A 57,671-nucleotide genomic window follows, 5' to 3' on the forward strand; every position below is an offset into this window, starting at 1 on the left:
TTTTAGCAGCAACCGAACGAATATCAAATTGAAGGGGTGATTTTGCGCCAAAAACCCATTCCCGATTATTATTATTAGAAAGAACGGAATCGAGCATGGCCACATATTTTTCTTCGATAACACGCTCTCCTGTATCAGGAGTATATTCTTCAATTTTTTGTCCTTTAGCATCTTCAATTCGCAAAATAGCGACCTTGTTGTGTCGGATACCTCCTGTTGCAAGAGTACTATAGGCATTTACATGGTCTAGGAGACGAACCTCTCCTCCTCCTAATACAAGAGATAGGCCGAGTTTCGAGGGATCATTGAGCCCTGTAATGCCGAGGTTTTTTGCGGTGGCAATAGCATTCTTCACGCCGACGAGATAGAGTGTTTTGACAGCAGGAACGTTGAGCGATCCCCCGAGAGCTTTCATTATTGGAAGCGGACCATGAAATTTCCCATCATAATTGTTTGGTTCATAACTTTTTCCTTCAGCTGTTTCAAACTGTGTCTTTGTATCATAAAGAATAGTCTCAGGAAGATAGCCTTTTTCAAATGCCGCGAGATAAACATAGGGCTTAAAAGAAGAGCCAGGTTGTCGATTTGCAATAGCGACATTGAAATTTGGTTCAAAAGTACAGTTCTTTCCTGTGATACACCCTGCCGGCTCTGATGTACCAAAATAATCTTTCGAGCCTACCATAGCGAGAATCTGACCAGTAAGCGGATCCATGGCCACAAGAGCAGCATTTGCAGCTTTCCATTTTTTATTTTTTTCTGCAGATTCACGGATAGCCTCCTCAGCAATTTGTTGTTTTTCCCAATCGAGAGTTGTAATAACCTTATATCCACCCTGTTCGACTGCCTTATCTCCGTATTTTTGCTGGAGAATATCTTTTATATACATCACAAAATGAGGAGCAGCGAGAATATTTCTCTGATTTTTAATCTTGCTCAACGTATTTGTTTCTATTGCCTCAGTAGCTTGTTCTTGGGTGATATAGCCAAGTCGCGCCATTGTCTTGAGAGCAAAAATTTTTCGTCCTATAAGTGCATCCGTATGAGAGCCGTAAGGCGAATAATATGCCGTAGCCTGAGGAAGTGACGCCACGAGAGCGGCTTCGTCGAGAGTCAGTTCTCGAGCAGGTTTTCCGAAAAATGTCTGAGATGCTGATTCAACACCATAAGCGTTGGACCCATAAGGTATTTCATTGAGATAGAGAGCGAGAATTTCGTCTTTAGAAAACTTTGTTTCGAGTTCGATAGAAAGAATAACCTCTTTAATTTTTCTTAAGAGCGTCTTTTCATTTGTCAGAAGGGAGTTTTTAACGAACTGTTGTGTAATAGTTGATCCTCCCTGAGCTTTTCCGAGATTGATGATATCTTTAAAAAGAGAACGAAAAATAGAAGTAATTTTTATACCATGATGATTATAAAAGTCTTGATCCTCGAGGCTAATAGTAGCGTATTTGATGACATCAGGCATGTCAGCAAAGTCAATAACGGTTCGTTTTTCTTCTCCATGGACATCATAGAGGAGATGCTCACCACTTCGATCATAGATTTTGGTTGATTCAATAACGACACGGTTATTGATAATGCCAGTACTTGGGAGATCTTTAGCGATATAAACAAACCCACCAAGAGCAATCAGTACACCGAGTATAGAGAAAAAAAGCACACCTTTCCACAAAAAAGACCAGAACCTTGTTTTTGGCTTTTCTATGCCCGATATTTGTCTTCTTTTTCGAAAAAAAGTCATAGAGTAGATATGGGAGATATCTCTATTGTATAGCATAAAACAGATGAAAAGACAAGGAGTGGATTTGATTTGAAAATTTGATTTTTTTGCTACAGAAGGTATATTTTGATAGTATTGCAAATAGAGAATCAATTATTTTTTTAGAGAGATGTTTGAAAATCCAGCTGAAGTAAAACCTAAACCAAAAGAAGAGGCACTCGATACGCAATGGTATTCTCAGTTTGAAAAAATTGGCAGTTTTCAGGCTTACGAATATTTTGATGGTGATAAACAAACAAGAGAAAGAGAAAAACAAACATTTCTCGCTGGAGAAAAAGAAAATCCAGAGCTTGACTACCCTTTGCTGAACCTTGAAAATATAGCAAGTCGCGAGGGAGATCTTCTTCGTCTGAAAGAGTTGATCCTTAATGAGGAGGAGAATGAGGTGGTAAAACAAGTATATTGGTGGAAGCTGAATGAGAAGATTGCTGAAAATCGTTTGCTCAAGGCAGCCGCCACTGGCGATCAGAGGAAATTCAAACGATACTCAGAATTCATCTACGGAAAACCATCACCTGAAATCTTTGCTTACTCTTTAGGAAGAGTAAGACAAATTATGAAAAAAGCAGACGAAAGTGAAAATGAGGAAATTCGAGTACTTGGTAGTGAGTTTGCCTCACTATTTTCCATAAAAGATGCTTTTTCTGTGACTATTCCTTCAAGGGAAGTTCAAGCTGTAGCAAGAGAATCAACATTGGAAAGTGTCGGTGACTTAGTGAATATCAATGTTGACTCGGATCAAGAATTTTCTGCGGAAGAGATTAAGGTGCTTTTTGAAGGTGCGCTCCAAGAGTTATCTTCTGAAGGTTGGATAGTAGTGATTAATCCAAATAAGAGTGGTATAAGTGTCAACCAAGAAAAAAAGTCTGTAGAAATCCCTGAAAATAAAAAACTTTCTCTCCGTGCCCTCAAGGGTCTGATAGCACACGAAATTGGAACACACGCCGCTAGAAGAATTCGCGGGGAGAGAACGAAACTCAAGATGCTTGGTTTGGGATTTGATCGTTATGAAGCAGGAGAAGAAGGTATAACAGGACTGAGAGAACAAGTCCTCGAAGGAGAGGTAAAGGACTTTTCTGGATTTGATGGGCATTTTGCTATCAGTCTTGCTACTGGGGTTGACGGCCATCCTCGTGATTTTCGACAAACTTTTGAAATTTTAAAAAAATATTACCATCTTCAGAATATGCTGAAAGGTATGCCAAGAGAAGAATCTGAAAAAAAAGCCGAGACTTCTGCCTGGGGAAGATGTGTGAGGACATTCCGCGGGACGAATTCTCAGACTCCGGGAATTTGTTTTACGAAAGACATTATTTATCGTGAAGGAAATATAGCAATATGGGAATCTGTTGCTAAAAATACTCCAGAAATGAGCAGGTGGGATGTGGGAAAATATGATCCTTCCAACCCACGTCATATTTGGATTCTTGATCAGTTGAATATTACTGACGAACAACTTCAGTCGCTTGAAAAATAGAGAATCGTCTTCTCTGTAAATATACATCCATAGAATTTCCTATTGAATTCATGGAGATGAACAATGTCTTACAAAGAAGATCTCTTTTCAAGGGAATCAATAAAATTTTTACAAAATTTTCTCCGATTTTCTCCGGTGATTGAGCCTTTGAACCCTATTTGATCGTTTATTTCAAAAATATAAGGAGTGCCATCTCGATCGATTCCAAAATCTATTGAATAAAAAGGAGAAGAAAATGCAGCATCAATCAGAGGGTGGACTTTACTTACAATAGACCGAAGCGCAACAGGAGCATCCTCATACGAAAATTCAAAACATTGGCCACCCTGACTTATATTCGCGCGAAGCTCTCCTTTTTTTGGTTCACGTGCCTGGAGCAGTATAGGCGTACTGTTTATTATTATAATACGGAGGTCGTGGCGTCCAGAAATGATATTTGGCACACCATTACTCGTATCAACAAATTTCTGAAGAATAAACTTTTTGTCTGGCACAAGAAGAGCAGAAGTGATGTTCTCTGCTTCGGTAATAATAACTCCCTTTCCGCCAAACCCGTCTACTGGTTTGAATACTGCCATTTCTTGCGGATGGAATAATAGCCGAGCAGTTTCAAGGTCCTGTTTTGAAGAGATGGGAAAGGTTTTTGGCATGTATTCTTTGAGGAGCTCATAGGTGAGATCTTTATTGTTGGCAAGTTTTTTGAAGGCGAGAGAATTGAGTGTTTTATGATCAATGTCAGGTGTTGGGAAGTCTTTTCGTATGCTTCGATCAAAAATGGCATCAAAAAGAACTTTCTTTTCTTGGAACTCAAATTGTTCCCCGGTAAAAAAGAGTATATTTTCAAATTCCATTCCACCGTGATGAATGGTAGGTTTTACTCCGAGATACATATCGAGCCCTCGTGATCTTCCTTCATGAAAAAGAGACCAATAAATTTCTCTACGATCGGGAATATGAGCGTATGGGTCGGTTGCTACTTCTTTTTTTGTGAAGTAGATGAGGATTTTTTTATTTGGCATAAGTAGTTGAAGAGAGAAATAATTTCTGTTGATTGCGGATCTTCTGGTGTGAATCCAGGAGAGCGATTTACTTCAAAGAGGTACATCTTTTTATTTTTTGAAGAAATAACAATATCTACGCCAGCAACCTCAATATGTAAAATTCTTGATGCTTTTAGTGCGAGTGTCCGAAGCGGTGATGAAATTTTTCTTGGGTCAGAATAGGTTTCTGTTCCGCCGAGACTCGCGTTGTTTCGAAAGTCCTCGTCAATTTTTCGTGTACGCTCTTCGAGTGCACCGACAACATTCCCGGTGATAAATATACGAAAATCTGATTGATTAGGAATAAACTCTTGAAGAATAAGTTTCTCAATGTCACTATGATCGAGAAGGGAAAGAAGTTCTTCTCTAGTGCGTATAAGAAATACTCCTTTGCCTTGTCGAGAAAGTATTTTTTTAGCAACAAGAGGGAGTTTGAGAAATTTTTCAGCACGAAGTAATTTTTCTTTGTTGTAAGAAGGTGAAAAATATGTTTTCGGAACAGGAAGTCCATTTTCTGCGAGAACAAACATTTGGGAAAGTTTTCCATTGATAGAACCAAAAACATGATGAGTATCGACAAAGGGAATATTCCTTTTTTGGAGGTAGAGTGCGACAAGAGTGGCGATGGGTTGGTATTTCCCGGCACGTTTTATATAAACACTATCAAAGCATGAAAGAATTTTCCCATCACAAAGAATACGAGTATTATCTTTCACGATAAAAAATTCCATGGATTGAAAATTTCCAAGTTCGTAGAAAAATAAATTCTCAAACATTTTTTTGAGAAGAGGATCAAGACTTTTTAGATCAGTGATTACTTTGTGAGTCGGCTTGTCAGTAAGGATAAGCATAATACTATTTGTTCACATCGATAAGAAACTTTTTCAAATGTTTTCGTCCTATAATAACAGGATATGCCAGATGTGATCGATCGATACACGAAACTTTGGCTGGAAAAGTCAAAGCATCAACAGTGAGAGATATGAGTATTGCTGGTCGATAAGAAATACCATGAGAAGATCGAATGAGCAGAGTGTCAGCGAGATCCGGAATAGAAGAGAAGAGTTTTTCACGTTCTTCTTTGGAAAGCTCAGTGAGAACATCTCTCCCCGCCACTTTTTCTTCGAATTTTTTTAAAACATCTTCGAATCCGAGTTGTTTCGCGAGTTCGATATCGATTGATGTCGAGTCGGCTCCAGTATCTATCTTTGCCTCCACTTCGATTTCCTTCCCATCTTTTCCTACGAGTTTTATTTTTTCGATACTTCCAATGACATGCTTACCAGAAATTTCCTCGATTTCCTCTTCGATCTCGCCACCAAAGAGATTTTTTCCTACCCGCACTCCTCGCTCGGTTGTTTTTATTTTGAGTCCAGAAATACGCTTGAGACGTTCCTTGAGACCGCTCAAATTTGCGAGCTGGATAGAGAGTCCCGGACGGGCATTGAGTTCGAGAATCACTGGACCACGATCACGATCGATAGCGACATCTGCTCCGAGAAAACCAAGCCCTGAGACTCTCTGAGCATCAACAGCCATACGAAGAATATTGTTCCAGTACGGAATTTTTATTCCAGAAAGAGCAAGGCGCGTTCCTGGAACGTATTCGATAATATGTCCTTTTCCCAAGATAGCACTGGTTGTTGTTCCGGTAGCGAGGTCAATGCCGACTCCGATGGCGCCTTGTTGAAGGTTGGCTTTGCCGTCTGAAGCACGCGTTGGGAGGCGGAGCATGGCCATTACAGGTATATTGTTGAAGATAATAATACGTATATCAGGAATGCCCTTGAAAGCATACGGCTTGAAGAGTTTGAGGAGCTTCAATCGTTCCTCAAAAAAAGCGACATCAGGAATATTGGAAAGAGAAAATGATCCATCAATAATATTGCGGATATGATTTTTGAGATCTTCTGCGGTTATTGTTGAGCCGTTCGCCTTGATCCAGACGAGCGGATTATTTTTTTTTCGGGCATAAACGACGACAATACCCTCTCCTCCGAAGCCACGATTCGGCTTGAGAGCAAAGCTATCAGGAAGGGATCTAAAATCGAAAGCATCAAGCTCCTCGTAATTTTTAATTTTTGCAATCAGCGTCGAAACACCAAGATTATTTTTTTGTAAAATGCGTTTACAAAGAAGTTTGCTATCCGCAATTTCCATACTTTTTCGACGATTGTAGGGTCGAATATAATCGAGATTACGGGCGTTCATACCAAGTAATCCACGATTTTTTTTGAAGAATTCAAGCATAGAACATGACAAGAAGAAAGAAAAATTCTTTTTCAAAAATAAAAAAATAAGAGAAAAATGTTTTTGTGCTCAGAATGCATTCTTTAGAGATAGCGAGCAATTTTTCGAAAACGAAGATATTCCGTAATACGAAGACCTGTCCATTTGCCGAGGGAAAAATTGATAACAAAAGTAAAAAGCACCACCCAAGGATATGCTAAAAGAAGATTGGCGAGGGTTTCCCAAGAAATAAGAAAATAGCCAATAACGGAAATAACAAGTGTTTCTGTTGCAAGAATGAAAGCTATCTTGCTCCCTTTTTCTATCTGAGTAGCAATGAACTTTTCAGCAAGAGTAATCATGATAAGGAGAGGGAAGATAGAAACCGATGCGAGACCGGTACGATGATACATCCCACCTATGACGAGTACCATAAGAATAGCAAGAGATACGATAGAGAGGGTGATGGCAACACGAGGAAGATAAAGAAGACGAAATCTTTTCAGTATGAAACGCGTAACCATTCCAACAAGAATGACGCTGACAAAAATAGCGATACCGTATTTAACTCCATTTGGATCAAACGCAATCAACGCAAAGGTGATAATGGAGGGGGTATAGATACCGAACGCTTTGATGCCGATTACCTGACGAAAAAAAGCGACAAGAGTGGCGACAAGGGGGAGCATAAGGAGAAGAAGAACCGTCTGAAGAGGGACTCCTTGTTCGACACAAAACTGTACGAGAGAATGATAGTGCATAAAAAAATTTTCAATTTTCAATTTTCAATTTCTAAACAATGATACGATTTTAGAATTTGTGCGTTGAAAATTATTAAAAAAAATGAGGAATGAGATATTAGGAATTCTTTATAGCTTCCATTTTACGGCGACTGGCATGACAGAGAGCAACAGCGAGCGCGTCAGCAACATCGTCTGGTTTTGGTATAGCAGCAAGTTTCAGAAGTGCTTTCACCATAAGCTGTACCTGCGCCTTTTCTGCGCGTCCATAATTCGTCAAAGCTTGTTTGATTTCGAGGGGGGTGTAGTCAGAAATAGTAACACATAAATTCTCCAATGTCAATACGATACAGCCACGAGCTTGAGCGACAGGAATGACTGTTTTTTGATTTTTGAAGAAAAAAAGTTCTTCAATACCTGCTTCCTCCGGATGATATTCATTGACAATATCGGTAAGGTTACGAGAAATCTCGAGAAGTCGTTTGGAAAGAGGAAGATCTTTGGAAGTAGTGATGTGGCCATAAGCAACAGCAGTCGTTTTATTCCCTAGTACATCGATGACCCCCCAGCCGACAATGGCGGTACCTGGATCAATGCCGAGTATTCTCATAGTGCCTGTGTTTTATAAAAAAAGAGAATGTCGTCAAATTAACAAGCGTTGTTCCAGACTCGCTGTACGTCTTGATGATCCTCGAGCGTTTCGAGGAGTTTTTCGAGCGAAGAAGTATCGGTATCGCTTGGCGTTGCTGTTTGAAGCGGTATATAACCGAGCTCAGCACTTTCACAGACGATGGAGCGAGTACGAAAATATTCTTCGACAGACTGGAGTTTATCAACAGCAGTTACGACAACAAACACTCCATCTTCAACAAAGAAATCATCAGCTCCAGATTCGAGAGTCTCTAGCTCGAGAGTCTCCACAGAATATTTTTCGAGAAGAAAAGTGATGAGTCCCGTTCTACGAAAGAGAAAACTCACCGCACCAGCGGCGACAAACTTTCCATTTCCTTTTGTCAGCAGTGATTTTATTTCGCTTACCGTACGATTTCTATTGTCAGTCGCTGTCTCAATAATAAGTGCAACTTGACCAGGTCCATATCCTTCGTACAAAATTTCTTCAATTTGTGCGCCATCTTTGGACTCACCAGTCCCAACCTTGATTGCTCTATCGATATTTTCTTTTGGCATGTTGACGCTTTTTGCTTGGTCAATAGCCAGCCGAAGTTTAAAATTCATATCTGGATTTCCACTTCCGCCTTCGCGAGCAGCGATAGTGATGAGTCTTCCATATTTTGTGAAAACAATTCCTCTTTTGGCATCATTGATACCTTTCTGATGTTTGTGAGTCGCCCAGTGTGAATGTCCTGACATAGAGTAAAAATAAAAAAGAAATAAAAAACAAAAGACAATCCATTCTATCAACTTTGTGAAAAAAATCAACCTCTGAAAGAATTGTTTAGTGGAGACCGCTCGAGCGTGTATGCTCAGTTCTTTTCATGATAATATCCTTGATTTTGTAGGGATCAGGGACCATTCGAAACATGAATCGTTCTTGTTCTGCTGCGGTTTGTATAGAAACATCACCAAAATTGAGTATAGTCGGGAGTATGCCGTCGACACTTGTCGTCACATCTTGAATGTTACGAAAATTGAGCTCACTGATATGTCTATCAAAGAGACCTCGTTGTTCTATGTTGACGATACGTTCATTGGTGATGATCCAGGTATCAAAATAATAATCAATCCAGGTGAGAAATCCGAAAAGCCAAATAAACAGAAAAAAAGTGTTTTCAAGAAAGAGAAAAAGTTGTTTTTGAGATATGTTGAGAAAATCAGGAAAAAGAAAAAAAAGAAAAATAAAACCAGAAAGAAGGAGAGAAGAAAAGAAGAGAATAAAAATAAAACGAGAGAGAATATCGAACCAATGACGATGAATGATTTCGACTACTTCCTCGCCATCTCTTTGCCCAGTGAAATGAAAACGATGAAATGCATGTATCATAAGAATTTTTAGAAAGAAAGGTTTGGGATCAATTGATCAAAAGGAAGCGAGAGAAAAAGAAGAAAATTCGTTATCAAAAGAAGAGTGAAAACCGAGAGAAATAATGTGATACCAAAAACAGCATAATTTTTTTTAAGAGAATAGCGAAAAATATGAAAGACAACAAAGAGTCCCATGAGTATATAACTGAAGAAGAGTACTATGTAAATGGCACTGAGAATTTGTGACATAATTTGAAGAAAAAAAACAACTCCGAACACTTTCTATAGTATCACTAGACACTCAAAAAGAAAATATGTTTTTTATTCTTTAGAGTAATTTATCCTGTTGATTCTTCGGAATCGGTATATGAAGATGCTCGTAGCCTTCGGGGGTGACGACTCGACCACGAGGAGTGCGTGCGAGAAAACCGAGTTGCAAGAGATAGGGTTCGACGACATCCTCAATCGTTTGCATTTCTTCTCCAGTAACAGATGCGACTGCTTGAAGTCCGGCTGGACCACCTTTGAATTTTGTGATGAGTGTTTCGAGAATATGACGATCAGTCGGCTCAAGTCCGAGATGGTCTATTTCATAGATAGCAAGAGCTTCATGTGCTACCGCTCCCGTGATAGTATCGAGATCTTTGGTTTGAGCATAATCACGGACACGCTTCAGGATACGATTGGCAACACGGGGGGTCTGGCGACTCGAAACAGCTATTTTTTTGGCGCCTTCAGCATCAAGCCCGATACTTAAAATACCAGACGAACGCCTGACAATCTTTTCGATTTCCTCAGGAGTATAGAATTCGAGACGGTGCGTCGATCCAAAACGATTGCGGAGAGGAGCTGAGAGAGAGCCGAGCCGAGTGGTTGCTCCAATAAGTGTGAAGCGGGGGAGATCGAGTTGAATAGTACGCGCCGAGGGTCCTTTGCCAATAATAATATCGAGTTTATAGTCTTCCATAGCGGGATAGAGCACCTCCTCAATCATTTTGTTGAGACGATGAATTTCATCAATAAAAAGAACGTCTCCATCGTCGAGATTCGTAAGAATAGATCCGAGATCTCCTACTTTTTCAATCGCTGGACCAGAAGTTACCTTGATATTCACGTTCATCTCTTTGGCGATGATATGAGCGAGAGTTGTTTTTCCGAGTCCCGGAGGACCATACAGGAGTACGTGATCAATACGTTCCTCTCGTTTTTTTGCAGCCTGAATAAATATGTCTAGGTGACGTTTGATTTTTTCTTGACCAACATATTCTGAAAAATGCTGCGGACGAAGAGTGGCGTCGAAGTTTTGTTCATCGGCGAGTGTCGGATCAGAAAGGATATTCATAGAGTATAATAAGGCTTTATATAAGGAAAAAGTAGTCTTTTCTATAAAAACAGTATAACACATGTTGACAAAAGAATAAAGCTATGCTATTATGATTTTTCGCTTAATAAAAAAATATTGTATTTCTCGGTTCAAGAAGTTCCGTGCTTTGTACGTGACATTTTGATCGGGACTGTTTCATCTGTAGACAATTGGGGATTACTATCTTTTGTCCTCAATCGCGGAACTGTTTGTCCAGATTTGGGTAGGGTGGTCTCGGCTGCGCTATACCTCGACACTTTTCTTTTCCTCAGGCTCCTATGCCAGAGGTTTGTCTACAGTTTAAACAGGTTTTATGAAGCGAACGAAAAAAGAGACTCCAGCGAAAGAGTCTCTTTTTTATTGCCAAAAATATTAGATATCGGTGACACGTTGTACTTCTTCGAGAGTCGTTTTGCCTTCAAGAACAGAGAGAATACCATCTTGAGCAAGAGTGATCATGCCGAGACTGATCGCTTTTTCTTCTATCTCACTTGTGAGAGCTCCTCTCGCAATGAGTTCAGAAATTTCTTTTTCAATGAAGAGTGTCTCTGCAATCACTATTTGTCCTAAGAAACCGGTGCCACCACAAGATTCACATCCTTTTGTTTTAGGAAGAACAGTGTTTTTTAGAAGAGTTTCTTTTTCTTCAGATGCAGGGAGAGATGCGAGAGTTTCTCTTATAATACGTTGTTCTTCTTCTGTGCCAACCGAAGATTCTTTGCATTTTTGACAAATTCTTCGTACGAGACGTTGTGCTATAAAGAGATTGCCCGTATTGGCAATATCATCATTACTGACACCCATCGCTGACAATCGTGATACAGCGCCTGATGCTGAATTGGCATGGAGCGTAGAGAGGACGAGATGACCAGTACTCGCTGCCTGGACTGCTATCTGAGCAGTCTCATCATCACGGATTTCTCCTACCATCAAAATATTTGGGTTTTGACGCATCAGCGAACGAAGGGCTGTCGCAAAGGTATACCCCTCGCTTTCCTTGGTTTGAGTTTGGAGGATACCAGGCATCTGATATTCGATAGGGTCTTCGACGGTAATAATCTTCACTTCTGGTGTATTGAGTTTTGCGAGGATGCTGTAGAGAGTAGTTGTTTTTCCAGAGCCCGTTGGTCCTGTGCTCAAAATAACGCCATGTGATTTATTCATCGCCTTGTGGATGGTGTCGAGGTTTTGCTTTCGGATATGAAGTGTATCGAGATCGAGTTTTACCATAGACTGGTTGAGTATACGCATCACAATGGTTTCGCCGAAACCTCCGAGAATGATAGACAAACGAATGTCAATTGTTTCTTTCTTCCCACCTTCTTTCTCCAGAGTGAGCGAGAAACGACCATCGACGGTTCCTGATCGTTCTCCTGATTTGAGTCCTGCCGCGAGTTTGATTTCTGCGACGAACGTCGGATATTCACTGAGAGGGATGCGGGCTGCTGTCTGGAGAATTCCGTCGATACGAAAACGAATATCAACAAATTCACCCACAGGTTCGATATGGATATCTCCAGCGTGGAAGAAGAGTGCTCCAGCAAAAAGAGAAGGAAAAAAGAGTCGTGAATCGAGCGTAGAGAGATAGCGTGAAAAATTTTCGAGCGAAGAAATATATTGTTTTGTCTCAACAAAAATTTGTTCTGAAATATGAGTAGAACGAGAAAGTTCGCTTGGCATTAATTCTGTATAGATAGCACGAAGCGATTCTGTTTGATCAGCGACACGCCATACTTCATCGAGTGTCGTGATGCCATCGAGTGCCTTGAGTATACCGTCTTGTGTCATGGTAATCATACCATTCTCGAGAGCGACACGGAGGATTTCTTGTTCTGTTCCCATATCATTGACTGCTTGGATAATCTCCTGTGTCATCGTCAATACTTCAAAAATACCGACACGCCCATGGTATCCGGTAAGATGACATTTGGCACAACCGACTGATTTGTAGAGAGTTTTGACTTCTTTGGGGAGCGAGAGCTTTGCTTTTGGTGAAATGATGGTGATAAGTTTGAGAATAGAATCAATTGTTTCTTGGGCTGGTACATAAGCTTCTTTACAGTGCTCACAAAGCACCCTCACGAGACGTTGAGCGATAATAGCATTGACAGCGGAAGCGAGGAGAGAAGGTTTTACTCCGAGTTCCATAAAACGAGGAATAGACGCTGCTGCGCTGTTGGAATGAAGGGTGGAAAATACAAGATGTCCAGTGAGTGCCGCATTGATCGTGATATCAGCGGTCTCATCATCACGGATTTCCCCAACGAGAATAATATCAGGATCCTGACGGACAATCGCTCTGAGCGCAGTCGCAAAGGTGTATTCTTTATTTTTGGACACTTCGGTCTGTACAACACCAGGAAGAGTATATTCGATCGGATCTTCGATAGTGATTACTTTGGTATCTGGCTGGTTGATGTGGTTTAAGAGTGTGTAGAGCGTTGTTGTTTTTCCAGAACCCGTTGGTCCAGTGTTCAAAATGAGTCCGTTTGGTTTCGTGATTTGTTTCGTGATTTCCTCGTAAGCTAACCCGCGAAACCCAAGCAACGTAACATCGACAACAACATCCTCTCCAGAGAGAAGACGCATATTGATATTCTCACCGTATTTTCCTGGGATACTGTTGACACGAACGTCAATGCGTTTTTCTTCGAGTGTGATGAAAAAATGACCATCTTGAGCCTCTTTTCTGACATTGAGACGCATCTTTCCGAGCATTTTGATACGAGAGAGTATGAGATGGTATCGTTCAGACGGGATATTACCTATTTCTTGTAAAACACCATCGATACGATATCGAAGTCGGACAGCATCTTCTGCGGGTTCGAGATGGATATCGCTTGCGCCGAGTTTACGAGCACCTGCCAGAATGATTTCCATCGATCGAGAAGTATTCGCTGTCACATTTTCTTTGAGAGAAATAAGGTCTCCGAAATCTTTTTCAAATTTCTCGAGGTCCGCATCATCGAGAGAAACTCGGACAAGATTGAACGTATCGATGAATGTGCGTTTAGTATAACTGTTCCAAGCACGGTCGAGTGATGGTTGTGAAGCGATGAAAACCTGACCTTTCCATCCGTGTGAAGTACAGAGATCTTTGATGTATTGGAGTGTTTCTCTTTCATTCGGATTGAGAATAGCAAAATAAGCTTGTATATTTTTTTTATTGAAGAGTACAAAACGATATTTTTTTGCTTCTTCTTCTGGAACAAGAAGAACATCTTCGGTGCTGACAGGAAAAACATGGAGATCGATATAAGCAAGTCCGCTTTTATTCGCCAGAAGAGACGCTTGTTCTTCAATAGACACTTCCCGCATTTTCTGGAGTATTTTTTCAGACTGGATATCTTTTTCATCTGAGTGTGAGGATGAATTTCCTTGGATAACCGTTGTCATATTTTTTTATTTCAAAGTATTTGTTTTTCCATTATACCGCACAAAGAGCGTGAAAAGCAAAAAAAGCCCCTCTCAATAAAAGGAGCTTTTTTCTTTGCGAGAATTTTTTAGAAGGTTTCTTTCGCGACGGATTTTTGTTGGAGTCGACTGATTATGATTCTCTCTGCTTCGTCTACTGTGTTCGCAGGAAGCACAAAAGAAAACGTATCACCATGAAGTTCTCCTTCTTTGAAACATTCTGCAAAAAATGAGAGTGTTTCATTGCCGTTTCCTTTGACAATGCCACGAACGAGTCCATTCGTTTCGAGAGAAAGAATCATATAGAAACGTGCCGAAGAATAATTTCCTTTGATTTTCTCCAAAACAAGAGGGAGGTCTTCGATGCGAGCTCTCGTCTGGACGAGATCTTCGATGGTGATGAATGCCCAAATAAGTTTGAGTTCTTCGTCCCATTTGGATTGTGACATGACGCGTCCCCAGAGTTTGAGAAGGTGAAGTGGTTGTGTCTTATAAAGAGCTCGGATAATTTTTTGTTGATCAGCACCTTTGTCCATGAGATGAGAAGCTATTTTGAGAGCCTTCGGAGTTGTGTTACGTTTCTGGAAACTATCAGTTGCAGTGATGATGCCCGTGAGTAGGCTTTCACCAACAGTTTCTGTAAAGAGCAGTTTATTGTCTTCGCCAAGTGTTTCCGCGAGAATTTCCGCATTGGAAGAAGCGGTAATATCAACGAGATTGATTTGTCCAAAAAGTTCGTTTTCTGGGTGATTATCGATGTTGATAAGAGGAATCTCATAAAAAATATCAGGATTTTCCTCGTAGATTTTCCCTAGGTGTTCTTTGTCTGGACTTCCTATGATGATAGCGAGATCGAATTTGAACTTTGCAGGAATGAAAGAGAAATCTCGTGGATCGATTGAGCCATTCTCTGGTGTAAGAAAAACACGTACCTCAGTGTCGCTTTTTTCTGTTCGCACTCCAAGTATTTTGTTTCGAGTGGTATCAAACGTCAGAACAAAATCTCTTGCTCCTGTGATAGAAGTAATAATCGTTTCTGGCTGAACAAGGAATGATAATTCGTTTTGTTTGATATCAATATGTTCGCTTGCAATCGTCACGCTTTTCCCGCTGTTTTTAAGAAACAACGCGAGAGCAAAAGCGCTGGCTATGGCATCGCGAGTCGGGTATGCAGAAAGAAGAATGAGAGGATCGGTGGTTTTTCTCAAAAGATCATGAAATTGTTGAGAGAGAGTGAGGGACATATGAACAAATATCTAATACCTAATGTAGAATGAAGAACTTTCTTAAAAGGAAAGTACATGATCAAAATTGATGAATATACAACAAAGATGATAGTCCACCGTAGCAAAGAAAAAGGGCACTGTCAAACCAGGCTCTGGAAAGAGTGGTTATTCGTCAAACTCTCATTTTTACGCTAAAATAAAGAATATATGGAACAACACATCATCACTCATTCTGCTCTCGAAACAAGCGCTTTCGGACAGAAATTTTCAGAGGAAATAGCCGGAGGGACACTTATTTGTCTCCGGGGTGATTTGGGCGCGGGCAAGACGACGTTCACACAGGGCTTGCTTTTGGGACTCGGAGCAGAGCGACCATTCGTGAGCCCGACGTTTGTCATTATGAAGCAGTACAATCTCTCGAGGCCTGTAAACGGTATCGAGCGCGTGTATCATGTCGATGCCTATCGTGTGAAAAGCCAGGACTTCACAACTATTGGTTTCGAAGAATGGCTCGAAGATACGAAAGGCATCGTCATTCTCGAATGGCCCGAGCGTGTCGAGACGCTTCTTCCGTCCAAGAGAATAGAAATACATTTCAAAAGTATCAGTGAAAACGAACGGGAAATAAGCATTGTTTTGCTCGCATAAAAACTTCTCAAAAAGTATCGATAAAAAAGAGAAGAGAAAATGTAAAAGGCTTTCGGTGTAAATCGAAAGCCTTTGTTGGTAGGAGTCTTTGCTCCTTATGTCTGCCCCCTACACTCTTTCGTGTTCATAGAGGCATGAGCGTTAATACGATCTGAAAGACAATGATCACTATGAATGCGACTATGACTCCTGTAGCCGCTTTTTTGAAAGTTGCAGCATCTGTATACATTTTCTTCTCTCCTTGAGAAAGTATCCGTGTATGCCTCGGATAGAAGGCGTGGGCGAACAGAATGTTTCCCTGGGAGAGTCACCGCTCCGATGCACCTACCAGGAAATCATTGAATATATATATATTATACGCCTTACTCCATCTTTTGTCAAGTGTAAAAAGAATATAAATGCTTTAATAAGGCCATTTAATAAGTACTTTTTTCTTTCAAAAGAAGAGAAAAAACCGCTTCGAATATCAGCTTCTTTAGTGTATACTGAAACTATGGACAAAAAATGCAAAACTATTGTGCTTATCGATGGGAACGCACTCATCCATCGGGCGTATCACGCTCTCCCACCACTGACCTCCAAGTCAGGGGAACTTGTGAATGCCGTGTATGGATTTACACTGACGCTTTTGTCGGTGCTTGAGAAATTTCACCCCGAATATATCGCGGCGTCTTTTGATCTGGCTGGGCCGACATTTCGTCACGAGAAATCCGCCGACTACAAAGCGACACGCGTGAAAGCCCCAGACGATCTCTACGCGCAGATTCCACGTGTGAAGGAAATGACGCGAGCATTCAATATTCCGATCTATGAACTCGCAGGATTCGAAGCGGATGATTGCATCGGAACACTCGCTCGTCAGGCAGAAGCAGAAAATGTCCGAGTGATTATCGTGACAGGGGACAGTGATGAGCTCCAGCTCGTCACACCGCTTGTGAATGTATTCATGCTTCGTAAAGGGATCAAGGACATCGTGCTCTATGATGAAAAAGCAGTTATGGAAAAATATGGTTTCGGAGCAAAACAGCTTCCAGACTATAAAGGACTCGCAGGTGATTCATCAGATAATATTTCTGGAGTGGCAGGTATTGGTGCCAAGACAGCAACTGACCTCCTTCAAAAATTTGGGAGTGTAGAAAACATCTATGCACATCTCGAAGAAGTAAAAGACTCGGTACGAAAAAAATTGGAAGTCGATCGCGAGAGCGCTTTTCTTTCCAAAGAACTCGGAACAATTGACATACACGCTCCGATCACACTTGATCTGTCTGCCTGTGTGACCAAAGACTTTGATCGGAATGTTGTTTCAGAACTCTTACGAGAACTCGGATTTTTTAGTTTGATCAAGAGAATATCTGGTACAGAAGAAGTAGACGACAAAAACAACCCTTCGACTACGCTCAGGGCAGGCAAGAAAATAAAAGTTCAGAAAATATCTACGAAAGAAGAATTGGAAAAGTTTTTAGGAAAGACGAAAGAGGTTTCGGTGTACGTCAAGCAAGGAGAAGGGACACTTTTTGGTGTGGGTATCGACACGATACATATTGCTTTAGATGAGCTATCTGAAGCAGTGGTCTTTTGGAACGAAGAAACAAAAATTTTCTTGCAAACATTTCTCGAAGATGAAACGCGAAAAAAAATAGTGTACGATGGAAAACATCTCATGCATCTCCTCAAGAAAGAACACATACTTTTTCGTGGCATGACATCAGATATTATGCTCTCGGCCTATCTCCTCCGATCTGGTGGTAATGTCGATTTGTCTCACATTGTTTTGGAAGAATTTGGCGAAGAAGAAATCCTTTTTCCAGCACAGAAAATTCTTTTGTTACAGAAAATGTTCCAGACACGCATAGATGAAGTAAGTGCGACTCAGACAGAAGGAAAAACACTACGAACCGTATTGGAACAGATTGAACTCCCTCTTATCCCGATACTGTATGCGATGGAGGCGGAAGGTATTATTCTTAACACAGAAAAGTTTCAGACGCTTTCTCTCGAACTCACCAAAGAACTCGGTGTGTTGGAGAGAGATATCTACACACTCTCTGGTCGTGAATTTAATATCAATTCTCCGAAACAGCTCTCAGTCATTCTGTTCGAAGATCTCCACATACCAACGACCAATATCAAAAAAACAAAAACAGGGATATCAACTGCTTCCCCAGAACTGCAAAAATTGCAGGAGTACCCCATCATTCAAAAAATAGAAAATTATCGAGAATTGTTCAAACTGAAAACCACCTATCTCGATGCACTCCCACTCCTGGTAGACAACCATTCTCGACTGCATACAACGTTCTATCAGACAGTCGCTGCGACTGGACGACTTTCTTCTGCTGATCCGAACGTGCAGAATATCCCTGCCCGCAACGCAACGCGACACGATGCAGGCGGGCCTGCCCGAAATTGGGGAACACTCGTGCGAGGAGCTTTCGAGCCAGGGAGAGGATATGTGTTTGTGGGAGCCGACTACTCTCAAGTCGAACTCCGTGTGATGGCACATCTGAGCGGGGACGAATCTCTCACTTCATCATTTCAAAAGAACGAAGACGTCCATACGAGGACAGCGAGCGTAGTATTCAAAGTGAAGCCGGAAGAAGTGACTCCTGATATGCGTCGTCAGGCCAAAGTGTTCAATTTTGGAATTATGTACGGTATGGGAGCCTATGGTCTCGCTCAGTCTGCCAAGATCGATCAGAAAACAGCAGGAGAATTTATCAAAGCATATTTTGAAAAGTTTGCTGGAGTGGCACAGTATATTGAAACAATGAAAGAAAATGCTCGAGAGCGAGGATTTGTCGAAACGGAGCTCGGGAGACGTCGCTATACACCAGAAATCACGAGTAGTAACGTGCAAGTGGCACGAGCGGCGGAACGGATGGCGATCAATATGCCAGTGCAGGGACTCGCAGCCGACATCATGAAACTCGCGATGATCGCTGTAACGCGACGTATCGAAACGGATTTCAGAAACAGCGTGAAGATAGTGCTCCAGGTACATGACGAACTTATCTGTGAAGTGAAAGAAGATCAAGCACAAGCATTTGCAGACGCTATCAAAGAAACGATGGAGCAAGCATATCCTCTCAGCGTCCCCCTTACCGTCGAAACAGCTATCGGAAAAAATTGGGGAGAGATATAAAAACTCTTTGTCACTATCAGAAAAATGAGAACCGAAAAAACATCATGCCAGAATTACCAGAAGTGCAGACGGTTGTTTCTCAGGTAGGAGAGAAATTGACGGGAAAGAAAATAATGACCGTGTGGAGTGATTGGCAGAAACGCACCCTCCCTTCTTTTGAATTGTTTGCCAAACGAGTACAAAGAACAGTCATTCTTGGGACGCGACGTTTCGGAAAACATATCGTGATTGATCTCGACAACATGTACTCAATCGTGATTCATCTCAAAATGACCGGACACCTCCTCATCAAGAATGATGCGAATAGAATGTCGGATGCGTTTATAAAAGACCCGATGAACGGATATATCCATCACTGTATTGGTTTTTCTGACGGCACGACACTCGAGTTTTCTGATATGCGTAAATTCGGCTGGATGAAGGTGTTGGAAACGGATGAAGTAGAGAATTTGCCAAGCATTCTCTCTCTTGGTGTCGATGCAATTTCGAAACAATTCACAACAGACTTCTTTCAGAAGCTCATCGTGAAGAGAGAGAAAAAATCTATAGGAGCACTCCTTCTTGAACAAAACTTGATAGCAGGTATTGGTAATATTTATCGAAGCGAAGCGTTGTTTCTCGCAGGTGTCCTCCCGACACGCCTCCTTGGCACGCTCTCGATCGAAGAACAGCATCGTAGTGTTGTATCGGTAAAAAAAGTATTGAAGCAAGCGCTCCAGTTGCGAGGAATGAGTGATGGCGATTTCAGAGACACTGATGGCCTCGAGGGACAATTTCAGAAAACGAGACATGTCTATGGACGAACTGATGAACCCTGTAAAAAATGTGGTACAATAATAGTACGAAAAAAAATTGGACAACGAAGTATTTTTTATTGTCCGAAATGTCAACGATAATTTGTTTTAAGTATTCTCTATGGAAAAAAAGCAAAAGATGATCATTGCACTTTGTGCGCTCGTACTTGTTTTGGTCGGAGCGTATTTTGTTTCCAAAAACAAAATAAAACCACAACCGATAGAACTCAATAATAAAAACCAGTCTTTACCGGCTGTTTCGACAACCCCTCTCAATGATGGAAATGTCAGTCCTCTCTCAGGTCTTTCTTGTGACAACTGGAACAAACGATCCTTTGCAGTGATGCAACCAGCCGATGTCTCTGCACGACCTCTCGCGGGTCTTTCTCAGGCAGATATGGTCATTGAAATGTCAGCAGTCTATGGCAGTATTACTCGTTTGATGGGCGTTTATGGTTGTACAATACCAGAAGAAGTCGGATCACTTCGGAGTGCTCGACATGACTTTGTTCATCTCGCAAAGAGTTTTGATTCTATTTATGTCCATTGGGGAAGAGCAGACATCGAGCAATTCAAGGAGATTCTCGGGAGCGGTATCATCGATGATATGAATTGCAACAACGATGCAGGACAGTCTGCAGGTCAGTATTGTTTCCGCAAAACAGCAATAGGAAATATGCGTGGTGTCGACACAGGATATGCCAAGTTTGCGAGTCTTCTCGAAGGGGCGAAAAATTTTGGATACAGAATGGAAAATAAATTTCTCGGATATCCTCATCAAGCGGAAGTGTCTCTCGAAGAGCGTCCGACGGGAGGAAATCTCCGTGTTGCCTATGCGAAACCGTTCGATGCTGAATATGATTATGACAAAACGACCAATACATTTGTTCGTACATGGGGAGGAATAGTCGATACCGATAGAAATACGGCACAGAAAATAGCTCCGAAGAACGTCGTGGTGATGATTGCTGATGCTGCTCCGATCAAAGTGGGCGAACAATATGTCAATGTGCAGATCGGTGACCCATGGTTTGATCAATCAGATTCAGGAAGCATGTTTTACTATATGAATGGAAAGCAATATCGTGGCACATGGAAGAAGGACAAGGGGAATATCGAAAGTAAACTCCTCTTCATTGATGAGTCAGGACAAGAAGTCAAATTCATTCCAGGACAGATATGGGTAGATATTATTGATCCAGGACAGGCATTGAAGTGGCAACCAGGCCAATAAACAGCTAACAAGAAGCAACGAACAAAAAAGCGGGCACGTGCTCGCTTTTTACTTAGCGTGTATAATGGAGTCATCGCCTGTTTTTAGTTAATTGCTATTTGCTTTATGATTTTTTTTGTACACGGTGAAGACGACTTCTTGGTTAACAAGCGTCGAGGTATTTTACAAAAATCTTTTTTGGAACATTCCCCAGAAGGAGAACTTTTTGTTTTTGATTTTGAAGATCAGGGAACAATGGATGCTGTAAAAAAAAGCGTATCCTCGTGTGCTTCTGGGTTATTTTCTTCAAAAAAAATGATTGTTTTTCTTCATCCATTCCAACTCGAAGAAGGGGCAGAACATTTCTTTTTGGATTTTCTTCAGGCGTTCGTTGTGAAGAACGAAAAAGATACAACACTTCTTTTTGTCGAGCCAGGAAAAATAAAAAAAACGAATACTCTCGTAAAGTTTCTTTTGAAACATCGCGATACAGAGGAAGTTTTTACAAAGCCTGAGGCGAGAAATATGAATGAATATATCAAGACGCGACTCTCTTCTCTTGATGCCAAGGCACAATTTTCCCGAGAAGCACTTTCTCTCTTTATTGTATTCCTCGGCAACAACACTGCCCGAATCGAAACAGAACTCGAGAAGCTTTCGACATTCAAACCAGGGGGCATATTCGAGAAAGAAGACGTGTTGTTGTTAGTTGGGAGTATGGCTGAAAATGTCATTTTTGAGGCTCTCGATGCTCTAGCACAAGGGAATAGACAGAAGGCTCTTGTTCTTTTTCGACAAGAATTAGTGGGATCGGAAGGTGTGTATCCCCTTCTTGGTCTCTGTGCATGGCAAGTGAGACGATTCCTTTTGGTGAGAGAGTTGTACGATCGAGGGATGAGTCAGCCAGCTCTTATCGCAACACAGATAAAAGTACCACCTTTTGTTGTTCAAAAGATACTCGGTGTTGTGAAACATTTTCCGATGACACGAATCAAAAAAGGACTCATGCTTCTTTCGGATTTTGATACCGCTCTCAAACAAGGAACGCTCGATCCCTTGGTAGCTCTTGATTTGTTTGTGTGGAAATTTTGAAAAAAGAAAAAAAGACCCAAGAGAGGGTCTTTTTTAGAGAAGAGGTATTATGCCTTGACAGCAATTTTTTTTACCAATGTATTGAGACGAGATTTCTTTCGAGCAGCAGTATTTTTCTTGATAACCTTCTTTTGAGCCGCTTTATCGAGAGCCTTGATAGCTTCTTTGAGATTCTTTTGTGCGACATCGAGCGTACCAGCCGTGACTGCTTCACGAGTTTTTTTGATAGCACTTTTTACGACACCATTCACTATTTTGTTGCGAACCGTTTTTTTCTCGGTAACGCGCATATACTTTTTGGCTGATTTCTTGATCGGCATAATATTTGATCGATTGGTAACAATCGTTTATATGGGTTATTTCTCACGCACACAGTACAATGAAGATGTATCCTTTTTAACACGCTTTTGTTCTTTTGGCAAGCCGTCTCTCTTATGAAGAGAAAAGGGGAATATGCTACAATACACCAATAAGAGAGAAAAGGTTTTCCAATATGTTTTATTTACACTGTGCGTATGATTGCTCAAATCGAAGGAAAAATCGTCGGTATCAAAGGAAATGCGGTTATTGTGAGGGTGGGTGGTCTTGGCTACTTGGTTTCTGTTTCTGCTTATACGCTTGGTAAGGTGGCTGGAAAGGAAGAAGAAATACTTTTTTATATCCATACGCATGTGAGAGAAGACCAACTTGCTTTGTATGGATTTCTTCAGGAAGAAGAGTTGATTATGTTTGAACTGCTTATTTCTATTTCTGGCATTGGTCCCAAGGTCGCACTTTCTATACTTTCCATAGCAGATGTCAATACTATCTGTACAGCGATTGTCAACAAGGATCCGAGTATTCTCACGCGCGTGTCAGGTGTGGGAAAAAAGACAGCTGAGCGCGTCATTATAGAATTACAAAATAAAGTAGACGGTCTTGGCGGAAGCGATCACACAGGAACACTGATTGATCAGGATGCTATGGAGGCTCTTGTATCACTTGGATATTCTGTCGCAGAGGCACGTGAAGCTCTCAAGCTCGTTTCTTCTGACGTGAAAGATGTGAGTGACCGTATTCGTCAGGCACTCAAAAATCTTGGAAAAGATTCGTCTGATAAGAATCAGAAAAGTAATCGTGTAAAAAAATAAATCAAATGCACGAATTTCTTCAATCAAAGTATTGGTCAATATTTCAGCAGTCTACGGGAAAAGAAGTGCTTGATGGCTCTACAAAGGACCTCCTTGTTTGCGGTATTTTTCATGTCCTTCCATGGGGAGGAAAATACCTCTATATACCGAGAGGACCAATAGCAACCAATGGCCAACAATTATCAAAAGAAGGTGTTCAGAAACTTATTGAAGAAGCAATCAAGAGAAAAGCAAGATGGATACGTATCGAACCAGAGAACGAAGAATCTCTCCAAAATATCAAAAATGTTTTTGAAGGAAAAATAGTCCGAGCACCCCATGATGTACAGCCCAGGGAATTGTTGATTATGGATATCACCCCCGATGAAGAGGCTCTGTTATCAAATATGAAATCAAAGACAAGGTATAATATCCGTCTTGCAGAGAAACGTGGAGTAAAGGTGTTTCTGACTCGCGAAGAAAAATATGTGCACGCATTTTACAATCTCGTTTCAGCAACATCCGATCGCAAATCTATCAACTCTCATCCAAAGGAATATTACGAGAAATTTTTTGAAGCGTTTCCTCCAGAGATCTGTCAACTCTTTGTTGCGGAATATAATGGAGAAGTACTTGTTGCCAATATCCTCATTCTCTTTGAGGGGAGAGCGCTGTATTTGCACGGCGGATCAAGTGACGCGTATCGAGATGTGATGGCTCCGTTTCTCTTACAATGGAAACAGATATGCTTCGCCAAAGATCAAGGATGTACAGAGTATGATTTTGGAGGGATACACACAGAAGATAAGGGACAAGGGATGCGCGATAAGAGAGAAGAAAAGATGGAAAACAAAAGATCACTCATCAATTATCACTCATCAATTATCACTCATCCGTGGGAAGGAATTACAAGATTTAAAAAAGGCTTTGCTCCCAATACACTACCGACAGTGTACCCTGGAACATTTGATATTATTCTTGATTCTCGAGTATACTTCTTATACAGAACCCTCCGTACTTTCAAGAATTTTATCCATCTTTTGTTATCCAAATAAATGAAACGCTTTCTTTCAACTGTTATTCCACAAAGCATAAAGAATTTGTATCACCTGATGCAGGCGATGAGCGCCTGTTTGTATTACGGTTTTCCTGGAAGAAAGATACAAATCATTGGCGTGACAGGAACAAATGGAAAGACAACAACGACACAACTCATCGCACGTATCCTCGAACAGTCAGGAAGAAAAGTTGCTGTTGCCTCAACTATCAACTTTCAGATAGGGGAGAAAAAATGGGTGAATAGTTCCAAGTTTACTACCCTTTCCGCCTGGAAGCTCCAAAAATTTCTCAGGGAAGCCGTGGATATATCGTGTGAATATGCTGTTATCGAGACATCATCGCATGCTCTTGATCAGAACAGGGTATGGGGCGTACCCTACGCGCTTGCTGTGATGACCAATGTGACTCGCGAACATCTCGATTATCACAAAACAATGGCAGAATACCGCAAGGCAAAAAAACAACTTTTTCGTATTGCTAAACGTGCCGTGGTGAATCTTGACATGGATGAACCGGAGTATTTTTCTACCAAAGAGAAGAATCAAACCCTTTTCTATAGTACGAAAGATCGTAATGCACATCTCTTTGCTGAACGCATAGAACTTGATTTCGATAACACCGAGTTCGTTTGCGATGATGTGCATTTCCGTATTCATTTGCCAGGACTCTTTAATGTCGAAAACGCATTGGCTGCTCTCGGCGTCGCACGACTCCTCGATATCGATTTTTCGATTGCCAAAGAAGCTCTTGCACATGTTCAGGTGATTCCAGGAAGGATGGAACTTGTCAAAAATACTTTTGGGATTGATATTATTATCGACTATGCGGTTACTCCTGATTCTTTTGAAAAGTTGTATGAGTCCGTACTTCCTCTCCAAATACCTGGTACAAAAATTATTCACGTTTTTGGCGCTTGTGGTGATCGTGATCGAGGCAAGCGTCCGATAATGGGAGAGATCGCAACGAGCAATGCTGATATTATTATTCTTACCAATGAAGATCCTTTTTCTGAAGACCCGGAACAGATTCTCGATGATATCGAAAAAGGAATAATAAAGAAAAAAGAGAAAAACTATTTTCGTATTTTTGATCGCAGGGAAGCTATCAAAAAATCCCTTTCTTTGGCCGAGATCGGTGATATTGTACTCATTACGGGCAAGGGTGCCGAAGAGACAATGGCGATTGGTGAAGAACGTATTGTTTGGAATGAGCGACAGGCAATAGAAGAAGAGTTAAAAAAACGAATCTGAACATTCTGTCTTTATTGAAACGTATATCAAAAAACTCCTGACAAAAGCCAGGAGTTTTTCTTTTTCTTGTGGGTATTAGAAGAGCGAGATGAAAAAGAGAGTGAGAAAGAATCCTATGAAAGCTCCACCAAGTATTTCGCTGACACGATGACCAACGCGTTCTTTGAGACGAGGGAATTTACTTTCATCGATTTCTCCTTTGAGTTGATCAATGAGCATATTGAGATAGCGACCCTGATCACCGAGATACATACGAATACGGGCTGCATCATCGATGACAATAAATGAGAGTACGGCAGAGAGTGCAAAGGCGGCTGAATTGATACCTTCGTAGTGTGCCATCGTTACGAGAAGCGATATTACGAGACTCGTATGAGCGCTCGGCATATGACCGTGTGTAAACGCATACTCTATGTTCCAACCATGTTTGATGGTGTAGAGAATAAACTTTATGGCTTGTGTAATGATGCCGACTGTGATCGGAATAAGAAATACGAGATAGGTAGTAGCTTCCATAAATAAAGTATAAATAATTTATTATAAAGGAGAGGAGATATTCCTTTTTTAGTATAGTACAGAAGTATTCTTTTTACGAGAGAGTATTGCGAAGCATTTCTTTATTGTACTTTTTCTACCGTTTCGATATCGTCGACGAGGAGAGTAATAGATGGATGAAATGAAGGAATTTTTCCTCTATTACTACGAGCAGTATGTTCTATTACCCGAAGTTCTGTCCCGGAGACACGAATCAGAGTGTCATTTTTTTTCTTTGATTCTTTGTAGATGGTTGATATTTTTTTGACTACATCAGCATTTTTTCCGATAAGCTGAAGACTGATGATAGATTCTTTCGCCTTTTCTGCACTCTCATTGGAACATCTTCGGAAATCCCCATATTTTTTATTGAGCTCGTCTACGGTCCCCATCGAGAGTGCGGGAAGTTCTGCATGATAATAATCATTTTCAGGGAGCCCTTCACCAACGAGCAGATAGACGGATTGCCGAGAAGTACCTGATTGTTTGAGTGTTGTCAGGGCTTGAGGAGTTTTGACAAACACGGTATCGTTTTCAAAAGTATATTTTCTTTGAGAAGCAAAAAAGACAAAAACGAGTGCTCCTATCATAAAAAGAATAATAAAGGAGAATTCGTATCGTTTCATAGAGAGTATTCTATAAATATTTATACTACATCCCTTCTATTATATCATAGATGAAGAGGAGAATATTGTCCTTTTTCTCAAATATGCTATACTTATAAGACAAAATGTAATTTATTTTGATAAAAAACTATGAATGCAACCCTTATTATTCTCATTGTTATTGTTTTGTTCGTACTGTACATTGTCGCGATATACAACGGACTTGTTCAGCTTCGCAATCGCGTGAGTGAAGCGTGGAGTGATATCGATGTGCAACTCAAACGTCGTTATGACCTCATCCCAAACCTGATCAGTACCGTAAAGGGATATGCTTCACATGAATCCAGTGTCTTTGAGAAAGTGACCGAGGCCCGAGCGAACGCAATGCAAGCCGGAACCCCTGGAGAAAAAGCAGAAGCAGAAAACATGCTTTCTGGGACACTGAAATCATTGTTTGCGGTCTCAGAAGCGTATCCAGACCTCAAGGCCAATACGAACTTCCTCGAATTGCAACGCGAGCTCTCTGATACAGAGAATAAAATTCAGGCCTCTCGTCGATTCTATAACGGCAATGTTCTCGAACTCAACAACAAGATCGATATGTTTCCGAGCAATATCATCGCGAGTATGTTTGCCTTTACCAAGCGTGAATTCTTTGAAATAGCCGAAGCAGAAAAAGAACCAGTCAAAGTGGTTTTCTAGATTCGTCTCAAAAAAGAATTTTCGAAAGCGGGCCTATTGGTCCGCTTTTCTCTTTCTTCTTTTTACGGTAGAATAGAGAGACAATAAAAGCTTTTCCTCAAGAATTAACACATACTTCTATGGCAACACTCTACAATCAATATGACAAGAATATTCGTCTGACATGGGTATATATCACAATGTTTCTTCTGTTCGTTATCGGTGTCGGGTATGTATTCGCAGGGGCGATGCAGTCGAGTATGGTGCTCTATATCGCGGTTGCTTTTTCGACCATCACGAGTTTCATATCGTACTGGTGGAGTGACAAAATTGTGCTTTCGATGAGCGGAGCCAAAGAGCTCACTTTTGCAGAAAACAAAGAAATTTATCGTCTCGTAGAAAATCTCACTATCACTGCTGGTCTGCCCTTGCCAAAAATCTATACCATCGAAGATACAGCGATGAATGCTTTTGCGACGGGTCGTGATCCGAAGCATGGAGTGATTTGTCTCACAACAGGGATTATTGCTCGATTGGAGAAAAATGAGCTCGAAGGTGTGATTGCTCACGAACTCTCGCACATCGGCAATCGCGATACACTTCTCTCGACGGTCGTAGTGATTCTCGTCGGGTTTGTAGCACTCCTCGCAGACTGGTTCCGACATTGGGCCTGGTTCGGAGGGAATCGTGATAGTGACAGCAAAAATCAGCTCCAAGTCATTCTTATGATTGCTGCCATCATCCTGTCGATTCTCGCGCCGCTTTTTGCGATGCTCATACAACTTGCTATTTCACGCAAGCGTGAGTTTTTGGCGGATGCTTCTGGAGCTCTGCTCACACGTTATCCTGAGGGACTGGCGAGTGCGCTCGAGAAGATTTCTACCGATACTGAGCCACTCGAAGCAGCCAATAGAGCGACAGCACACCTCTACATTGCCAATCCTTTTAAGGGGAAAAATCTGACCAAGCTTTTTATGACGCACCCTCCGATGGAGGAACGAGTCGCCGCACTTCGAGGGATGGAGGTTAAGTAAAATTTCTAATTACCAATTTCTAATTTCTAAACAATTTTCAATTATTTAATTTTAGAATTAAAAAATTATTTCATTGTTTGAAAATTGAAAATTAAGAATTGAAAATTTATGGGGTCTCCTTATCAAGACTTTGTACAAAAAGCCAAGGCACGCTTTGCAGAAAAAAAGCAGGCTCAGCTCTCAAATAAAGCTGAGTATCAATTCACGGCACACTCGCAGTTCAAGATGACGCAGTATGGACTGAGTGAGCAGAAGATAAAAAGTGTCATCAGGAATCCGAAACGGCGAGAAGTCGGTATCGTGCCCAAAACAGTCGCGGTAATGCAACCTGTATCGCTCAAGAAAGTAGATGGCAAAGAGACATGGAAACAAGAAATTTGGGTGATGTTTGTCATCAAGAAAACATCCGAAGCAACAAAAGCATTGGGACGACAAAACATTCGCATTATCAGTGCCTGGAGATATCCAGGAATAAGTCCGAAACGCAATCCTATTCCGCTTGAAATTTTGCGTGAAATCGAATCAGGGGAAATTTTTGAAGAAACAGATCTGTTCTAACAAGGGGACAGATTTTTTATTTTCTCAGAAAAGAGTATACTGAAATCATAATTATTATTCACATGAAATATGTCGTGGATCTTAAGTATCGTGGCGATCATTATGGTGCTGAGTTTGCGTGGACGAGTGCAGTATCTCGAGAAGACAGTGAAGCAATTGACAGAGGGCGCGGTAATAAAAGAGACCGTTTCTCAAACGTCTGAGACCACAAACGCTCCTGTTTTTTCACAATCCGTTTCAGGTAATGAAACAGTAGAGCAGACTACAGAGATTGACTCATCTTCTCCATCACGACAAGCTGTTTCTGTTGATCCTTTGACACGCTTCTTTCGATGGTTTGCAGTGGATTGGCTGATGAAGATAGGAGCTATCCTACTCTTTCTCGGTATCGGTTGGATTGTTACGGTTGTATTTTGGGATGCGATCGGAGAAGTCGGACAAGTGTCTCTCGGTCTCTTCCTTGGTATAGCTATTCTCTTTTTTGGAATGAAACGTATCGGACAATACAGCAGTCAGGGGAGTGTGCTTCTCGGACTCGGTGCTGGCGTGACCTTTTTCACTCTTTTTGCGGCTCGTACAACATACGATATGTTCTCACCTGCGAGCGTCCTTATTTTTATGTTCTTTGTCGCTGTTTTTGTAGCATACGTGAGCGTGACATACAAGAATTTTCCCGTGGCACTTATGGGATTATTTCTCGGAGGCATCGCACCACTTCTGACGGCCTCTGCTGTACCGAGTGTTTTTGGACTTTTCTCATATTTGTTTGTCCTGTGTCTCGGGACACTTTGGGTGGTCCGTCTGACGGGCTGGAGAAATCTGACAGTAACTGCCATTATCCTCTATGGATTGTATACACTCCCTTTCCTTTTTTCTTTCTCTTTTGCCGTGCCAGATCAAGGGACGAAAGTTCTCTTTGCTATTCTTTTTGCATCACTTTTCTTTGTCGCAAGCATTCTCTCTGTGTTGTATGACAAGAAGGCAGAAATGGCAGATCTGGTCGTAAGCCTCATCAATGGACTGATTCTTCTTGGATGGATTGTCAGTGTTGTATCGCCTGAGTTGCGAAGTATTGCTGCCGTGTTAGTGGCTATTGTTTCTTCGGTTGGTGCTTTCGCAGTGTATTCGTTGTCTTCTCTCCGTGAACCTGTATATACACATGCTCTCGTCGCAGGAGTGTTTATCGGTATGGCGACGGCTTTTGAGCTCCACGGTGCGCTTCTGACCATCGCTTACATTTTGGAGGCAACAGCCTTGGTGCTTGGCGCGCGATTTATTCTGCAGGAGAGTAGGGCGGTACGTCGTAGTTCTGTCGTGCTTCTGCTTCCGGCGATGCTCTCTTTTACCAGTCTCGTACGATATTCGATGGCGCATGAATTTCTAACTGCTGATTTCTTTGTTCTCCTCCTTATGACTCTTATGTTTTTTCTTTTGGCACCGATTTTTCTCGAGGACGAACAATCATCAGAAACTTCTCACGCAGGAATAGGTACAATATCTCTCGTTGTCGGTTCTCTGTATGCTCTCGTCTTGGTATGGCTTGTCCTTCATAACATTCTTTCATCGGATCAGGCAACAACTATTGCACTTCTCCTTTATACGATCATAGGAATGGTTCTTTATGTCAATGGGAAAATGTCTGCCAAGAACAATCAGAAAGTTTCTGGTACAGCACTCCTTATTTTTGTGGTCGGACATCTTCTCTTGATTGATGTGTGGGGAATGGACGTCGTGGGTCGGATCGTGACGTTCTCACTCGTGGGAGTGTTGCTTATGAGCACTGCTTTTATCGGTAAGAAAAGAATAGAATAATATGAAATATATTTTCCGCTTCCTTTTTTTGATGATTGCTCTCGTCATTGGGAGTGTTTCGGTGTCTGCAAAAAATACAGTGACACCTGAAGCAACGCTGTCTTTCTTTCAATCGGTTATACCAATAACCGTATCACCTTCTATTCCGACTGTTTTTGAAATGCCGATTACCGACCCAGCGTTTCGAGACAGAGACTTTGCTCTCTACGAAGAAACAACTCAGACATTTCAACCAGCATTCTATAGGGAAAAAAGGACACCTTTACAGTTTTCTCTCCAGAGCGACAGTGCTATTGGTGCAGGGTCTCTCTCTGCACTGACAGATGGACTCGATACTTTTGTGGAATTTCCCGTGTCTCTTTCGACAGAAGAGAATAGTGTGACAATCGATTTTCGATCAGAACAATTGTCGACGCTCTCTGGTATCGTGTTGATACGTGAGCCGTATGGAGCATTACCGAAAACAGTGGAAATTAGCAGAGTAGATGCAGATGGAACACCTCAAATCGTTTTGGCTCGTACAAACGTTTCTGATCAAACAATTCGTTTTTTGAAAACAACGAGTGATCATTTCCGTATTTCTCTCGGATACAATCAGCCACTTCGTTTGCAGGAAATCAGTTTCTTCAACGAAGAAATGCTCAATCTCGAAGAACGATCAATTCGTTTCCTCGCTCGTCCGGGAGAAAAATACGCACTCTATTTTCGTGCGGATCGTCCGTTCTTTTTGTCTTTTCGTGAGGAACCAAACCTCATCTCTGATAAAGACATACAAAAAGTAGCTCAAGGTACGGTCATAGTGAATACTCTTTATCTGCCTGCTGATATGGATGGAGACAGCGTCATAGATGAACGAGATAATTGTATCAATGATGCGAATACTGATCAGCGAGATGAAAACACGAATGGAAGAGGTGATGTGTGCGATGATTATGATCGGGACAGTGTCATCAATAGTGAGGACAATTGCCCGTCTCATCCCAATCTCAACCAGCGAGATACAGATAACGATGGGAAGGGTGATGTCTGTGATGGAGAAGAGAGTCGTGTCACAGAGCGTTATGCGTGGCTTCCTTGGCTTGTGATGGGAATAGGCGTACTTGTTGTCGGAGGGCTTTTTGTCGCTACGATACGAGGCAAGAAATAAAGAAGAAAAAGAGTTTCTGAAAGTGTATCTTCTTGTTTTCAAAGGAAATGAGAGTATACTGGAAGTAATAAATATCGTGTTAATTTATAACCATAATTTTATGGCAGACAATATGTCACAGGGCGAAACAGGCGCTTCAGAAGAACACCATGATGAGTCGAAACAATCGGGTGCAAGTACTATGCAGGCAGATATCAAGGGTCTGGTTGGTCCGCTTGAAGCAATACTTGATGAGTATATGGTGAGCAAGGCACCTTTTGCGCTTCCTCTCGGAATAAAGGAATTCATTGTTACTGTTTCTCCATACCTCGTGATCATCTCTGTTATTTTTGCCCTCCCGCTTCTTTTGGGGGCACTCGGTCTTGGTGCGATAATGACACCGCTTGGTATGATGGCTGGTGGTTGGGGATTTGGCTGGGGTTTCAATCATATTGTTTCTTTGGTCGTGACCATAGCAACCATTCTGATACAGGCGTTTGCTGTACCAGGATTGTTCAAGCGTACGAGTGCGTCATGGAGACTGCTTTTCTATGCAAGCATTGTGAGTTTGATAGGAAGTGTTCTTTCCGTATATGGTATTGTCGGAGGTATTATTGGAGCAATTATTTCTTGGTATATCCTCTTCCAATTGAAGGATATGTACAAAAACTAGGGAAGCTTGTAGCTTTTTAGCTTGTAGGAGGAATTGAGAAAAACAGGGGGTTGGCCCCTGTTTTTATTTTGTAAATATGTTTACCCCGTTAGAGAATACTTTGTTTCACTCACAGAGGTGTTTATAGGCACAAAATGTAAATTTATCGTTCGTTAAAGTTCTCTAACGGGGCTAGCACAAGCCACAATAATCATAATGTAGTTGACAGAAATGTATTTTTGGTGTATAATGTACTGTTATGAAGATAATGTATTTTCGTAGCAATATCAGTCAGGATTCCTGTTCGAATCCTTCACAACTCGAGGAGTAGTGTATGTCACGTTTTTTCATTTTTTTGTTCTTTTCACTATCATTGATCTCTGGTTGTGCCTACCGCACGATCCATGTAGTCAACCCCGATGGGTCTCAGACGACAACATCTGAGACCGTGTATGCACCTTCGCCGGTGTATGTCGATCCTTATTACTCTCCTCGGTATTATCGTGGTAACGATATACGATATCGACGAGACTACAAGGTGTGCTGGTACGAGCATCGTCGCGAGGGGTATCCGCCGGTGCTAATGTGCCGGTAAGAGGTGGGACTGAACGCGGTCGCCACTTTTCCAGAGGCTCATTTCAGAAGAGAAATTTTTCTTCTATGAAATGAGCCTCTTTTCTTTTCCCTCCGATGCATTTTTGCGTTATACTATAGAGGCATACAATATTTGAATAAAAGAAAAATATGAAACAAACAAAAATCGTCGCCACGATCGGACCCGCATCAGAATCCAAAGAGATGTTACGGAAAATGATACTTGCAGGAATGAATGTGGTGCGTCTCAATTTCTCACACGGTGCATACGAGTGGCACAAAGCAGTCATCGACAGAGTTCGCGAACTCTCTCTTGAGATGCATGTACCGATTGCTATTTTGGCTGATATTCAGGGACCGCGGATTCGCACGGAAGTAAAAGAAGAGATTGTTCTCGTAAAAGGGGATCGTATTCGTTTGAGTGATATTGCCAAGAAAGAAGTTCTCGCAGACTCAGAATATCCGACAGCGCTTCTTGATATGGCCGGTATGATCGATGGTGTGGATGTCAATCACAGCATTCTTATTGAAGATGGCACAATGGAGCTCGTGGTACGAGAAAAAGGAGCTGATTTTGTTCTTGCAGAGGCAAAAAATGACGGAGTGATCAAGAACCGAAAGGGCGTCACTCTTCCTGATTCGCATCTCGAACTTTCTATTCTTTCAGAAAAAGACAGAAATGATGTGCGGTTTGTTGTGGAACAGGAAGTGGATTATATCGGACTGTCATTTGTTGGATCAGCGAGAGATATTGCAGAAGTACGTGAGCTCATACAAAATGTCATTTCAGAAGGATCTCCTGTTCCGAAAATTGTTTCCAAGATCGAACGCAAAGAAGCAATAAGAAATCTCACTGAAATTATAAAAGGAAGTGATGCGGTGATGGTGGCGCGAGGAGATCTCGGTATCGAGATGCCAGAGAGTGAAGTTGCTATTTTGCAAAAGCAAATTATTGCGGAGAGTTTGCGAGCAGCCAAGCCAGTGATTGTTGCTACTCAAATGCTCAAGAGCATGACAGAAAATCCTCGTCCGACACGTGCCGAAGTCTCCGATGTGTCCAATGCGGTCATCGATCATGCGGATGCTGTGATGCTCTCCGAAGAATCCGCGATGGGTAAATATCCTGTGGAAGCCATTGCTATGATGGCGGAGATTATAGAGAAAACAGAAGAATCACCATTCGATGATATGTATAAGACGCTCAATGTGAATTTTCAGAGTGAGACAGCAACGATGATGAGAAGTGTATACGAGCTGGCAAAAAGCTTCCATGTTCAAGCAATCCTTTTGTTTTCGGTGAGTGGGCATGCTGCCAAACTCCTCTCTCATTTTCGTCCCGAGAACAAAATATTTGTTGCTACCAAGAGCCGCAATACCTACAATGAATTGGCTCTCGTATGGGGTGTGAATCCATATGTCTTCGAAAACGATGAAGAAACAGAAGATTTCATTACTCATTTGATGGAGGTGACAAAGAATGACGGAAAACTTATGAGTGGAGATCAGGTGGTGATATTTCACGGACGAACAAAACAGGAAGATAACATGAAACTTGTCGGAATCAAAGAAATACGATAGAATCATACTTCAGTGAATAAAAAGCAAATGTATTACGTTTATGTTCTTCAAAGTAAGAAAAATAAACGCCTTTATAAAGGCGTAACAAATGATTTAAAACGAAGATTGAAAGAACATAATAGTGGAAATGTTCCTTTTACGAAAAATTTAATGCCTTGGGAATTGATATATTATGAAGCGTTTCAGAATAAAGAAGATGCAAATAGAGAAGAAAAGTTTTTAAAAAGTGGAAAAGGGAGAGATCGAATAAAGTGGTTATTGAAAAGTGTACTTGAGGAAAAATAAGAATGGAAAGGTGGCCCCAGCCCAAGGCTGGTCCGCCTTGGGCGGAGAGTGGTTGTAGACATATGGAAAGGTGGCCGAGTGGTTGAAGGTACTCGCTTGGAAAGCGAGCATACCGAAAGGTATCGAGGGTTCGAATCCCTCCCTTTCCTCAGAGTAAATAAAAGGTGGTCCCAGCCCAAGGCTGGTCCGCCTTGGGCGGAGAGTGGTTGAAGGTACTCGCTTGGAAAGCGAGCATACCGAAAGGTATCGAGGGTTCGAATCCCTCTCCTTCCTCAGAGTAAATAAAAGGTGGCCCCAGCCCAAGGCTGGTCCGCCTTGGGCGGAGAGTGGTTGAAGGTACTCGCTTGGAAAGCGAGCATACCGAAAGGTATCGAGGGTTCGAATCCCTCTCCTTCCTCAATGAACATAGTGAATAGAGGTGAGAAGAAAGCAAACTTCCGCCAGCTGGCGGATGGCTTTCGTGAGGGATGAGAAAGACGGAGTGATGTTTCGTGAGTACACGAAACCACGAGTCAGGGTCGTGGAAATTTATGAGCGTCGGCGAATAAATTATCCCTGACCGAATCCCTCTCCTTCCTCATCAGAAAAAAGCAGACCATTTTATAGGTCTGCTTTTTTTATAATGTGAATGAAAGAGGAATTTCTTAAACTTTCTCGTCCAAACCCCTGCTTTTCTTTGACTTCTAGAGACAATGATGGTATACCGTGAGTTACGTAGTACATTTCCAAACTAAAGTTGAAAGGAAAAAACATGGGTAACAATCTGTTTCTGTACCTCTGTACTCACCTGAATTTGTTTCGTTATACAGCCACAAAATGTGGTCATCGTACAAAGCAAAATGGTTCGGTATCTGCATTTGGGCGTACCATTACCACTGAAATGCCGAAAAACGAAAATGGTTCGGTTGATTATTGCCTTGATTGCATTGGCAAAATGGCAATCCGTTGTGCGTGGTGCGGTGAACCAATTTTTATTGGCGATCCAGTCACCCTCTATTCGCCGCCGATGAAAGAATTTCAAATTCCTCAGTATGCGGTCATCTATAGCGAAGTTCCATTGCGATTCATTGGTTGTCTCGGCTGGGACTGCGCTGACACCGGAGCCGATCGATCTGGTTTCTGGTTGCCTGATGAAAATGGTAAGGGTTTTGTTTATCGAGTGCCTACCATCTACGAAAAAATATTTGAAACAAAAGGATCTCCCGTGATGATCATCGATGACCTCGGTGATAGAAGGGAGACTATGAGCTTCCGTTCTGTTCGAAGACCAGAAATGAAATAATTTTCAATGGCCTGTATGATTTGAGAGCTGACACAATACACTGTCAGCTCTTTTCTTTTTATAAATGTTTCTTCCCCCACGTATTGAGCGCACAGATGAGAGGGGCAAGACTCTTCCCTTTACGACTGAGAGTGTATTCTACTTTAGGAGGGATGGTCGGATAGACTTTTCGTGTGACGAGTTCGTGTTGTTCGAGTTCACGAAGAGACTGAATAAGCATTTTTTCGCTGATTTTCGGAACAAGCTTTTTGAGCTCTCCATAGCGCTTTTTTCCACTTCCGAGATGCCAGATAAGAATCGTCTTCCATTTCCCGACAATCATACGAAGCGTCTTTTCGAGAGGGCAAAGCGAATATTCCAAACCGTGTTTCATAGATTGAGTACTTACTTATATGTAGGTACTTGTATAATAGTATGTATTTGTTTATACTGCAAGTGTAATATATAAGAAAAATAATATGGCAGAAACACTTAAGGCATTGCAATGGCGTTATGCGACCAAGAAATATGATACAGAGAAGAAATTGTCAGCAGATCAGATACATCTCCTCAAGGAGTCCCTTCGTCTCTCCCCATCATCGTTTGGATTGCAACCATGGCATTTTATCGTCGTCGAAGATACTGAAACACGAAAGAAGCTCCGCGCCGCAGGGTATGACCAACCTGCATTTACTGATGCATCGCATCTCATTGTTTTGGCAACAGAAATAAATGTCGATAAAACACTTATAGATAAATATATCGCGGATACTGTTTCGACAAGAGGTATTCCTACAGAAAGTCTCGAGGGATTTCGTACGATGATGGAAGGCGCTGTCGCTATGAAAGGGGAAGAGGGCGCGCGTGAATGGGCTGCACGACAGGTGTATATTTCTCTTGGAGTACTCCTCACCACTGCGGCACTCGAAGGTATTGATGCCACTCCGATGGAAGGATTTGACACGGCACAGTGTGATCATATCTTGGGTCTTGGGGATCGCGGACTGACAGCACGAGTGATTGTCTCACTTGGATTCCGTTCGGGAGAAGATACCGCTGCCACTCAGACAAAAGTTCGTTATAGCGAGGAACAGGTCTTTACTACTCTCTAGATGAGATTTTCCACCAAGCAGAGCTATCAAGTGGTTTGACCACTTGATAGCTCTTTTTCATTTTCAGAGAAAAAGACTATACTGGAGAGGGGGATATAAGTAATAAAGTATGGGTATGAAACACATTGATCTCAATGCTACCGAAGCACTTTTTGAGCAAGTTTTTTTACAATCTTCTCTCAGTACACAAATTCTTGATTCAAATGGATGGTGCGAGAGAATCAATCCAAAACTGAGCGAATTATTTGGAGTACAACCAGAAGCTCTCGAAGGAAAAGTATACAATATTTTTAAAGATGAAATGCTGAAACAAGCAGGCGTTCTCCCAGAGCTTCACAAAGTTTTCGATGAAGGTATTTCGACAGAATGGGAGATTCTGTTTGATATCGGAGTGGCTGCAGAGTCACAAAACATCCAGGTAAAAGAAAAAAAGAAGCGATGGTTTCATAACTGGGCATTTCCAATTCTTGATCAGAATGGCAAGGTGTCTCATGTCATTATCCAGCATACCGATATCACACAGAAGAAAAAAGACGAAGACAATCTTGCGTTGAGTGAGAAACGAATGCGAAGTTATTTCAATACACCGCTTTATGGTGTGGCCATCACTTCTCCTGGAAAAAAATGGCTGGAGGTCAATGATGCTCTTTGTACCCTCCTCGGCTATGCTCGTGAAGAGATTTTGGCTACGACATGGGAAGCAATGACGTATCCAGATGACATTGCTCCAGATGTCGCGTTATTCAATCAAGTGATGGCAGGCGAAATCGATCAGTATACTCTGAATAAACGATTTATTCACAAGAATATGTCTGTTATTTGGGTGAAATTATCTATCTTGTGTGTAAAAAAAGAAGATAATACCATTGACTATGTTGTAGCCACTATTGAAGACATCACCGAAAGAAAGAAAACAGAAGAGGCTTTTAAAGAACGGAATGAAGAAGTGGAGAAAATGAACTCATTTATGATGAATCGTGAAATAAAGATGATTGATTTGAAAAATGAAATTGCTCAAATGAAAATACACATTGCTGAGCTGGAAAGAAAAGATGAAACTGGAGCAGAGAATTAATTTGAATAAGCGAAAGAGTATGAAAGGAAATAATTTTGGGAAAAGAGCGCTTGTGGCGCATAAATTGCTTCGTGGGAAAGTCTCTGTAGAGCCAAAAGCGAAGGTAAAAACAAAAGATGATTTGAGTATTTATTACACTCCTGGTGTCGGTACGGTATCGACCTATCTCGCTGAACATAAGGAGAAGGTATCTGAGTACACAATGAAGGGAAATATGGTTGCTATTGTCTCTGATGGTTCTGCTGTACTGGGTCTCGGCAATATTGGGCCAGAGGGCGCGATTCCTGTGATGGAGGGTAAAGCGATGCTCTTCAAAGCCTTGGGCGGTGTCGATGCTTTTCCTATTGTACTCGCTACGCAGGATACAGAAGCGATTATTGAAACGGTCAAGAATATAGCGCCTATTTTTGGCGGTATCAACCTCGAGGATATTTCCGCTCCTCGTTGCTTTGAAATAGAGAAGCGTCTTCAAGAAGAACTAAATATCCCAGTGATTCATGACGATCAACATGGAACAGCTATGGTGGTGCTTGCTGGTATAATCAATGCCTTCAAGGTTGTCAAAAAAGATATCAAAAAATCAACGATTGTTATTGCAGGAGCAGGAGCTGCAGGACAAGCTATTGCTGACCTCCTTATTCTTTTTGGAGTAGGCAATATCATTATGGTGGATAGCAGGGGTATAATAAGTAGCAAGCGTTCAGATCTCGATACTCACAAGAGCGCTCTTCTTAAAAGAACAAACAGAGATGATGTTGATGGTGATCTAGGTGTTGCTCTGAGTGGAGCAGATGCTTTTATCGGTGTATCCAAGGGGAATACGCTCACTGCGACTCATATCCAGAATATGGCACCACAATCAATCGTCTTTGCTCTTGCGAACCCTATCCCAGAAATTATGCCTGATGTTGCCAAGAAAGCAGGGGCATACGTCATTGCCACAGGACGATCCGATTTTGAGAATCAGGTGAATAATTCACTCGGTTTCCCAGGTATCTTTCGAGGAGCACTCGACCATCGTGTAAGGAGGATTACAGATGAAATGCTTATGAATGCATCAAAAAATCTCGCCAATCTTGTATCGAAACCTACAGCACATCTCATCCTTCCAAATGCTTTCGACAAACGCGTTGTACCAGCAGTGGCGAGAGCTATCAAAGAAAAGAAATAAAGGACAATGATTTTTTGTGGTATACTGAATGAAGTAAAAAGAAAAAATTTATGCAAAAAATACCATCAGAAAAAATTGAGGAAAATAGGGAAGAGAGAAAAAATGGATTGCCATCATCACGATCACGAGAATCGCTTTGGGGAGCCCTCCTTTTTTTCTGTATGTTGCTCTTTGTTGTGGCAAGTATCGCTTCTATCGGATGGGGGATGTATTCTCAATGGAAGAAAAATCGTCTTGAGCAATCAGAGCCTTCTATCTCCACATTGTCACAGCAAACCATGGAGTCAGAAAATGAAGAAGTGAAAGATGCTAGTATTGTTTCATCTGAGGGACAAAAAGGACAAGAGCCTGAGATAAAAGTAAAAGAAATAAGTTTGGCAGAGGCTCGAAAGGTAGCTATAAGCGCCTTAAATGGTGGGTCTGCCAAGGGGAGTGCGGGTGTTATAGCAACATTTCTCAAAGGAGAGGGATATACAAATGTCACACCAGGAAATACCGTAAAAGATTACACTGGAACAGCGATTTACTATGCGAATTCTCTCGAAAAAGAAGCTGAGTTCATCAAAACAACCTTACTCAAAAAATATCCACAAACAAAAATTCTTCCTGCAGATGTGACAAATAAAGAAACTTCTGTCTCTCCTATAACGATTATTCTTGGGAAATAACCGTAGAATTTTCCATATTCGAAACAAAAAAGTATGAATCTTCGTACAAAAGTCTTTTTTCTTATTGCTATTGTTTTGACTGTCTTTTTTTCTGTGACGATTTCTTTTGTGACTTATAATCTCACACAAGATTTTGTTGAATTAGAGCATCAAGAAGCAGAAAAGAATCTCAATCGAGTGAAGGATGCTCTTCGGGAAAAAATAGATAATTTAGCTTCCACGCTCGGTGATTGGGCACAATGGGATGATTCATATCAATTTATTGTTGATAGAAATGAAGAGTATGCGCAATCGAATCTTCAAGATAGCGCGTTCGATATTCTTCATATAAATTTTGTTCTTTTTTTCGACGAGGAGAAAAATGTTGTCTTCAAAAAATTTGTAGCAAATGGTGAAATGCAACCATTCCCTGAAAAAATTCTTGAACATTTTCAGAAGGATATTGCTAATGATGAAATTACTCTTTTTGATGTACACAAAGAGATTTCCTCGATTGACCCAGGAAAAATAATTTATGCCACTCGACCAATAACGACGAGTGACGGGTCATTACCCGCTAATGGTATTATCGTCTTTGGATATATTTTTGATGCCGATGATGTACAGGAACTTGCTCAATTGACGCATTTGAGCCTCTCTTATGCACCATATACCAGTGATCTGGAAGATGGCTTTTCTTTGGCACGAGATAATCTTTCGAAAGAACAACCCGTTTTTATTCCAGAAACAAAGAACACTCATACTCTTTCGGCTTATACGATAGTGATGAATGCTGATGATCATCCGACGCTTATTTTTCGTATAGATATACAAAGAGACATTTATCAGAAAGGTCAGTCGAGTATTTTTCTTTTTACGTTACTGTTTCTTGTGACAGGAATATTCTTTTGCGGAGGCATCTTCTTTCTTTTGGGATATTTTGTTTTGAACAAAGTAGAGTATCTTAAGAATGAAATACAGAGTATTCATCGAGATGGAGATGTGAAGCGGAAAATTATCCTTTCTGGAAAGGATGAACTTTCTTTGCTTGCAGAAGAAATCAATCAAACATTTCAGACAATAGATGAAAAAGAAACAGAAATGCAAATTCAGAATGATGCTCTCCAAAAAACCAAGAAAGCAATGCTCAATATTCTCGAAGATGTAGAATTGTCAGAGAAAAAATTACGAGAGCAGACTATCGAATTGTCCAAGTTCAAAAAGATTGCTGATTTCAGTTTCGACCATACCATCATTACGGATATCGACGGTGTCATTTTGTATGCGAATGCATCAGCAGAAATGATGACAGGGTACTCTTTCGAAGAAATGAAGGGCAAAACCCCGTCTCTCTGGGGTAAACAAATGTCAAAGCAGTTTTATCAAACATTTTGGAAAACACTGAAAGATGAAAAGCAGAGTTATTCAGGAGAAATAACGAATAAAAGAAAAAATGGCGAGAAGTATCTTGCGAGTATACGCGTTACTCCTATTTTTGATGAGAAGGGTAATATACAATTTTTCGTCGGAACAGAGCGAGATATTACGAAAGAGCGTGATGCACAGCTCCGTATTATTCATCACGCGACCGAGATGGAATCTGCCAATGCGCGTATCGAGACACAAAAAGAACGTGCAGAAAGTATCCTTCGTTTCCTCAAGTCTATTGGTGAAGGTGTTTTTGCAACAGATATCGAGGGAAGGATTATTTTTATGAATGAATCCGCAGAAATACTTGTCGCACGCACATTTCAGGACGTAGAGGGTAAAAAATCGCATGAAATATTTTCTTTTATACAAGAATCAGAAGGCAAGAAAGAAAGTATATTTATAGTAAAGAAAGCATTGGAACGTCGCCAGACCTTCGTTCTTTCACAGAATGTTTTTCTTATGAGAGTGGAAAAAAACATTCCTGTTGGCGGAAGCTGTTCTCTTATTCGTGATGCGAAAAATGAGATTATTGGTACCATTATGGTTTTTCGAGACATTACGAAGTTGCGCGAACTCGAACAAATGAAGAATAATTTCTTGTCTGTAGCGGCACATCAACTCCGCACACCGCTCGGAAGTATGCGTTGGAGCATGGAGCTCCTCATCAATGGAGACCTCGGTAAATTGTCCAAAGACGTCAAGGAATCCGTGAAACAACTCTATGAGAATAGTGGTCGTATGATCGTTCTTGTTAACGATCTACTCGATGTTTCACGTATCGACGGAGAGAAGGGCCGAGAACTGAAAGAATCAGTTAATCTTATTAAACTCATAGATGCCTCGATTCATTCACTTAAATCTGAAGCAGGAAAACGTCATGTCAAGATTATCTTTCATCATCCAGATACCGTTCCGTCTATTATTGTTCCTCCCAAACATCTCTATGAAGCACTTGAGAATCTCGTATCCAATGGCATCAAGTACAATAAACCAGAAGGAACGCTCACATTAGCACTCGATGTTACTCCTCAAAGCCTTGTTTTGACAGTTATTGATACAGGAATTGGTATTGTCAAAGAAGATCAGTCCAAGATTTTCTCGAAATTTTTCCGAGCTTCAAACGCTGTACGAAAGGAAACTGAGGGTAGTGGACTTGGTCTTTCTGTGGTAAAATCATACATGGAGGAGTGTCAAGCTACTATTCGATTTGAAAGCGAGGAAAATGTAGGGACGTCATTCTTTATCGAATTTCCACTTGCTTAACAGTATTTTTAAGTATTTATTCATTTTTTTATCACTTGTATGAGCGAAAAATATGTTCTTGTTGTTGAAGATGATCCGTTTTACTCCAAGATTTATAAGACGAAATTGTCCAGGGAGAATATCAATGCTCAGTTGGCCGGGAACGGTGACGAAGCTCTTCAGGCCATCGAAAAATATGGTACCCCAGAACTCATACTTCTCGATCTTCTCATGCCAGGAAAAGATGGATTTGAAACCGTCAAAGATCTGAAAGAAAAAGAAGAAACAAAAAATATACCCGTAATTATTCTTTCGAATCTGAGTCAAGAAGAAGACATTAAAAAACTTATGGATATGGGTGTAAAAGAGTATCTTATCAAGGCAAATACACCTATACAGACTGTTATTGATAAAATACGAGTGAACTTGGAATCGGTGTAATTTCTTCTCATGAAAGGTTAATCTGTTATTCTTCAAAGATAACGGAAATAAAAACCTTTTGATATAATATATCCTCGCGGACTTACGTGCTGTGAGGATTTGCTTTTTTAGTCAATAGAGAGCTATTCTATAGAAAAAGATATCCGACTATGTCAGACGCTATTACCCAAGAAATCAAAGCACGACTCAATATAGTGGACCTCGTTGGTTCCTATGTTCATCTCGATAAGTCGGGCGTGCATTACAAGGCATGTTGTCCATTCCATCAGGAACGAACACCGTCTTTTATGGTGAACGAAGAGAAAAACATGTGGCACTGTTTTGGATGTAGCAAAGGAGGAGACATCTTTGCTTTCGTGATGGAAATAGAGGGGCTCGAGTTTCGTGAAGCGCTCAAAATGCTTGCGGAACGTGCCGGAGTGACATTGCCAGAATATAAGGGAGAAGAAAAAAACAAAGAAACCAAGGATCGCATTTATGAACTTCTCGAACTCTCGACAAAATTTTTTGAGAAACAATTGGCAGGGGATGCCGGACAAGAAAAAATAGGAAAGTATCTCACGAATCGCGGGCTCTCACAAGAAAGTGTTGCAATATTTCGCCTCGGATATGCTCCTGATGGATGGCGACATTTGCTTGACTTTCTTATCAGTCGAGGATTTCGTGCTGATGAAATAGAACAAGCAGGACTGATACTCAAGAAAGAAGGTGGGAGTGGATATTATGATCGTTTTCGTGATCGAATCATGTACCCTATCTTTGATATTCTCGGACGTGTCATCGGGTATTCGGCACGGGTAGCACCGGGTGGTGATGAATCACAGGCCAAATATATCAATACACCTGAGACGACGGTCTACCATAAGAGTCGTGCGTTGTATGGATTGTATCAAGCAAAACTTGCGATGAAGCAGGCTTCTGCCACGGTGATTGTCGAGGGGAATATGGATGTGATCGCGATGCATCAGGCGGGGATACAGAATACGGTAGCCGTATCAGGGACAGCACTCACCGATGAACAATTGACCGTGATGAAACGGTATGGCAATGAAGTAAAGCTTTTTTTTGATATGGATGGAGCAGGACAGAAAGCTTCTCGGAAAAGTGCCGAACTCGCCCTTGCGAAAGAGATGCTTGTTTCAGTTATCGCTATCCCGTTTGGCAAAGATGCTGCTGAAATGGGAAAAGAAAGTCCAGAAAAACTGTTTGAAGTGACGAAATCTTCTGTACCAGCTTTGCAGTATTTCTTGGATATGAGTTTGCAAAAATATGATCAGAATACAGCCGATGGCAAGAGAAAAATAGTGGAGGAATATACAGAAATACTCATGTTTGTTGCCAATCCTATCGAACGATCTTTCTGGATCAACAAGCTTTCACAGGCAATCCAGATGGAAGAAAAACTCATCATAAGTGTAGTAAATACAGTGGTCCAGGCACGAGAACATCGAGAACGATACACGCCATTTGCAGAATCAAAACCGGAGTCTCGACAGAGTACTATTTCGTTTAGTAAACGGTCTGAACTTTTGCGAGAGGAGCTCGTAGGACTGATGTATACCGATAGTGTTGTAAGAGAGACAATACTCGGCCTACTCACTGATGATGAAACCAAAGCATTTCTCCAAAATCATCCACTCTATTTCTTCTTGGTGCAGGCGGGAAAAAACGACCCTTTGTCGATGATAGAAGACGCTCATCTCAAGAGCGAAGCAACACGATTGACGTTTCATATTTTGGAATCACCAGAAATCAGCAATACACCAGAAGAAGAGCGGACAAGTAAAATGATCGAGATTGCCAGAAAATATAGAGAAGAAATACAAAAAGAAATCACAAAACGCGAGAAACTCATATCGCTCGAACAATCACTCCGACAGGCGAGAGAAGCAAAAGATAAGGAACGGGAAAAACAGCTCCTCGCACAGTTTACTGATATTTCTTTGGACAAATCATAAGAATGTTGCTAAGATAAAAAACCCCTTGTTTCTCAAATACGGCTTTTCATAGGCCTGTAATATTTTTTTAAACAGTAATTTTTATGACCAAGAAAATGGAAAAGAAAGTAAAGAAGACGGTGCAGAAGAAGGGAAATAAAATAACGAAAAAAATAGTGAAAAAAGATACGAAAAAAATAGTGAAGAAGTCAACGAAAAAAGTGGTCGCCAAGCCAGCAAAAAAGATTCAGAAAAAAATGAAGAAAGCGGTTGTCGCGAAAAAAGTTGTCGCCAAGAAAGCAAAGTCAGTAAAAAAAACGTCGCAAAAAAACGTCACAAAAAAGAATATCAAGCTGACAAAATCAGGAGACAAGAAAAAAACAGCTGTTCAAAAAAAATCTAACAAACCAATCAAGAAAAAGAAAGAACAATCAAAAGAACATCTCGAAGAAAAGCAAGATGCGGTGACAGAACTTCTTTTTCGAGGAAAGCAACGAGGTTTCGTGACTGAAGATGAAATTATTCATATTCTTCCTGATGTCGAACAAGATCTGGACAATCTCGAGAGTTTGTACGAGAAACTCGAAACATCAGGTATCCGTGTCATCGGTTCTGAGGAAATGCTCAAGATTGATATAGAGAAAGAAGGAGAGAGTTTCGGAAAAAAGAAAAAAGGAAAAGAGAAGGGTGGAGAGAAAGAAAAAGGGAAAGAAAAAGCTCCTGTGAAAGCCAAAGATAAAATGATGGACCTCGGAGATGAGAATACCTCTGATCTCGTACAGATGTATCTGAAGGAGATTGGACGAGTATCACTTCTCAGTGGTGAGGAAGAAGTCCGTCTTGCAAAACTGATCGAAAAAGGTGATCTGCCCGCAAAACAACGTCTCACAGAAGCGAACTTACGTCTCGTCGTTTCTATCGCCAAAAAATATGTCGGTCGTTCTCACAACCTCTCTCTCCTCGATCTTATTCAAGAAGGGAATATAGGTCTTTTCCGAGCTGTCGAGAAATTTGATTATCACAAAGGATACAAGTTTTCGACGTATGCAACGTGGTGGATTCGTCAAGCTATCACACGTGCTCTCGCTGATCAGTCTCGCACGATTCGCATTCCGGTGCATATGGTAGAAACGATCAATAAATATTCTCAGATTACGAGGCGATTGGTACAAGAACTTGGACGCGAACCATTGGCCGAAGAGATTGCTGCTGAAATGAATATCGAAGTCGATAAAATTCGCCATATCCAGAAAATTTCTCAAGAAACAGTTTCTCTCGAAACATCGGTCGGAGATAACGAAGACGATAGCGTTCTCGGAGACTTTATAGAAGATACCGAGACAGTAATGCCAAACCAATCTGCTTCTCGCAAGCTTTTGAAAACGCATATTTCGGATATTCTCGATGAGCTCACACCGCGTGAGCAGAAGATTCTCCGTATTCGTTTTGGCCTCGAAGATGGTGTGACACACACTCTCGAAGAAGTCGGGCAAGAATTTGGCGTGACACGTGAACGTATTCGCCAGATCGAAGCCAAGGCGCTCGAAAAAATCCGAGAACATACCGATATTCGCAAATTGCGAGATTATTAGTATGAGAAGAAGACAAGGACACGGGTATTGATAAAACCCGTGTTTTTTGTTATATTCCTGGAACTGGAATCGCCAGTACAAAAAAAAGGAGTATATCATGACCGAACCAACAGTGGTGAGGATAGTTGCATTGCTTCCGAACCATGAAGCATTGGCCCGTCATGCTGATGGGAAAGAAGAAAAGGTGTCGCTTGAAATGTGTGGATGTGCGAGTTTGGGCGATACTGTGTTTCTTTGTAATGGCCTTGTTCTTTGCAAATTAAGAGATCAGAAACTACCAGATCAGAAGAATGTGCATTCCTAAACGTTTTTACAGAAGGAGCGAGAAATGAAAACTGTTCTTACCGAAGAAGGACATCCGGTAGATTTCTTCCAGACATACCTCGCGATGATTCTTGGGTCTGTTGACTCTGATCAGTATCGAAAGCTCTATGTTCGTTTACCAGACGGATCTTTGAAAGACGTGATCGGTGACGGTGATTTGGCCTGTGCCTATTTTGTCTCTTCCATACTGACGCTGTGTGGATTGACCAAGGATGGTGTGCATACGACGGTCGATGAAACCATACTCGATCTCGAGGCATCGAAATGGCAGAGGGTCGAGATACCATACATAGGATGTGTCGTAGTGTGGAAGAAACGTCACTGCGCTGATGGGCAGTTCCATCGCCATATCGGTTTCTTTGTCGGAAACGATGAGGTCGTCAGTAATCAGGCAATTTCCGGCCGTCCGAAGCGTCACCCTCTCATCGAGAGAGATGTCGTAGGCGAGATACTTCGCGAAGTGGAGGCTGTCTATTCCTACCCTTATTTTGAATGATTTTTCTTATTTCGGAACGAGGGAAAGTGTGTGTAGGGGGCAATTATCAATGATAGTTGCCTTTTTTCTTTTTTTCCTTTAGAATAGGTACGTTGCTATAAAAGCAATATATTCTGGTGTTCCGCCAGCTGGCGGATCAGTGGTATGGCAGAAATATATGTACACCATATATGCTATATATAATGAAGATCATAAGAAATTGTATATAGGACAAACTGCTGATTTAGAAAATAGGCTACAGATGCATAACCAAAAAGTATTTAAAGGTTATACATCACGATTTGATGGCCTATGGATTCTTCTTTACTCTGAAGAAGTTTCAACAAGGGAGGGAGGCGCTAAGAAGAGAAAAACAGTTGAAGAGTTTTCGAGGAAGAGAATTTATTAAAAAATTTATTCTGGCGTAGCTCAGTGGTAGAGCAGGTGACTGTTAATCACTTGGTCGCAGGTTCGAATCCTGCCGCCAGAGCATATATAAAAACAGCATCCATATGAGTGCTGTTTTTATATTTATTTTGCGACAGGATTTGAAGTTTATGCCCCAGAGGGTAATTCCTGCCGCCAGAGCAATATGGGATGAGAGGACGCGAAAGCGTTCTCTTTTCCTTTTATAGAGCTATTTTTAGTAGGTTCGAAAATCTTATTTAGTATAGGAGCTCACTTATTATCTCTTTGGTAAATTGAAACGTTTTTAATCTATCGTTATAACTCGTGATATAATTGAGGTATAATTTGTATTTCTTTTTTATGAAGCCGAAAATAACTGTAGAGGTATTCGTTAATGCTCCTATAGGAAAAATTTGGAAATATTGGTCAGAGCCAAAACATATCGTAAACTGGAACTTTGCCTCTGATGATTGGTGTGCACCTGAAGCGGTGAATGATCTTCGTATCAGAGGGAAATTCAATTGGAGGATGGAAGCAAAGGATGGAAGCGCAGGATTTGATTTCGAGGGGACGTACACAATAGTCGAAGAAAACAGGAGGATAGCGTATGTTATGGAAGGCGTTGATGCAAGGACGGTCAGCATTAAATTTGTTTTAGAAGAAGGTGGCTGCAAAGTGGTCGAGACCTTCGAAACGGAAGAGGAGAACCCGCTTGAGATGCAGCGCTTCGGCTGGCAGGCAATCCTCGATAATTTCAAAAAGTACGTTGAAAAAAACTAATACAAAACCATATGAAAAACATATTTCACATCGGAGCGAGAGTGATTTTCTCACTCATTCTCGTAATGCCGATTTTTGGAGTGCTCGGAATATTTCCTGACCCGACCCGTGATCTGTACAACACGGATGAGGCTTTTGCCTTTATCCAAGTTCTGTCTGATTCTGGTTTCATCATGTGGATGATGGCGGTCGTGCATGTGATCGCGCTCTATGCTCTTTGGACTCGTCGTGAGGCTGTGGCAGCGCTTCTAGTGCTTCCTATTACACTGAACGTAGTTGGATTCCATCTCGTGCTTGATGGTGGTCTTTTTACTGCCGGTGCCGTCATGGCAGATGTGATGCTCGCGCTCAATCTATATCTTCTCTGGAAGCACCAGAATGTTCTCACTACCCTGTGGCATCAGGAGGACTAATGTTCCCGACTTCTTTTCTTGACAGGTTTTTCTAGAGATGATTGTATAATGGAGGCTTCTTTAACAATTCAAGTCTATGATATCCATACAAAAAGGAGGGAACCATGTCCAAAAGATTTTTTGATGTGGGAGTGTCTGCTGTTTTGCTTTTCTGTCTGTCTCCGCTCATGTTTCTTATCGCGCTACTCATAAAAACAACATCGAAAGGTCCGATTATTTTCAAACAAGAACGTATCGGGCTGGATAATGTTCCGTTTATCATCCTGAAATTTCGAACGATGGAACTAGGATCAGATCAATCGTCGAACGCAGTTACGAAAGGGGATAAGCGTGTTACGAGAATAGGCGCATTTTTCCGATCGACACATCTTGATGAACTTCCACAACTCGTCAACGTTCTCAAAGGAGAAATGAGTCTGGTCGGACCGAGGCCTTGGCGAATATGCACTATGGAACTCAGACAGAGAGAGAATCCCGATCTCGATCAACGACACAGAGTGCGACCTGGAATCACGGGGCCGACGCAAATTCTCGGACGTACGTTGAAATCGGAGATAATCGTCTCGTCTGATCTGGCGTATGCAGAAGAACACAGTCTCATCAATGACTTGTATATCATCTTTCGAACTATTCCCATTGTTTTCAAAAGAAAGGGAATCTGAAACTCGTATCAATTTGAGCCCGCGAGTATAAACAAAGGGCTCTTTTTTATTTTTTCAGTTTATATTTCATTGTTCAGCTTAAGAAGTTCCACCATGTCAGATACTCACTTCGTAATTTTCGACAACTTCAGAGAATTAAGGAAGCTTTTCTTTTGTTTAAAAGCATGAGCAAACAAGGAAAAAATGTCCTCTGGTCAAGAGAGCATATTATTGATAGTATGGAAAATAGTTTGATTTTAGAGAATTTTTATTGATATTTTTTGACATGCACACCTCTTTTTTCTTGTTTTTCAAGAAACAATACCCACGAATCTTTTTTTTCGCCATAGTTGTATGTATAGTGCTGGGCATTTTCCTTCGATCATATCATTTCTCTGATTGGTTGCATTTTGAAATCGATCAATCATACGATACACTTTTAGTTTCTCCAGCTGTAGAGAATGGCATCGAAGAATTACCACTCCTCGGACCGACAGCGGGTGGTGGTCGAGCATTACGTCTCGGACCCGCCTTCTACTATCTCGAATATATCAGTGCCAAAATATTCGGCAACACGCCTCCTGGTCACGCTGCTTTGGTACTCATTTTTTCTTTTCTTTCCTTGCCACTTTTTTATCTTTTTTGTCGTCGATACTTCACACATGTTCTTTCTCTTGGACTTCTCTTACTTTTCTCCGTCTCTCTCTACGCGGTGCTTTATTCGCGTTTTTCATGGAGTCCGAACGTGCTTCCGTTTCTCATTCTCCTGCTGTTCTATTCTTTTCTCAGGAGTCTTTCGGAGAAGGAATCGCGAAAAAACCTCTGGTTTCTTCTGTCTGTCGTTGTTCTCTCTATAACAACACAGATTCATTTTAATGCTTTTTTTATCATTCCTGCCGTTGTAGTTTCACTCTTGCTCCTCCGTAGGCCTAGGTTCAAATGGCAAACGTGGATCATTGCTCTCGTGATTGTGCTGGTATTCTACTCACCTCTCATTATCAGTGATATTGAAACACGAGGGCAAAATATCCAGTTTTTTCTTGAAAAATTCCAACATTCTGGTGGTGATGGAAAAAAGATGCTTGAAAAAGCGGTGCAGACATTGAATTATGATGCTTCAGAGTATTTTCTCATTCTCACAGGGAGTGATCATGTGAATGGAAAAAAATTAAAAGGCTATGGATTTTCGACTCCTGGGAGTATCGCATGGAAAGTCACTTCTCTCTGTATACTGTTTGGAGAACTCCTCCTCCTCCTCTGGGCACTCAAGAAAGAAACTGATTATGATAAAAGAACATTTTTATGGTTGATAGTTCTTTGGTTCATTCTCTCTTCATTATATTTCTTTTCAATAAGGAATAATGGATTGAATATCTACCCGAGATTTTTTCTTGTTGTACTCCCTGTACCATTTATTTTGTTTGGTTTGATACTTGAACAATTGGCTCGTTTCAAAAAGATAGGTATTCTTATCGGAAGCTTCTTGATTTTTCTGGTGTTCGTAGGGAATATGTTTGGTTTGTGGAAATATTTTTCTAATCTGCGTATAGTTTTGATCGAACCTATCTCTGTTCAGACAGAAGATATTTTTCCCAAGACAGAGCGAGTCACACTAGAACAGCAGTACGCCATCGTCGATTATATGGAATCTGTACAGAAGGAAAATGGGTACCCTATTTATCTCCAGGCAAAACATGAGTATGAGCCGATATTTTGGTACCATCTTGAAAAGAGGGGTATATTTTTTCAGAAGAAAATACAGGCAATAGCACTCTATCGAGAAGGGAATTATTTCAGTATAAAATTTTCAACCAATGATCAGTTAAATTTTGACCAGCGATTTGAACTTGTGGAAGAACGATTCTTTGGGGCGCTGACTGTTTTTCGTTTTACTCCACGAGACGAAAGTGTCACACGTGTTCGTCAGAATGAATCCGAAAGAGAGACTACTGTACAAGAGAAGCAGATATCTCAGATAGTAACATGGAAAAAATTCTTTATCTATCGGAAAGAAGCACAACTCGACTTTTCTTCTGAACAAACAACTGAAGAGGAAAATGTTTCAGAAATACGAGAAGATGCACGAGCATCAGGATTGGATGAAGAGGAAATAAAGGCTGAAATCAACAATAGTATCGACGATTTGGAATAAGTTTTTTTGATAAAGATTTGTTTTTGAAGAGAAAGATGGTATGCTAGAAGACTATCTATCAATGAGATGGATTATTAATCAATAAGGAAAAAGACTATGAATACGGTTATTGATTTGGATAAACTCGCTTTTTTTCAGAAGATTCGGAAAAGTTTTTTGTCTTTGGTAGGAACCTTGTTTTTGATCGTTCTTATTTTCGAATCAGTCGGAACGATTGGAGCGGGAGAGAGAGGTATCCTCTTGCAGTTTGGTGCAGTGAAAGACAGAGTATTCGAAGAAGGTCTCTATTTCAAGATACCTTTTGTGCAACAGGTCGTGATAATGGATGTTAGAATTCAAAAAGATGAAGTGCCTGCTAGCGCATCTTCGAAAGACCTCCAGATCATTACATCAAAAGTTGCTATCAATTATCATCTCTCTCCAAGTCACGTGAATACTATTTGGCAGAATATCGGAAGAGATTATAATAACCGTCTCATCGCTCCGTCTATCCAGGAAGCTGTGAAAGCGGTCACTGCACGGTTCACTGCCGAGGAACTCATTATCAAAAGAGAAGATGTCAAAGATCAGATCAAGACCAATCTGGCAGAAAGACTCATCAAGAACAATATTATTGTCGATGATATAAATATCACTTCATTTGATTTTTCTCCTGCCTTCAACGAAGCTATCGAAGCAAAAGTCACCGCAGAACAGCTCAAGCTCAAGGCTGAGAGAGATCTGGAAAGAATATCAATAGAAGCTGATCAACGAGTCGTCGAGGCTGAAGGAAAAGCAAAGGCTATTCGAACAGAAGCGCAAGCACTGACGGCCAATCCTCAGGTAGTCGAACTTCGTTGGATAGAAAAGTGGGATGGCAAAACGCCGACCTATTGGGGAGGAGCCAGTCCGTTTATCGGAATCAATAAATAAAGTATTGATCTTTACTTCTTTTTTGTTTGAATAAGAAATGTCGCCAAAAGAATCATTGTGATGCCAACAGCACGAGAAAGGGTAATATGTTCGGAAAAAATAATCATTCCAGCACAGACAGTAAGTACATTGGTGATAGCTACTTGAACCGGCACGATGATAGATGCACGACCCCTCTGAAATGCTGTCTGAAGGAGGATGAGTCCGAGTACGTTTGTGATGATAACTGCCGGAAGAAACGGATTGAAGAGGATGGACCAATCTATGCCGGATGCAAATGTACTGGTCATTGCTTTGGTAAAGAGGGCTCCTGCTCCGAAACAGAGTCCGACAATGATTGCGAGAAAAATCTCCGACTGTTTTGATCGATGGCTAAAAAATGCAAGGAGTATGCCAAGAGTGACAATACAGCTGATAAACAGGAAAAGCTGAGTCATATCGAAATGAGACACAGAGGCCTCTTCTATGTTCCATACGAGGGCTACTGATCCGAGAATGCTCAGAAAAACACCGATTTGTTCTTTTTTATCCAATCGTTCTTTGAGGAATATCACAGCCAAGAGAACGATGAGAAATTCACCTGCTGACATCAGGGGTTGGACAAGACTGATATCACCGAGAGACGTCGCTTGGACAAAGAGTATCCAACCAGCGGTGGTTGCTATAAAGCCGAGTACGAACCGCCAGTCAGTGACGAGAGCTCGCAATACGATAAGAGTAGATGCTTTCCCTATCTTTGGCTGGTCATCATCAGCAGATATTTTCCAGAGGAAATAACCACATTGGATAAAAAAAGTAGCCACGAGAGTGATCAGGACTGCTAGCATAGCAATTTTTTTAAACAAATATTTTCTACTTCACTTTCTGTCCGAATCGAATAATGAGATATCGTATCAGGCGAAAGAGAATCTGACTTCCGATGCCGACACAGAGGAAGAGGGTAGCGAAACTAGAGAGACTCTGTCCGAGAGAGAGCGCATCGCCGATGCCTTTGCCGAGCAACCAGCCGAGAGGAAAAAGAACAATGATAAAAAGAATGTTTCCTAGAAATGTCAGGATAAAGTACGTGAAAAAAGGAACTTTCTTTTTTGTCAGAATATAGAGTGTCAGTACGAGTCGTACGCCCATCAAGAATTTTAAGATGACGAGAAAAATATAAGGATGATTATCGATGAGCTTGATAAAGATGAGACTTTCCTTTTTTTCGAGACGTTTTTTTTCTTCACGTTTCTGAAACCATGGGCGTAGAGTGCTCGCGGTCACAGCGTACCAGAAGAGATCTGCACAAAACGATCCCAAAAAGGAGAAAATAAGTGCCGACTCTGGACTAATGAGACCCTGAGAAGCAAATGCAAAAGCAAAGATGGCTCCATTCTCACCCCACAAAAAAACGACTGGCCAGACAATGATCGAACCAAGCGAAAGGAAGGATGTTTGCATCCAAAGTCCGATAGTAGAAAAAAGCGCGTCGTTCATACTTATGTGTGAGCTATGGTGTCATTGGTCAGTGGAGTTATTTCCCAAAAACGTTCTACAGGTTTGAATGTCGGATCAATCTGCTGTGCATAGGTTGTGAAAAGATTGAGACAATCCATCGAATCAACAAAGAATTCTCGAAATTGACCTTGATAGAGAGCCATTGCTTCGAGCTTATGAGAGAAATCATCGATTGGAAGGACAACTGATTTCAGCGTATAACGAGGGGTATTTTTCTTGGCAATACTCGTGTGACGAGCCATCAGTTTATAAAAATAATAACAGACTACGGGTGTGGCCACCCAACGCATCAGCGGTGGTTTGAGATTTTTCATTAGAGCATTGTTGAAGTAAGCGTATGCAGAAGAAAAGCAGGCAAAAATCCTCGATAATGGCGCGAGTGTTTTATCCTGATTTATTTTTTCGTATGTCCCGATTTCATTTAATCGGTAGCGAAGAGCATGAGGAATGAGTGTGTAGGGAATATCTTCGTAGAAGAGCATTTTTTTCTTTCCGATCCATGGTTCGAAAAGCATAAAAGTGAGGATATGGTCTACGTGCCAACCAACACCGAGTGGTACATAGAGTTCATCGTATTCTATGCCATCAAGGTAGGCGAAGACTTTTTCTCGGAGCAAGGTGAGATATTCACCTGTGTCTTCAGCTACCGGTGGATGAAAAATATTGCTCAGAGCCTGATAGGGTTTTCGTCGGAAATAAGCCTCGAGTTCACCAAAATTGTTTCGAGTATATCCGAAAAATTGTGACGAGATTCTTTCTTCGTCAAAACGATCATCTGCCATTACGATAGCCCGGTCTTTGACATCGCCGAGATAATGCGTGAAGAGGTTGAGTACGAGGACAGGACCTTCTTTGATGAGAAGTTTCATCTGACCGCCACAGGTGAATACAGCATCGTCGAGATGGGGAGAAATAATAACTGCTCTATAGTGCATAAGAGATACATTAATGAGAAATATTTTTGACGAGTCGTGTGTAGAGAGATTCGATGGAATCAATAAGTATATTTTTACTATAAGCCTGTGCCTTCTCACGACTTGCCAGGCCCATTTTGTTTCGTAGAGATTCATCGTGAGCGAGGGTGATGAGCCTCTGTGTCAATTCCTGATCTCTGTCAGTATCGACAACATAACCATTGATTCCTTCGGTAACGAGCTCTCGAGCAGAAGTGATAACTCGAGTGACAATAATTGGTTTGGAGAACCAGAGTGCTTCAATAGCGACGAGCGAGAATGTTTCTTCCTTTGATGGTAACACAAAAACATCACAAGTAGAATAATACGAAGGGAGACGATCGTGTTCGATGTGTCCGAGAAAAGTCACGTTTTTGTCAATATGTAATGCCACGCTTTCCTTTACGAGTATTGTTTTGTCTGGTCCATCTCCGATGATGAGGAGTCTCGCATCCGGAAGAATTTGGAACACGTCTTTTAAAGATCTGAGAAGAAGAGAAATATTTTTCTCATAAGCGAGTCTTCCTACAAAGAGAATCGTGAAAGGCCGTGTATCTTTTTTGAGAGAAGAATATTCTTTTTCATCAAAACTGATCCAATTGGCGATATGATGTATCGGCACGTGAATATTTTTTCGGAGTTCGGTGATGAGAGGGAGCGAGGGGACTATGATCGCAGAAAGATGATTGCTATATGCCACGACTTGTTTCTCGATCAGTCGTCTGAAAGGACGCATCAGAAGTGGTCGGGTGAGGACGCTCGGACCAAAATGGTACGTGAGAATTTGCGGAATGGAGAGTGTCTGTGCGACGTGACAGGTCTGCATCATCATGTAGCCGAGATAATGATAATGAATGAGATCGGGCCGTTCTTTGATGAAAATCTGATTGATCTCTTGTCTTGTTGGCAGAGCCTGATAGAAACCGTAGAGCTTGAGAGTACGGAGACGATAGATGTGTACCCCGTTCCATTCTTCTTGCTTGAGCTCATTGTGCCGTTTTGATGTGAGTAAAAACACGTGGTGACCTCGCGAGACGAGTTCTCTGGCGAGGTCCTGGAGATGTACCCCGACTCCGGTCATGGCAGGGAGAAAATCATCAGAGATGAGGCCTATGGAAAGAGGAGTAGACATAATTGTCTTCAAAAGTAAAAAATATCTTATGGAGTATGTTTTCTTTAGTATATCACTTTTTTTCTCACTGAGTTGGTGGTATACTGTAAGCGTTTATCCTTCGCTTTTTATTGATGAATATTCCTCAGATTCCTCTTCAAAAGATACTCGAATACGCTCGTTTTGCTCCGTCAGGGGACAACACGCAGCCTTGGATACTCCAAGAAAAACAGACTGGTCTTTTTGCTTTGCAGAGTAATCATCCCAAGGAAGCCCCTCTTGAGGCGTATTATTCTAAGAGCGGGACACCTTTTGCGCTTGGTACATTTCTCGAAAGTATTGTCATTTCAGCACGTCATTTTGGTTTTGATACAGAGATCACCTCTGATCCGTATGTCTATGAAGAGCATGATGTTGTCGCTTATTTGAAATTTACGAAAAATGAGAGAATCATTGATTCTGATGAGGAAGCATTCTTCCTGGCTCTTCCCAAACGACATGTCAATCGCTTCTCCTTTTTTCGTCGTCCTCTCGATACACAGCACAAAACGATACTCACCCGTACAGTAGAAGAGGCAGGAGGTTCCCTCCATTTTATCGAGGGAGCGGAAAATCTCGAAAAGATGGGAAAGTTATGGGGATTTCATGATGATTTTTACTGGGACCACGATGTTTTACGAGAGAATTTTCGTTCGCTTGTTCATTCTGATAAAAAAGCAAATCAACTACGAAGAGGGATACCGCTCTCAACTCTCGGATTGGGAATATCCCAATATTTTTTCCCATTCGCACTGTATGTTGCACGGTTTTTTCGCTTGATACGACGTATCATCCGGTCTCAATCACAGAAGACCGCTCTCAAGTTGTCTTGTGACTCATCGGCTTTTGGTTTTATTTTTCTTCCCAAGAGTCCTGGAAAAAAAATATTTGAACCAGGTTGGGAAGGATTCTCGTATGTAGAAGGAGGAAGAATTGCACAGAGACTCTGGCTTCGAGCGACAACACTCGGCCTTGCTCTGCAACCGACATACACGTTTGTTGTGATGGTGAGTAATGAAGGGAATACGGAATT

Annotated in this window: 55 protein-coding genes and 4 tRNA genes (2 of these 59 running past the window's edge); 39 read left to right on the plus strand and 20 right to left on the minus strand. The window is 41.3% G+C overall.

The window, feature by feature from the left end; translation table 11 throughout:
* A protein-coding gene (locus PHH40_03925) for a transglycosylase domain-containing protein (GenBank protein MDD2766876.1) crosses the window boundary here: on the minus strand, positions 1–1,744 show its 5' portion. It extends 827 nt beyond the left edge of the window; 1,744 of the gene's 2,571 nt are visible here — the first part of the coding sequence; its start codon is at positions 1,742–1,744; its stop codon lies beyond the left edge, outside the window.
* A 148-nt stretch (positions 1,745–1,892) separates the two neighbouring features.
* Between PHH40_03925 and PHH40_03930 the strand changes: the two genes are divergently transcribed.
* Positions 1,893–3,260 (plus strand): DUF1704 domain-containing protein, encoded by a 1,368-nt coding sequence (locus tag PHH40_03930; GenBank protein MDD2766877.1) that lies wholly within the window; start codon positions 1,893–1,895, stop codon positions 3,258–3,260.
* A gap of 68 nt (positions 3,261–3,328) precedes the next feature.
* Here the strand turns inward: PHH40_03930 and PHH40_03935 are convergent, their stop codons facing one another.
* The 11 genes from PHH40_03935 to PHH40_03985 all read right to left on the minus strand — a co-directional run bounded on the left by PHH40_03935 (position 3,329) and on the right by PHH40_03985 (position 15,273).
* A complete protein-coding gene (locus tag PHH40_03935) occupies positions 3,329–4,279 on the minus strand; it encodes an ATP-grasp domain-containing protein (protein MDD2766878.1) in 951 nt (316 codons plus the stop codon).
* On the minus strand, positions 4,234–5,151 hold the full coding sequence (locus PHH40_03940) for an ATP-grasp domain-containing protein (protein ID MDD2766879.1): 918 nt from the start codon (positions 5,149–5,151) through the stop codon (positions 4,234–4,236). The genes PHH40_03935 and PHH40_03940 overlap by 46 nt, the downstream gene beginning before the upstream one ends.
* 4 nt (positions 5,152–5,155) lie before the next feature.
* Positions 5,156–6,550, minus strand: coding sequence for a sugar-transfer associated ATP-grasp domain-containing protein (locus PHH40_03945; GenBank protein ID MDD2766880.1), 1,395 nt, complete (start codon positions 6,548–6,550; stop codon positions 5,156–5,158).
* Positions 6,551–6,633: 83 nt separating this feature from the next.
* The gene (locus PHH40_03950; GenBank protein ID MDD2766881.1) at positions 6,634–7,290 is read right to left on the minus strand and encodes a 7TM domain-containing protein; all 657 of its coding nucleotides are present in this window, start codon (positions 7,288–7,290) and stop codon (positions 6,634–6,636) included.
* Positions 7,291–7,387: 97 nt separating this feature from the next.
* The gene (ruvC, locus tag PHH40_03955; protein ID MDD2766882.1) at positions 7,388–7,879 is read right to left on the minus strand and encodes a crossover junction endodeoxyribonuclease RuvC; all 492 of its coding nucleotides are present in this window, start codon (positions 7,877–7,879) and stop codon (positions 7,388–7,390) included.
* Between the two features lie 38 nt (positions 7,880–7,917).
* Positions 7,918–8,640 (minus strand): YebC/PmpR family DNA-binding transcriptional regulator, encoded by a 723-nt coding sequence (locus PHH40_03960; protein MDD2766883.1) that lies wholly within the window; start codon positions 8,638–8,640, stop codon positions 7,918–7,920.
* Positions 8,641–8,725: 85 nt separating this feature from the next.
* The gene (locus PHH40_03965) at positions 8,726–9,271 is read right to left on the minus strand and encodes a PH domain-containing protein (GenBank protein ID MDD2766884.1); all 546 of its coding nucleotides are present in this window, start codon (positions 9,269–9,271) and stop codon (positions 8,726–8,728) included.
* 8 nt (positions 9,272–9,279) lie between these two features.
* The gene (locus PHH40_03970) at positions 9,280–9,501 is read right to left on the minus strand and encodes a hypothetical protein (GenBank protein MDD2766885.1); all 222 of its coding nucleotides are present in this window, start codon (positions 9,499–9,501) and stop codon (positions 9,280–9,282) included.
* Positions 9,502–9,580: 79 nt separating this feature from the next.
* Positions 9,581–10,594 (minus strand): Holliday junction branch migration DNA helicase RuvB, encoded by a 1,014-nt coding sequence (gene ruvB, locus PHH40_03975; GenBank protein MDD2766886.1) that lies wholly within the window; start codon positions 10,592–10,594, stop codon positions 9,581–9,583.
* Positions 10,595–10,987: 393 nt separating this feature from the next.
* Positions 10,988–14,011 carry a type II/IV secretion system protein gene (locus tag PHH40_03980; protein MDD2766887.1) on the minus strand — a complete coding sequence of 1,008 codons (3,024 nt, stop codon included), beginning with the start codon at positions 14,009–14,011 and terminating at the stop codon, positions 10,988–10,990.
* 107 nt (positions 14,012–14,118) lie between these two features.
* The gene (locus PHH40_03985; GenBank protein MDD2766888.1) at positions 14,119–15,273 is read right to left on the minus strand and encodes a hypothetical protein; all 1,155 of its coding nucleotides are present in this window, start codon (positions 15,271–15,273) and stop codon (positions 14,119–14,121) included.
* A gap of 189 nt (positions 15,274–15,462) precedes the next feature.
* Between PHH40_03985 and tsaE the strand changes: the two genes are divergently transcribed.
* From tsaE to holA, 5 genes are all read left to right on the plus strand, one after another.
* A complete protein-coding gene (tsaE, locus tag PHH40_03990; GenBank protein ID MDD2766889.1) occupies positions 15,463–15,903 on the plus strand; it encodes a tRNA (adenosine(37)-N6)-threonylcarbamoyltransferase complex ATPase subunit type 1 TsaE in 441 nt (146 codons plus the stop codon).
* 493 nt (positions 15,904–16,396) lie between these two features.
* Positions 16,397–19,048: a DNA polymerase I gene (gene polA, locus PHH40_03995; protein ID MDD2766890.1), complete on the plus strand. Its 2,652-nt coding sequence runs from the start codon at positions 16,397–16,399 to the stop codon at positions 19,046–19,048.
* Between the two features lie 44 nt (positions 19,049–19,092).
* Entirely contained in the window at positions 19,093–19,944 is an 852-nt protein-coding gene (mutM, locus tag PHH40_04000) for a DNA-formamidopyrimidine glycosylase (GenBank protein ID MDD2766891.1), read from the plus strand.
* A gap of 19 nt (positions 19,945–19,963) precedes the next feature.
* Positions 19,964–21,076, plus strand: coding sequence for a DUF3048 domain-containing protein (locus PHH40_04005; GenBank protein ID MDD2766892.1), 1,113 nt, complete (start codon positions 19,964–19,966; stop codon positions 21,074–21,076).
* A gap of 105 nt (positions 21,077–21,181) precedes the next feature.
* Positions 21,182–22,147 (plus strand): DNA polymerase III subunit delta, encoded by a 966-nt coding sequence (gene holA / locus PHH40_04010; protein ID MDD2766893.1) that lies wholly within the window; start codon positions 21,182–21,184, stop codon positions 22,145–22,147.
* Positions 22,148–22,194: 47 nt separating this feature from the next.
* On the opposite strand, the gene rpsT is transcribed toward holA, so the two are convergent.
* Positions 22,195–22,467, minus strand: coding sequence for a 30S ribosomal protein S20 (rpsT, locus tag PHH40_04015; protein MDD2766894.1), 273 nt, complete (start codon positions 22,465–22,467; stop codon positions 22,195–22,197).
* A 195-nt stretch (positions 22,468–22,662) separates the two neighbouring features.
* Here rpsT and ruvA point away from each other — a divergent pair, with 195 nt between their 5' ends.
* Genes ruvA through PHH40_04030 form a run of 3 tightly spaced genes read left to right on the plus strand, consistent with a single transcriptional unit; the run spans position 22,663 to position 25,565 of the window.
* Positions 22,663–23,277, plus strand: a complete 615-nt coding sequence (ruvA, locus tag PHH40_04020) for a Holliday junction branch migration protein RuvA (protein ID MDD2766895.1) — start codon at positions 22,663–22,665, stop codon at positions 23,275–23,277.
* Positions 23,278–23,282: 5 nt separating this feature from the next.
* Entirely contained in the window at positions 23,283–24,311 is a 1,029-nt protein-coding gene (locus PHH40_04025) for a peptidoglycan bridge formation glycyltransferase FemA/FemB family protein (protein ID MDD2766896.1), read from the plus strand.
* Entirely contained in the window at positions 24,312–25,565 is a 1,254-nt protein-coding gene (locus tag PHH40_04030; GenBank protein MDD2766897.1) for a UDP-N-acetylmuramoyl-L-alanyl-D-glutamate--2,6-diaminopimelate ligase, read from the plus strand.
* Positions 25,566–25,640: 75 nt separating this feature from the next.
* Here the strand turns inward: PHH40_04030 and PHH40_04035 are convergent, their stop codons facing one another.
* Together PHH40_04035 and PHH40_04040 are read right to left on the minus strand one after the other, a co-directional pair.
* Positions 25,641–26,081 carry a divergent PAP2 family protein gene (locus tag PHH40_04035; protein ID MDD2766898.1) on the minus strand — a complete coding sequence of 147 codons (441 nt, stop codon included), beginning with the start codon at positions 26,079–26,081 and terminating at the stop codon, positions 25,641–25,643.
* 101 nt (positions 26,082–26,182) lie between these two features.
* Positions 26,183–26,725: a hypothetical protein gene (locus tag PHH40_04040; GenBank protein ID MDD2766899.1), complete on the minus strand. Its 543-nt coding sequence runs from the start codon at positions 26,723–26,725 to the stop codon at positions 26,183–26,185.
* Positions 26,726–26,854: 129 nt separating this feature from the next.
* Here PHH40_04040 and PHH40_04045 point away from each other — a divergent pair, with 129 nt between their 5' ends.
* The 12 genes from PHH40_04045 to PHH40_04100 all read left to right on the plus strand — a co-directional run bounded on the left by PHH40_04045 (position 26,855) and on the right by PHH40_04100 (position 36,306).
* Positions 26,855–27,406: a LemA family protein gene (locus PHH40_04045; GenBank protein MDD2766900.1), complete on the plus strand. Its 552-nt coding sequence runs from the start codon at positions 26,855–26,857 to the stop codon at positions 27,404–27,406.
* A gap of 119 nt (positions 27,407–27,525) precedes the next feature.
* Positions 27,526–28,419, plus strand: coding sequence for a M48 family metallopeptidase (locus PHH40_04050; protein ID MDD2766901.1), 894 nt, complete (start codon positions 27,526–27,528; stop codon positions 28,417–28,419).
* A 108-nt stretch (positions 28,420–28,527) separates the two neighbouring features.
* Positions 28,528–28,977, plus strand: a complete 450-nt coding sequence (locus PHH40_04055) for a hypothetical protein (GenBank protein ID MDD2766902.1) — start codon at positions 28,528–28,530, stop codon at positions 28,975–28,977.
* A gap of 69 nt (positions 28,978–29,046) precedes the next feature.
* Positions 29,047–30,789, plus strand: a complete 1,743-nt coding sequence (locus tag PHH40_04060) for a DUF2339 domain-containing protein (protein ID MDD2766903.1) — start codon at positions 29,047–29,049, stop codon at positions 30,787–30,789.
* Position 30,790: 1 nt separating this feature from the next.
* Positions 30,791–31,936, plus strand: a complete 1,146-nt coding sequence (locus PHH40_04065) for a thrombospondin type 3 repeat-containing protein (protein MDD2766904.1) — start codon at positions 30,791–30,793, stop codon at positions 31,934–31,936.
* Between the two features lie 100 nt (positions 31,937–32,036).
* Positions 32,037–32,588, plus strand: a complete 552-nt coding sequence (locus PHH40_04070; GenBank protein ID MDD2766905.1) for a hypothetical protein — start codon at positions 32,037–32,039, stop codon at positions 32,586–32,588.
* A gap of 723 nt (positions 32,589–33,311) precedes the next feature.
* Positions 33,312–34,739, plus strand: a complete 1,428-nt coding sequence (pyk, locus tag PHH40_04075) for a pyruvate kinase (GenBank protein ID MDD2766906.1) — start codon at positions 33,312–33,314, stop codon at positions 34,737–34,739.
* Between the two features lie 12 nt (positions 34,740–34,751).
* Positions 34,752–35,024: a GIY-YIG nuclease family protein gene (locus tag PHH40_04080; protein ID MDD2766907.1), complete on the plus strand. Its 273-nt coding sequence runs from the start codon at positions 34,752–34,754 to the stop codon at positions 35,022–35,024.
* Between the two features lie 64 nt (positions 35,025–35,088).
* A tRNA-Ser gene (locus tag PHH40_04085) sits at positions 35,089–35,173 on the plus strand.
* A gap of 44 nt (positions 35,174–35,217) precedes the next feature.
* Positions 35,218–35,297 (plus strand) — tRNA-OTHER (locus PHH40_04090).
* A gap of 44 nt (positions 35,298–35,341) precedes the next feature.
* Positions 35,342–35,421, plus strand: a tRNA-OTHER gene (locus PHH40_04095).
* Between the two features lie 396 nt (positions 35,422–35,817).
* Complete coding sequence (locus PHH40_04100) at positions 35,818–36,306, plus strand: hypothetical protein (protein MDD2766908.1); 489 nt, start codon at positions 35,818–35,820, stop codon at positions 36,304–36,306.
* 58 nt (positions 36,307–36,364) lie between these two features.
* On the opposite strand, the gene PHH40_04105 is transcribed toward PHH40_04100, so the two are convergent.
* The gene (locus PHH40_04105; GenBank protein ID MDD2766909.1) at positions 36,365–36,679 is read right to left on the minus strand and encodes a helix-turn-helix domain-containing protein; all 315 of its coding nucleotides are present in this window, start codon (positions 36,677–36,679) and stop codon (positions 36,365–36,367) included.
* A gap of 85 nt (positions 36,680–36,764) precedes the next feature.
* On the opposite strand from PHH40_04105, the gene PHH40_04110 reads away from it, so the two are divergent.
* The 17 genes from PHH40_04110 (at position 36,765) to PHH40_04190 (ending at position 53,038) form a co-directional block, all read left to right on the plus strand.
* A complete protein-coding gene (locus tag PHH40_04110) occupies positions 36,765–37,397 on the plus strand; it encodes an NAD(P)H-dependent oxidoreductase (protein MDD2766910.1) in 633 nt (210 codons plus the stop codon).
* A gap of 115 nt (positions 37,398–37,512) precedes the next feature.
* Complete coding sequence (locus tag PHH40_04115; GenBank protein MDD2766911.1) at positions 37,513–38,472, plus strand: PAS domain S-box protein; 960 nt, start codon at positions 37,513–37,515, stop codon at positions 38,470–38,472.
* Positions 38,473–38,491: 19 nt separating this feature from the next.
* Positions 38,492–39,643, plus strand: coding sequence for an NADP-dependent malic enzyme (locus tag PHH40_04120; protein MDD2766912.1), 1,152 nt, complete (start codon positions 38,492–38,494; stop codon positions 39,641–39,643).
* 50 nt (positions 39,644–39,693) lie between these two features.
* Positions 39,694–40,311, plus strand: a complete 618-nt coding sequence (locus tag PHH40_04125; GenBank protein MDD2766913.1) for a LytR C-terminal domain-containing protein — start codon at positions 39,694–39,696, stop codon at positions 40,309–40,311.
* A 33-nt stretch (positions 40,312–40,344) separates the two neighbouring features.
* Positions 40,345–42,984 (plus strand): CHASE4 domain-containing protein, encoded by a 2,640-nt coding sequence (locus tag PHH40_04130; GenBank protein MDD2766914.1) that lies wholly within the window; start codon positions 40,345–40,347, stop codon positions 42,982–42,984.
* Positions 42,985–43,023: 39 nt separating this feature from the next.
* Positions 43,024–43,404 (plus strand): response regulator, encoded by a 381-nt coding sequence (locus tag PHH40_04135; GenBank protein MDD2766915.1) that lies wholly within the window; start codon positions 43,024–43,026, stop codon positions 43,402–43,404.
* A gap of 149 nt (positions 43,405–43,553) precedes the next feature.
* A complete protein-coding gene (gene dnaG, locus PHH40_04140) occupies positions 43,554–45,362 on the plus strand; it encodes a DNA primase (GenBank protein ID MDD2766916.1) in 1,809 nt (602 codons plus the stop codon).
* Positions 45,363–45,598: 236 nt separating this feature from the next.
* Positions 45,599–46,933 (plus strand): RNA polymerase sigma factor RpoD, encoded by a 1,335-nt coding sequence (gene rpoD / locus PHH40_04145; GenBank protein ID MDD2766917.1) that lies wholly within the window; start codon positions 45,599–45,601, stop codon positions 46,931–46,933.
* Positions 46,934–47,030: 97 nt separating this feature from the next.
* Positions 47,031–47,237, plus strand: a complete 207-nt coding sequence (locus PHH40_04150) for a hypothetical protein (GenBank protein MDD2766918.1) — start codon at positions 47,031–47,033, stop codon at positions 47,235–47,237.
* A gap of 24 nt (positions 47,238–47,261) precedes the next feature.
* The gene (locus tag PHH40_04155; GenBank protein ID MDD2766919.1) at positions 47,262–47,753 is read left to right on the plus strand and encodes a hypothetical protein; all 492 of its coding nucleotides are present in this window, start codon (positions 47,262–47,264) and stop codon (positions 47,751–47,753) included.
* A gap of 157 nt (positions 47,754–47,910) precedes the next feature.
* Positions 47,911–48,141 carry a GIY-YIG nuclease family protein gene (locus tag PHH40_04160; protein ID MDD2766920.1) on the plus strand — a complete coding sequence of 77 codons (231 nt, stop codon included), beginning with the start codon at positions 47,911–47,913 and terminating at the stop codon, positions 48,139–48,141.
* Between the two features lie 9 nt (positions 48,142–48,150).
* A tRNA-Asn gene (locus PHH40_04165) sits at positions 48,151–48,222 on the plus strand.
* 278 nt (positions 48,223–48,500) lie between these two features.
* Positions 48,501–48,920 (plus strand): SRPBCC domain-containing protein, encoded by a 420-nt coding sequence (locus PHH40_04170; GenBank protein ID MDD2766921.1) that lies wholly within the window; start codon positions 48,501–48,503, stop codon positions 48,918–48,920.
* 11 nt (positions 48,921–48,931) lie between these two features.
* Positions 48,932–49,333: a hypothetical protein gene (locus PHH40_04175; protein MDD2766922.1), complete on the plus strand. Its 402-nt coding sequence runs from the start codon at positions 48,932–48,934 to the stop codon at positions 49,331–49,333.
* 104 nt (positions 49,334–49,437) lie between these two features.
* Positions 49,438–49,995 carry a sugar transferase gene (locus PHH40_04180; protein ID MDD2766923.1) on the plus strand — a complete coding sequence of 186 codons (558 nt, stop codon included), beginning with the start codon at positions 49,438–49,440 and terminating at the stop codon, positions 49,993–49,995.
* 265 nt (positions 49,996–50,260) lie between these two features.
* Positions 50,261–52,126 carry a glycosyltransferase family 39 protein gene (locus tag PHH40_04185; GenBank protein ID MDD2766924.1) on the plus strand — a complete coding sequence of 622 codons (1,866 nt, stop codon included), beginning with the start codon at positions 50,261–50,263 and terminating at the stop codon, positions 52,124–52,126.
* A 96-nt stretch (positions 52,127–52,222) separates the two neighbouring features.
* Entirely contained in the window at positions 52,223–53,038 is an 816-nt protein-coding gene (locus PHH40_04190) for a prohibitin family protein (GenBank protein MDD2766925.1), read from the plus strand.
* Positions 53,039–53,049: 11 nt separating this feature from the next.
* On the opposite strand, the gene PHH40_04195 is transcribed toward PHH40_04190, so the two are convergent.
* From PHH40_04195 to PHH40_04210, 4 genes are read right to left on the minus strand one after another with little or no spacing between them, the layout of a single operon-like run.
* Positions 53,050–53,865 carry an EamA family transporter gene (locus tag PHH40_04195; GenBank protein MDD2766926.1) on the minus strand — a complete coding sequence of 272 codons (816 nt, stop codon included), beginning with the start codon at positions 53,863–53,865 and terminating at the stop codon, positions 53,050–53,052.
* A gap of 25 nt (positions 53,866–53,890) precedes the next feature.
* Positions 53,891–54,514 carry a hypothetical protein gene (locus PHH40_04200; protein ID MDD2766927.1) on the minus strand — a complete coding sequence of 208 codons (624 nt, stop codon included), beginning with the start codon at positions 54,512–54,514 and terminating at the stop codon, positions 53,891–53,893.
* 2 nt (positions 54,515–54,516) lie between these two features.
* Positions 54,517–55,470 (minus strand): hypothetical protein, encoded by a 954-nt coding sequence (locus PHH40_04205; protein ID MDD2766928.1) that lies wholly within the window; start codon positions 55,468–55,470, stop codon positions 54,517–54,519.
* Between the two features lie 10 nt (positions 55,471–55,480).
* The gene (locus PHH40_04210) at positions 55,481–56,620 is read right to left on the minus strand and encodes a glycosyltransferase family 4 protein (GenBank protein MDD2766929.1); all 1,140 of its coding nucleotides are present in this window, start codon (positions 56,618–56,620) and stop codon (positions 55,481–55,483) included.
* A gap of 113 nt (positions 56,621–56,733) precedes the next feature.
* Between PHH40_04210 and PHH40_04215 the strand changes: the two genes are divergently transcribed.
* Positions 56,734–57,671, plus strand: the 5' portion of a protein-coding gene (locus PHH40_04215) for a hypothetical protein (GenBank protein MDD2766930.1). It continues 190 nt past the right edge of the window; 938 of the gene's 1,128 nt are visible here — the first part of the coding sequence; its start codon is at positions 56,734–56,736; its stop codon lies off the right edge, out of view.

The organism is Candidatus Moraniibacteriota bacterium (assembly GCA_028688415.1).
Taxonomy (GTDB): Bacteria; Patescibacteriota; Minisyncoccia; order Moranbacterales; family UBA1568; genus UBA1568.

Coding starts and splice junctions, on each gene's coding strand:
- PHH40_03930 (MDD2766877.1), top strand. CDS start 1,893: ATGTTTGAAAATCCAGCTGAAGTAAAACCTAAACCAAAAGAAGAGGCA.
- PHH40_03935 (MDD2766878.1), bottom strand. CDS start 4,279: ATGCCAAATAAAAAAATCCTCATCTACTTCACAAAAAAAGAAGTAGCA.
- PHH40_03940 (MDD2766879.1), bottom strand. CDS start 5,151: ATGCTTATCCTTACTGACAAGCCGACTCACAAAGTAATCACTGATCTA.
- PHH40_03945 (MDD2766880.1), bottom strand. CDS start 6,550: ATGCTTGAATTCTTCAAAAAAAATCGTGGATTACTTGGTATGAACGCC.
- PHH40_03950 (MDD2766881.1), bottom strand. CDS start 7,290: ATGCACTATCATTCTCTCGTACAGTTTTGTGTCGAACAAGGAGTCCCT.
- ruvC (MDD2766882.1), bottom strand. CDS start 7,879: ATGAGAATACTCGGCATTGATCCAGGTACCGCCATTGTCGGCTGGGGG.
- PHH40_03960 (MDD2766883.1), bottom strand. CDS start 8,640: ATGTCAGGACATTCACACTGGGCGACTCACAAACATCAGAAAGGTATC.
- PHH40_03965 (MDD2766884.1), bottom strand. CDS start 9,271: ATGATACATGCATTTCATCGTTTTCATTTCACTGGGCAAAGAGATGGC.
- PHH40_03970 (MDD2766885.1), bottom strand. CDS start 9,501: ATGTCACAAATTCTCAGTGCCATTTACATAGTACTCTTCTTCAGTTAT.
- ruvB (MDD2766886.1), bottom strand. CDS start 10,594: ATGAATATCCTTTCTGATCCGACACTCGCCGATGAACAAAACTTCGAC.
- PHH40_03980 (MDD2766887.1), bottom strand. CDS start 14,011: ATGACAACGGTTATCCAAGGAAATTCATCCTCACACTCAGATGAAAAA.
- PHH40_03985 (MDD2766888.1), bottom strand. CDS start 15,273: ATGTCCCTCACTCTCTCTCAACAATTTCATGATCTTTTGAGAAAAACC.
- tsaE (MDD2766889.1), top strand. CDS start 15,463: ATGGAACAACACATCATCACTCATTCTGCTCTCGAAACAAGCGCTTTC.
- polA (MDD2766890.1), top strand. CDS start 16,397: ATGGACAAAAAATGCAAAACTATTGTGCTTATCGATGGGAACGCACTC.
- mutM (MDD2766891.1), top strand. CDS start 19,093: ATGCCAGAATTACCAGAAGTGCAGACGGTTGTTTCTCAGGTAGGAGAG.
- PHH40_04005 (MDD2766892.1), top strand. CDS start 19,964: ATGGAAAAAAAGCAAAAGATGATCATTGCACTTTGTGCGCTCGTACTT.
- holA (MDD2766893.1), top strand. CDS start 21,182: ATGATTTTTTTTGTACACGGTGAAGACGACTTCTTGGTTAACAAGCGT.
- rpsT (MDD2766894.1), bottom strand. CDS start 22,467: ATGCCGATCAAGAAATCAGCCAAAAAGTATATGCGCGTTACCGAGAAA.
- ruvA (MDD2766895.1), top strand. CDS start 22,663: ATGATTGCTCAAATCGAAGGAAAAATCGTCGGTATCAAAGGAAATGCG.
- PHH40_04025 (MDD2766896.1), top strand. CDS start 23,283: ATGCACGAATTTCTTCAATCAAAGTATTGGTCAATATTTCAGCAGTCT.
- PHH40_04030 (MDD2766897.1), top strand. CDS start 24,312: ATGAAACGCTTTCTTTCAACTGTTATTCCACAAAGCATAAAGAATTTG.
- PHH40_04035 (MDD2766898.1), bottom strand. CDS start 26,081: ATGGAAGCTACTACCTATCTCGTATTTCTTATTCCGATCACAGTCGGC.
- PHH40_04040 (MDD2766899.1), bottom strand. CDS start 26,725: ATGAAACGATACGAATTCTCCTTTATTATTCTTTTTATGATAGGAGCA.
- PHH40_04045 (MDD2766900.1), top strand. CDS start 26,855: ATGAATGCAACCCTTATTATTCTCATTGTTATTGTTTTGTTCGTACTG.
- PHH40_04050 (MDD2766901.1), top strand. CDS start 27,526: ATGGCAACACTCTACAATCAATATGACAAGAATATTCGTCTGACATGG.
- PHH40_04055 (MDD2766902.1), top strand. CDS start 28,528: ATGGGGTCTCCTTATCAAGACTTTGTACAAAAAGCCAAGGCACGCTTT.
- PHH40_04060 (MDD2766903.1), top strand. CDS start 29,047: ATGTCGTGGATCTTAAGTATCGTGGCGATCATTATGGTGCTGAGTTTG.
- PHH40_04065 (MDD2766904.1), top strand. CDS start 30,791: ATGAAATATATTTTCCGCTTCCTTTTTTTGATGATTGCTCTCGTCATT.
- PHH40_04070 (MDD2766905.1), top strand. CDS start 32,037: ATGGCAGACAATATGTCACAGGGCGAAACAGGCGCTTCAGAAGAACAC.
- pyk (MDD2766906.1), top strand. CDS start 33,312: ATGAAACAAACAAAAATCGTCGCCACGATCGGACCCGCATCAGAATCC.
- PHH40_04105 (MDD2766909.1), bottom strand. CDS start 36,679: ATGAAACACGGTTTGGAATATTCGCTTTGCCCTCTCGAAAAGACGCTT.
- PHH40_04110 (MDD2766910.1), top strand. CDS start 36,765: ATGGCAGAAACACTTAAGGCATTGCAATGGCGTTATGCGACCAAGAAA.
- PHH40_04115 (MDD2766911.1), top strand. CDS start 37,513: ATGAAACACATTGATCTCAATGCTACCGAAGCACTTTTTGAGCAAGTT.
- PHH40_04120 (MDD2766912.1), top strand. CDS start 38,492: ATGAAAGGAAATAATTTTGGGAAAAGAGCGCTTGTGGCGCATAAATTG.
- PHH40_04125 (MDD2766913.1), top strand. CDS start 39,694: ATGCAAAAAATACCATCAGAAAAAATTGAGGAAAATAGGGAAGAGAGA.
- PHH40_04130 (MDD2766914.1), top strand. CDS start 40,345: ATGAATCTTCGTACAAAAGTCTTTTTTCTTATTGCTATTGTTTTGACT.
- PHH40_04135 (MDD2766915.1), top strand. CDS start 43,024: ATGAGCGAAAAATATGTTCTTGTTGTTGAAGATGATCCGTTTTACTCC.
- dnaG (MDD2766916.1), top strand. CDS start 43,554: ATGTCAGACGCTATTACCCAAGAAATCAAAGCACGACTCAATATAGTG.
- rpoD (MDD2766917.1), top strand. CDS start 45,599: ATGAAGAAAGCGGTTGTCGCGAAAAAAGTTGTCGCCAAGAAAGCAAAG.
- PHH40_04150 (MDD2766918.1), top strand. CDS start 47,031: ATGACCGAACCAACAGTGGTGAGGATAGTTGCATTGCTTCCGAACCAT.
- PHH40_04155 (MDD2766919.1), top strand. CDS start 47,262: ATGAAAACTGTTCTTACCGAAGAAGGACATCCGGTAGATTTCTTCCAG.
- PHH40_04160 (MDD2766920.1), top strand. CDS start 47,911: ATGTACACCATATATGCTATATATAATGAAGATCATAAGAAATTGTAT.
- PHH40_04170 (MDD2766921.1), top strand. CDS start 48,501: ATGAAGCCGAAAATAACTGTAGAGGTATTCGTTAATGCTCCTATAGGA.
- PHH40_04175 (MDD2766922.1), top strand. CDS start 48,932: ATGAAAAACATATTTCACATCGGAGCGAGAGTGATTTTCTCACTCATT.
- PHH40_04180 (MDD2766923.1), top strand. CDS start 49,438: ATGTCCAAAAGATTTTTTGATGTGGGAGTGTCTGCTGTTTTGCTTTTC.
- PHH40_04185 (MDD2766924.1), top strand. CDS start 50,261: ATGCACACCTCTTTTTTCTTGTTTTTCAAGAAACAATACCCACGAATC.
- PHH40_04190 (MDD2766925.1), top strand. CDS start 52,223: ATGAATACGGTTATTGATTTGGATAAACTCGCTTTTTTTCAGAAGATT.
- PHH40_04195 (MDD2766926.1), bottom strand. CDS start 53,865: ATGCTAGCAGTCCTGATCACTCTCGTGGCTACTTTTTTTATCCAATGT.
- PHH40_04200 (MDD2766927.1), bottom strand. CDS start 54,514: ATGAACGACGCGCTTTTTTCTACTATCGGACTTTGGATGCAAACATCC.
- PHH40_04205 (MDD2766928.1), bottom strand. CDS start 55,470: ATGCACTATAGAGCAGTTATTATTTCTCCCCATCTCGACGATGCTGTA.
- PHH40_04210 (MDD2766929.1), bottom strand. CDS start 56,620: ATGTCTACTCCTCTTTCCATAGGCCTCATCTCTGATGATTTTCTCCCT.